The sequence below is a fragment of the Zavarzinia sp. genome, from assembly GCF_049306435.1.
Lineage (GTDB): Bacteria > Pseudomonadota > Alphaproteobacteria > Zavarziniales > Zavarziniaceae > Zavarzinia.
On the sequence record NZ_JBAQRT010000193.1, the window covers coordinates 1 to 47,765 of the forward strand.

The window sequence follows — 47,765 nt, forward strand, 5'->3', positions numbered from 1 at the left end:
CCGCCGCCCTGCGGCAGGAGGTCCACAGCCTCGCCCGCGAGGTCGCGGTCAGCAACACCCAGGTCACGCGCCTGGCCGCCCGGCGAGGTGCCGCATGAGCGCCACCCGCGTCGTCCTCGCCGAGGTAACCGCCACCGATGGCGTCACGATCCAGACCTTCCGCTGGACGGACACGCCGATCCGGCCTTTCGGGGCCGCCGATGCCGACCGGCCCAACGCGATCTGCGACGCCCGCATGATCGAGGGCGGCGATGTCAGCCTCGACCTTTATGCCGACCTCTCGCGCCTCGAAGGGGCGCTGGGGGCCGGGGACCTCGTGATTTCCAACGCAGACGGCGGGCTGTCCGGCTATCGCGCCTGGCGCTGGCAGGATATCGCCATCTACCTCGGCCGGGCCGCCCAGGACGGCACGCCCGACGCCTTCGCCGCCTGGACCTGCATCCTCAAGGGCCGGGTCGAGCGCCCGGTGTGGGAGGTCAACACGGATGGTCCCTCGCGCCTCCGCCTGTCGATCCACGACAAGCGCGCGGATCTCGAACAGGACGTGCAGGCGCGGCTTTATCTCGGCACCAATGTCGGCGCCACCGGCTACGAGGGCGAGGCCGATGATCTCAAGGGCAAGCCGGTGCCGCTCGCCCTGGGCGACCTGACCCGGGCCAATATCTCGCCGCCCTGGGTCAACGGCTCGACCCTGACCCTGCAGCTCAATGACGGCGGCGATTATGACACCGAGACTCTGCGCGATCGGGGCGCGGACGCCAACATGGTCCGCGCCGCCGACCTGACCGGCGCGGCCTTCGACGCGGCGGCGCCAGCCGTGACGCATTATGTCCGGGACCGGGCGCGCGGCCTCCTGAAGCTGGGCGGCACGCTGGGTGGCACCGTGACCGCCGGCCTGCGCGGCACGATCGGTGCGGGCGGCTATACCGCGGAGGCCCCCGCCCTGATCAAACGCCTGCTGGAGCGCCGGGGCTATGCCGGCGGCGAGATCGGCGCCAGCTTCGGCACGCTCGCCGCGCCCGCCGCCTGCGGCCTGTGGCTGGACAGCCCGGCGACCTATGCCGAGGCCATCGGCCAGCTCGCCCGGGGCTTCGCGGGTTACGTGCTGCCCGATCCCCTCGGTGTCTGGCAGGTCGGCCGCCTGGCGGCGCCGGCCGGGCCGGCGGCCCTCGCCATCGACCAATACAGCGTCCGCTCGATCGAGGTCGACGACAGCGAGGCCCTGGTGCCGGCGAAGAAAATCACCGTCCGATACGCCCGAAATTACACGGTGATGCGGGCGGCGGATCTCGCCGGCTCGATCATCGGCACGGCCCGCGCCCGGGAGCTGGCGGAAGAATGGCGCACGGCCGTCTGGACCTCGCCAGCCGTGGCCGCCGCCTGGCCGACCGCCCGCGAGCTGACGATCGATACGCCGCTGGTGGCCGAGGCCGATGCCCAGGCCCTGGCGGATAATCTGGGCATCCTGTTCGGGCAGATCCGGGAGAGCTGGCGCGTGGTGATCGAGCTCGATGCCGCCGCCCTTGCTCTTCGGCTGGGCGAGGACTGCGTCCAGCTCGATTACCCACCGCAGGGGATTTCCGGACTGTACCGCGTGATCGGTAAGCGCGTCATGGCACCCGCCCGTCACCTCGTCACGCTGAGACTGTGGGGCTGACATGGCGCGCGGCGCGATCCTTCATGATAACCTCGTTCTCGATGCCGGCACCGTCCTGTCCGGCGGCACCTGGGCGCTGCCGCTGGCCAACCTCCTCGATCCCCGCATGATCGCCCGGCCGGCCCGCTGCACGGTGATCGCCAACCCCGCCAATACGCGGATCGAGGTGGATTTCGGCGCCCTCAAGGCGATCAGGTGGATCGCCCTCTGCCATCACACCCTGTCGCTGCAGGCGACTGTGGCTTATCGCGCATCGACCACCTCGGGTCACACCGGCGACGTGCTGTCGGTCGCCTCCCAATTGGTCCTGGGCCGCATCGTCTCCAGCCTCTCTCTCCCGTGGGAGGAGCCCAACTTCTGGACGGGTCAGCCGCGTGTCAAGGACATTGCCGGTTACAGTCGTCATCTGGTCCTGCCGCTGACCGGCGGCACCGTCGCCCGCTACTGGCGGATAGACCTGAACGACACCGCCAACGCCGCCGGGCAGGTCGATATCGGTTACCTGATGATGGGTGACCCGATCGTCGCCGAGTATAATTTCGACCTCGGCCGCTCGCTCGGCCGGCGCTCCCGCTCGATCATCGACGAGACCCCCGGCGGCGGCATCATTGTCGATCGGCGGCGCATCGCCCGCAGCCAGGCCATGACCTGGTCGATGCTTTCGAAGGACGAGGCGATGCGGCTTTACGACATGGTGGTCAACCGCGACACGATCGACCCCGTGCTGTTCGTCCCCGATATCGAGGATACCGGGAACCTCTTCCGCGAAGCCTGGCCCGCCCGCATCACGGGCGGCGGTGAGCCGCGACGTCTCGACCGGCGTTTCTGGTCGATTTCACTCGAACTGCAAGAGGTGCTGGCATGAGCGGCTTGACCGCCCTCGAAGAGGCGGCGCGGCAGCGCCTCTCCGCCTATTACAACGGGGCGGCCTACGCCCCCTCGACCAACCCCGGCGGCCTGGCGGCCGGCGGCCACCAGACGAACTTCGAGCCGTCGCTGGAGGATATCGCCCTGGTCGGCCAGGGCCTGGCCCGCATCGCGCTCGAAGCCGGCGCGAGCGCCGCCCAGACCGCCGCCGATCTGACCTCCATCCTTGCCCTGGCGGGCCAGACCTTCGGCATCAACACCAGCCCGACCGGGGTGCCCCGCATCGCCCTGCTCGGCGCCTGTGCCTTCGTCGATCAGGCGCCAGTGCTGGTGGTGCCGATCGAGACGGCGGGTGCGCTGGTGCTGTCGCCCCACCAGACCGGCGCCATCGTCTTCAGCAACGCGGACGCGATCACGCTTCCGGCCTTTGCCGCCTGCCGGACGGGCTGGTGGTGCGAGGTCAAGAACATCCACGGGGTCACGTCCGCCAATGTCTCGGTTGTCGCGGGCGACACGATCGACGGCGGCGCCGGGCCTCTCGCCCTCGCGGCGGGGACCTCCAGGCGCATATTCCGCGCGGCGGCGGGCTGGCGGAGCATCTGATGCGGATCCCGGCGGGCCAGGTCATGCATTTCACGGAGGGGCGGCCGCCCGCCGCCGCCGATGATCAGAGCATTGGCGCCTGGCTCGGCTCGCTCTGGCTGGACACGTCGACAGGTCCCGCCACCCCGTGGATCTGCCTGTCGGCCGCGCCCGGCGCGGCGTCCTGGCTCGACCTGACGCGGGCTGCGGCCCTCGCCGGCAAGCAGCCCTTGAGCGCGGTCCTGACCGCCCTGGCGGGCTCCGCCACTGGTCTCGGCTGGGGCGCGCTGGATCTGGTCCGTCATCATCAGCTTGGCAGCGCGGCCTATCTGGCGGCCGAGACCCTGCGCCTCGGCCCGGTGATCGAGATCGCGACGAGCCTTGTGATGTCGCCCGCCGACTGCCTCAAGACCATCATCGTCACCGCCGGCAGCATCACCGTCACGCTGCCCCCCGCCGCCGCGCTGCGCGATCCCTGGCGGGTCACCGTCAAGCGGGCGGGGGCCACGGCCCTGACCATCGCGCGATCCGGCGGCGACACCATCAACCGGGTGGCCGCCGATTTGACCGTCGCGGCCGATACCGCCGTCACGCTGGTCTGTTCCAGCCCGACCAACTTCGAGGTGATCTGACCATGTCCATGCCTCCCGCCCTGCACCTTGAGTTCGTTCATTCGGCGCTGATCGACCCGCGCCTTAACTTCGCCCGGGCCTCCACCGGCACCTATATCGACCGGGATGGTGTCCTCAAGACCGCCCAGGTCAACGAGCCCCGCATCGGCTATAACCCGCTGACGCGCGAGCGCCGAGGCCTGCTGATCGAGGGTGCCCGCACCAACCTCGCCCTGCGATCCCAGGAGCTGGACAACGCCGCCTGGACCAAGTCGGCCTGCAGCATCACGGCCAATGCCGCGAGCGCCCCACAGGGCGTCGTGATCGCCGACAAGATCGTCGAGGCGGCGTCGAGCGTCAGGCACTATGTCGCCCAGTCCATCGCCTATACCGCCGGCCAAGACTATTGCTGGAGCTCGATGCTGAAACGCAGCGAGCGCAAGCGCGCGCGGGTGCGCCTGCCTTCCGGTCAGTTCAGCGCCAGCGCCTTCGTCGACGTGGACCTCTCCACTGGCGCGGTGATCGCCACCGGGGCCGGCGCCGTGCGCGGAGACTGCTGGCCGATGGGCAATGGCTGGTATCGGGCCTGGGTGGTCACCACGGCGACAGCGACGGCCTCGGGCAACGCCGAGGTGGAAATGCTCGATGACCTGTCGGCCTCGGCTTATGCCGGCGACGGCGCCTCCGGCCTCTATGCCGTCAACATGCAGTGCGAGATCGGCGCCTATCCCAGCTCATACATTCCGACTGTCCTCGGCACGGTTTCTCGGGCACCGGACATCGCGACATATCCCTTCGCCTCGCTGGCCTACAACGCCGATGCCTGCGGCCTCGTCGCGGAATGGGTCGCAGACCACGCCTACCCGTCACAGGCGGGTGTCACCCAGAGTTACTTCGTGGCGACCCTCTCGGACGGCAGCAGCAGCAATTACATCAGGTTGATGACCGATATCGGCGGACTTCCCCGGGTGGTGGTGCGCGCGGCCGCCGCGACCCAGGCGACCCTGACGGGGGCGGCGCTGGGCACCGGCACCTTGGGCAAGGCTTCGGCGGGCGTCCAAAAGGACAGCATCGTCGCTGCGTTCAGCGCCGCCGCCGTGCAGACGGATATGGCCGCCGACATGCCGGCGGGCGTCAACCAGATCACCCTGGGCGTCAGCGAGACCAGCGGCGCGCAGACCTATCTGGACGGCTATCTCCGGCGCCTGCTGTTTTTCAACAGCCGGCCGAGCGACGCCGAGATCCAGGCCATGGCAGCGTGAGGAGGCGATGATGAGGCATGTCGTGCTGACGTTCGTGGATGAGATCGAGATGGCACAGGCCCTTGAGGGCCGGGCGGAGATCGTGATGCCGGTGACCCGCTGGGCGCGGCGGCCAGACACGGCCGTCGAAGGTGATGCCGGCGAGATCGCCCCCGGCGTCACCGCGGCGATCCTCGTCGACCGGCTCCCCGCCGCGCTGGCGCCCCATGAGGTGACGGGCGCGGATGTCGAGCCGCTGCCGGCCGGCGGCCTGGTCGAGCCGCCCTCGATCGAGGGCCGCAGGCGCATCCTGCGGGCGCAGGTGGACGCCCTGCGGGCCGGGGCCGAGGCACAAGGGTGCCTGGTCGACCTGGGCGGCGGCACCGCATTTCTGGTCGACACCCGCAACGAGACCGATTTTCGCAACATTCTGGGCCTGACGAGTTTCGCCCAGATCGCGATCGCGGCCGAGGTCGGCGGCGTCCTGATCCCGTTCCGGGGCGCCGACGATATCACCCGGCCCCTGACCCCGGCACAGATGATCGCCCTCTCGCAAGCGGTCATCCTGCGCATCGCCGGCCTCTACGACGCCGCCTGGGCTCACAAGGCGGCGATCGAGGCGGCGGAGACGCATACTGCCCTGGACCTTCTCGACCTCACCACGGGCTGGCCGGCGTGATCGCCGGCACTTCCATCAGCACTCTTGCCGCTGGCCTCTGGCCGGCGGGGGACGGGGCGTTGGCGCGCCCCGAACCGCGGGCTAGTACCCCGCACGACTTCACCCGGCCAAGGCTTGGCCGTCCCGCCACCTGCTCGAACAGGCGGGGCCATAATGCGGTGATTCGCTCGTGCGCACCATTAGATGTTCCTGTAATGTTCTGTTGTTCCGGGCGGCGGCGACCGCCCGCCTGGACGGGATCGAGATCAAGTGCCGCCGCTGCGGCACGATCAATCGCTTCAGGGCCGAGAGCCCATCACCCGAGCGCCCGGGAGCGCCGGATCAAGACCATGGCTAAGCTCAGGGGCATCGTCCCCTATTTCGGCGGGAAGTCCGCGCTCGCCACCCGCCTGATCGACCGGATCGAGGCCGTCCCTCACGCCTGCTATGCGGAGCCGTTCGTGGGAGGGGGCGGTGTCATTCTTCGCCGCCAGCGGCCAGCGAAGATCGAAGCGGTAAATGATATCTCGGGTGATATCGTGACCACATTTCGTGTGGCCCAGCGCCACCCGGCCGCGCTCGTCGCGGAGCTGCGCTTTGGCATTGCCGCCCGCGCCGAATTCGAGAGGTTGCTTAAGGTCGACCCCAACACACTGACTGACATAGAGAGGGCAGCCCGTTTCATCAGCCTCCAAGGATATCGTTATGGGGCAAAGCCAACCTCCAATTCGTTCAGCCCGGGACCGCGTGCCGTTCGCGCGCGCTCGATCACGGAGATGAGGCGACACCTCATTACAGTGTCTCGCCGCCTTCAGCGTGTTGTTATCGAGAGGTTGGATTTCGAGGCGTTCATCGGCCGCTATGATACGGCCGAGACGCTTTTCTACCTCGATCCGCCCTATTGGGGCATCGAGAAGGCATACGGGCCGGGATTCGCTCGAGGCGATTTCGAGAGGCTCTCTAACTGCCTTCGCAATATCAGCGGCCGCTTCATCATGTCACTCAACGACAGGCCCGGGGTCAGAGATGTATTCCGCTGGGCCCAGATCGAGGAGATTGCGACCACGTATCATGTGGCTGGCGGCGGTTGCCAGCCCACGACGGAACTTCTGATCTCGACCCCGGCCTGACGGCCGGGGGTTCCTTGACATCGTGAATATTCGCCGTTGACAATACGCAAATTGCGTATATGATGGGGTCATCAAGCAAGGAGATCAGCAATGAGCCCCAACGACGAGGTCGAGTTCAATCAGCGATGCATTGCTTACGACCGCGAGAGGAAGATCGCGGCGATAGGGGCTACCCGCCTCACCCGGGGGCAGAGGGTGGACGGCCTCTATACGGCGCCGCGCGGTATCGAAATCCTTGCCGCCCGCTCGTGCACCGGCACGATCCCGGCGGGCATGAAATGGCGGGTCGCCGACTATAGCGGCTGGCAAACGTGGGCGCGGTCGTTCGCGGCGGCGCGAGAGGCCGTGATCGACCGCCTGCTTGATCGCTCGCGGCTGAAATGATCGGCGACAAAACCTTCGCCGAATCCCTCCGGATGTGGCGGAGCCAGATGGGCTGGAGCCAGAGTCGGGCGGCATCCGAGCTGGCCTGCTCTGTCCGCACGCTGCAGGGATGGGAGGCCGGGCGGCCTTGTGCTCACGAAGCGTCCATTCGGAAGCTGATGAGCCTGCTCTAGCTTGCCATTGAAAATGGTAGGCGGCATCGTGACGCTGCCGGAATAAATCTGCCGGCTGATCCGGCCCCGGCGCCTCGCGGGATCTCTGGGGCGGAGATGATCATGGTAAATCACCCCAACCGCTCGACCCTTAATGGCAAGCTCTGCGTCAAGAGGCAGGACGGGGCTTGGACGACCGTCGACAAAACCATCAGCAAGTATCTTGCCGACCTCGGCCTCCCCGAAGGGCGGGGCGACGGTCCCTTTGACACTGCTCGCGGTATCCTCGCCGCCGCCTATTACGGCTACGCTGTGCGGGGCGAAAATGGGAGGGCGAGGAGCCTTCTCGAGGTCAGCGGCGACGTCTATGACATGTGGATCAGCGGCGAGCCCATTCCGGAAGCCGTTGACGCCTCCGAGGGATCGACGGCGGTGCTTCGCGCCTTCGTCGATCCCCGCGACGGTAGCATTAACCACGCTGCCCTCCGGGAGGCCGCGCTGCTGTATCTTGAAAAACATCGCTGATCTTCACCGGGAGGCTGGCGGTCGCTGTTCGTACTGCGACCGCCTGACCTATCTTACGGCAGGCGAGGGCGGTCTTGACGCTCTGGCGGTGCGCGAACACCGTATTCCCAGGTCCCGAGGGGGCGGCAATCAGGCCTCCAATATCGCTTTATCGTGCTACCGCTGCGACCAGATTAAGGGGCGGTCGACCGATGACGAATTTCTCGACCGCTTGGCTCGCGACCGGCGGCGGGAAATGGACGCCATCTGGCGAACAAATCTCAAGCGGCAAGACGAAGGCGGCGCCGACTAAAGCCGGCAGTTCATGTGCTCAAAATGCTCGGCGCCTGTGCTCAAAATGCTCGGCGCGCTACACCCTCGCGACAATGACCCCTTGCGTGGGGTTGGCGGAGTCGGAGGGATTCGAACCCTCGATAGGGGTTTAAGCCCCTATAACGGTTTAGCAAACCGCCGCCTTCAGCCGCTCGGCCACGACTCCGCACTGGAGCGGCCTGTGTAGCCAAGCCGCCCGGGGAAGTCAAACGATAGACGCAAGGGGCGTGGCGAAGAATTGCGGGGGCCGGAATGGACCCGCGCGGTGTCCTGTCGCGCGCTTCCGGGGGCGATAGTCCGGCCTTGGCGGTACACTTCCTTGACAGGGGCCGCCAGCACGGGCAAACACCCGGCGCAGCGGGTCACTGGAAACAGGTTCAAACAATATGCATCGCGCCTTCACCTTTCCCGGCCAGGGATCGCAATCGGTCGGCATGGGACGGGAAATTCACGATGCCTTTCCGGTCGCCCGTGAGGTCTTCGAGGAAATCGACGACACCCTCGGCCAGAAGCTGTCGGCCCTGTGCTTTTCCGGCCCCGCCGAGGAGCTGAACCTGACCGAGAACACCCAGCCGGCGCTGATGGCTGTCAGCCTCGCGGTCTGGCGGGTGATCGAAGCGGAATCCGGCAAGACATTCTCCGATATCGTCGATTTCGCCTGCGGTCACAGCCTCGGCGAATATTCGGCGCTCTGCGCGGCGGGCGCCCTGTCGATCGCCGACACGGCGCGGGCGCTGCGCATCCGTGGCCGGGCCATGCAGGAAGCGGTGCCGGTCGGCGTCGGCGGCATGGCCGTGTTGCTGGGCATCGAGTTCGAGGCGGCCCAGGCCGTCGCCGCCGAAGTGTCGACCGCGCGGGAATTCGTCGCCGCCGCCAATGACAACGGCGGCGCGCAGGTGGTCATTTCCGGCCACAAGGCCGCGCTGGAGCGGGCCGGGGCCCTGGCCCTCACGCGCGGCGCCAAGCGGGTGATGCCGCTGTCGGTCAGCGCGCCCTTCCATTGCGACCTGATGCAGCCCGCCGCCGACGTGATGCGCGACGCCCTCGACCGGATCACGATCCTGCCGCCTTCGGTGCCGATCATCGCCAATGTGACGGCGGCCCCTGTCAGCGACCCGGAAGAGATCAAGGAATTGCTGATCCGCCAGGTCACGGGGGCGGTGCGCTGGCGCGAATCCGTCCTGCGCCTGAAGGCCGAAGGCGCGCAGACCCTTTACGAAGTGGGCGCCGGCAAGGTACTGACCGGTCTCGTCAAGCGCATCGACAAGGATCTGTCGGGCGCCACCGTCGGCACGCCGGCGGAAATCGAAGCCTTCCTCAAGACCCTTTGAAGGATCAAGTCATGTTCGATCTTTCCGGCAAGGCAGCCCTCGTCACCGGCGCCTCGGGCGGCATCGGCGCGGCCATCGCCCGCGCCCTCCATGGCGCGGGGGCCACGGTCGGCCTTTCGGGCCGCAAGGTCGAAGCCCTCGAATCGCTGGCGGCCGAACTCGGCGGCGAGCGGGTGCAGGTGCTGCCGGGCGAACTCGGCGACGCGGCCCAGATCGAGGCCCTGGCCGAAAAGGCCGAAAGCGCCCTCGGCCAGGTCGATATCCTGGTGAACAACGCGGGGTTGACCCGCGACATGCTGTTCATGCGCCTGTCGGACGAGATGTGGGACGAGGTGATCGCGGTCAATCTGACCGGCACCTTCCGCCTCACCCGCGCCATTTCCAAGGGGATGATGCGCCGCCGCTACGGCCGCATCATTTCCGTCACCTCGGTCGTCGGCGCCATGGGCAACGCCGGCCAGGCGAATTATGCTGCCTCCAAGGCGGGCCTCGTCGGGATGAGCAAGTCGCTGGCGCAGGAAATCGCGACGCGCAACGTCACGGTGAACTGCGTGGCGCCCGGTTTCATCGCCACGGCGATGACCGACGTGCTGAACGACAAGATCAAGGAAGCGACGCTGGCCAAGATTCCAGCCAATCGATTCGGCAAGCCCGAGGACGTGGCGGCGGCCGTCGCCTTCCTCGCTTCGGGCGAAGCCGGGTATATCACCGGTCAGACCATTCACGTGAATGGCGGCATGGCCATGATCTGACCCGAAAAGGCGCGGAATTCCGCCCGGTGGCGGCGCTGGCAAAGGTCGTGCGATTATGTTACGAAGCCAGCCGTCGGTTGCCGGAAGGATACGCGCCGGTCGCGGCCTGGTCGCCGGGACCGCCACGGTTTGGCGGCATCGGGAAGCCAGCTGCTTCGGGGCATCAACAGACTGGCGTCAAGGCGCCGTGTTTAGAGCAGGGGAAATGGAATGAGCGATATTGCCGAGCGCGTAAAGAAGATCGTTGTCGAACACCTCGGCGTCGACGAGGACAAGGTGGTCGAGACCGCCAGCTTCATCGACGATCTGGGCGCGGACTCGCTCGATCAGGTTGAACTGGTCATGGCGTTCGAAGAAGAATTCGGCGTCGAGATCCCGGATTCGGCCGCTGAGAAGATCCAGACGGTCAAGGACGCGATCTCCTTCATCCAGGAAAACGTCGCCTGATTCAGGCGACGTATCCCGCACAGTCGCGCGCAGACCTCCCATGAGGCGCGTCGTCGTCACCGGACTCGGCCTGGTTACCCCGCTGTCAAGCGGGGTCGAGGAGACGTGGACCCGTCTTCTCGCCGGCCAGTCGGGCATCCGGCCCATCACCACCTTCGATGTTTCCGACCTGTCGACCAAATACGCGGCCAATGTGCCGCGGGGCGACGGGACCGACGGCACCTTCAATCCCGACGAGTGGATGGAGCCGAAGGAACAGCGCAAGGTCGATGACTTCATCATTTACGCCGTCGCCGCGGCGACCCAGGCCGTGCGGGACGCCGGTTGGGAATCGCCCTCGGCGGAAGAGGCGCTGCGCACGGGCGTGCTCATCGGCTCCGGCATCGGCGGCCTGAACGGCATCGCCGAGGCGGCTCTCCTGCTGCAGGAGAAGGGGCCCCGGCGCATCAGCCCGTTCTTCATTCCGGGGCGGCTGATCAACCTGGCTTCCGGCCATGTCTCGATCAAATATGGCTTCAAGGGGCCGAACCATGCGGTCGTCACCGCCTGTTCGACCGGCGCGCACGCGATCGGCGATGCCGCCCGCCTGATCGCGCTCGAAGACGCGGATGTCATGATCGCGGGCGGGACCGAAGGGGCCCTCTGCCGTCTCGGCATCGCCGGCTTCGCCGCCGCGCGCGCCCTGTCCTCGGATTTCAACGACGATCCGGTCAAGGCTTCGCGGCCTTGGGATCGGGACCGTGACGGTTTCGTCATGGGCGAGGGCGCCGGCATCGTCGTCCTCGAGGAATACGAGCACGCCAAGGCCCGCGGCGCCAGGATCTATGGCGAAATCAAGGGCTATGGCCTGTCGGGCGACGCCTATCACATCACCGCGCCTTCCGAGGACGGCGATGGCGGCTTCCGGTCGATGCAGGCGGCTCTGAAGCGGGCGGGTCTCCAGCCCTCCGACATCGATTACGTCAACGCCCATGGCACGTCCACCATGGCCGACGTCATCGAGTTCGGCGCGGTCAAGCGTCTGTTCGGCAACGCCGCGGGCGCGGTCTCCATGTCGTCGACCAAGTCGTCGATCGGTCACCTGCTCGGCGCGGCCGGCTCGGTCGAGGCGATCTTCTGCCTGCTGGCCCTGCGCGACCAGATCGCGCCGGCGACCCTCAACCTGGATAATCCGGCCGACACGGTGGAGGGCATCGATCTGGTGCCGCATACGCCGAGGAAACGGGAAATCCGGGCCGCCCTGTCGAATTCCTTCGGCTTCGGCGGCACCAATGCGTCTCTGGTCCTGACCAGGGTCGACTGACCGGCGGGCGCGCACCTCCATGCTGCGCGCCCTCTTGTCGGGCCTCTTCGGGCTCGCCCTCCTCGCGGGGGCGGCCGTCCTCTACGTCTATTACGAGATGCAGCGCGCCGGCCCCTCGATGGAGCCGGTGACGGTGATCATCGAACGCGGCACCGGCGTCGAGGGGATCGGCGCGATCCTCGAGACGGCGGGTGTCCTGCGCTCGCGCTACTGGATGATGGCGGCCAGCGTCGCCCCCGGCGACGAGCGGCCGCTGCAGGCCGGCGAATATGAAATCCCGCCCGGCGCCAGCGCCCTCGCCATCGCCCGCCTGCTGCGCGACGGCAAGGTGGTCGTGCACCGCCTGACCGTGCCCGAGGGCATGGCGGTGGCCGAGATCATGACATTGGTCGGCGATACCGCCGCCCTGACCGGCAGTCTGCCGCCGGCCCCGCCCGAAGGCAGCCTGCTGCCCGAGACCTATAATTTCACCAGGGGCGAGAATCGCTCGGCCATGATCGACCGGATGCGCCAGGCGATGACCGAGGAACTGGCGGCCGCCTGGGCCGCGCGCGGCGACGATCTGCCCTTCTCGACCCCCGAACAGGCCCTGGTGCTGGCCTCGATCATCGAGAAGGAAACCGCCCTCGACCGCGAGCGGCGCCATATCGCCGGGGTTTTCGTCAACCGCCTGCGGCGGGGCATGAGGCTGCAGTCCGACCCCACGGTGATCTATGGCATCACCCGGGGCAGCGGCCGCCTCGGCCGGGAGCTGTCCCGCGGCGACCTGACGGCGCCGACCGAATACAACACCTACACGATCACCGGCCTGCCCCCCGGCCCGATATCCAGCCCGGGACGGGATTCCTTGCGCGCCGCGGTCAACCCGCAGAAGACCGACGATCTCTATTTCGTCGCCGACGGCACGGGCGGCCATGCCTTCGCTTCGACGCTCGATGACCACAATCGAAACGTGAAGCGCTGGCGGGACAGTCAGGCGCGGAAATAGCCCATCGGCACACTTCATGTGTGCGGAACCGCCGGTTCGTGATTGCGTGGGGTTGTGACGGCGGTCACCGTCGGGCGCCCCCGTTTCCCCTTAGCGTCCTCCCTCGTCAGGAATCGGGCCAGACCATCGATGCGTCGGCCCGACAGATAAGGGGCTAGAAACGATGGTTGCATATAGCGGCACCAACGGCATTGACAAGATCAACGTGACGACCGCCTACGATCAGTACAATGGTCTCGGCGGCGACGATGTCTTCACCGTCAAATCCTTCTCGGGCACCGTGAATATCAACGGCGGCAGCGGCGTCGATACCGTGAGATTCGCCACGGGCACGGCCTTCGCCAGCCTCAAGCTCGATGCCGCCGCCTCGGTCGAGGTGCTGGACTTCGATTATTACACGGTGCGCGGCACTTCGGCCGCCAATCTGTTCGATCTCTCCGGCATCACCGGCGTGCTGAACCAGCGTGCCTTCGATCTCGGCGCGGGGGACGACAGTTTCATCGGCAGCACGGTCGAGGACCTCGCCTATGGTGGCGCGGGCGCCGATAACCTGCAGGGCGGCGACGGTGACGATATCCTGAGCGGCGATGCCGGCGACGACGTGCTGAGCGGTGGCGCGGGCGACGATACGTTCGAAATCCTGGGCACCACGGGCAATGACACGTTCGATGGCGGCACCGGCACCGATCAGGTGAAGCTGACGAGCACCAGCTATGTGCAGAACCTGACGCTCGGCACCGGAAACTCGGTCGAGGTGCTGGATTTCGCCGGCTATTCGCTTTACGGCTCCAGCGGCGCCGATGCCTTCGACCTGCGTGGCATCCAGGCCTTCCTCAACCAGCGCCAGATCGATCTCGGCGCGGGCAACGACAGTTTCATCGGCTCGTCGGTGGCCGATCAGGTCACCGGCGGCGACGGCAACGACATCATCCGCGGCGGCGCGGGGGGCGACGTGCTGGCGGGTGGCAAGGGCGACGACCAGCTTCTGGGCGAAGCGGGCGACGATATCCTCGAGATCAGCGGCATTCCGGGGGCGGATGTTTTCGATGGCGGCGCCGGCCTCGACCGGGTGCGCTTGTCCGGCTCGGTGACCGCCAACAGCCTCACCATCGGCACGGCCGCCTCGGTCGAGATTCTCGATTTCAGCAGCTATTACCTGAGCGGCACCAGCGGCGCCGATGCCTTCGACATCCGGGGCATCCAGTCCTTCGTCAATCAGCGCACCATCGACCTTGGCGATGGCAACGACAGTTTCATCGGCTCGCAGACCGATGACGATGTCTTTGGCGGCACGGGCGTCGACACCCTGAAGGGCGGCGCGGGCGATGACGTGATCAATGGCGGCGAAGGCGACGACAAGCTCTATGGCGAAGCCGGCGACGACACCTTCCTGATCAGCGGCAGTCCCGGCAACGACAGCTTCAGCGGCGGCGCCGGGCTCGACCGGGTGAAGCTGGCGGCCTCGGCGACGGTGACGAAACTGACCATCGGCTCCACGGCCGGGGTCGAGATCCTCGACTTCAACAATTATTACCTCAGCGGCACCACGGGCGCCGATCGCATCGACATCAGCGGCATCTCGACCATCTACAACCAGCGCACGATCAACCTCGACAATGGCAATGACGTCTTCGTCGGCTCCCTCACGGCGGATGACGTGAATGGTGGCGACGGCACCGACACGCTCTATGGCGGCGCGGGCAACGACGTGCTGAACGGCGGTCTCGGCAACGACAAGCTCTACGGCGAGGATGGCGACGATATCCTGCTGATCAACGGCGTGCCGGGGGCGGATACGTTCAACGGCGGCGCGGGGTTCGACCGGGTGAAGCTGGCGGCTTCGGTGACGGCGAGCGATTTCACCGTCCTGGCCTCCCATTCGGTCGAGGTCTTCGACTTCAACGGCTACTACTTCAACGGCACCAGCCAGGCCGACACGATCAACCTCAGCGGCATTTCCTCCTATGCCGGGCGGCGCATGATCGATCTCGACAATGGCGACGACAGCTTCATTGGTGCCGCGGCGGCCGACGATGTGAACGGCGGCGCGGGCGCGGATACGATCCGTGGCGGTGCCGGCAACGACCTGCTGAACGGCGGCGCGGGCGACGACCAGCTCTTCGGCGAGGCGGGCGACGATATCCTGCTGATCAACGGGACGCCGGGCGCCGATGTCTTCAACGGCGGCGACGGCCTCGACCGGGTGAAGCTGGCAGGCAGCGTCAATGCCCAGTCCCTGACCATCGGCACCATGGCCTCGGTCGAGATTCTCGATATGGGCAACTATTACCTGAACGGTACCACGGGCGCCGACCGCATCGACATCAGCGGCGTCTCGACCATCTACAATCAGCGCACGATCAATCTCGACAATGGCGACGACATCTTCATCGGCTCCCTGGCCGACGACGACGTGAACGGCGGCGAAGGGGCGGATTCCTTGAGCGGTGGCGCGGGTGACGACGTGCTGAACGGCGGTATCGGCAATGATACGCTGACCGGCGGCGAGGGGAACGATACCTTCCTGATCTCGACCAATGCCGGGGCCGACATTTTCGACGGCGGCGCCGGGCTCGACCGGGTCCGTCTCGCCGCCTCGGTCGAATTGTCGAGCTTCACCATCGGCGCCGGGGCCTCGGTCGAAAGGCTCGATTTCTCGAGCTATTACCTCAGCGGCACCAGCGGCGCCGACCGCTTCGATATCCGGGGCGTGCAGTCCTTCGTCAACCAGCGCCAGATCGATCTGGGGGCCGGCGACGATGTCTTCATCGGCTCGGCCGCGGGCGACAATGTGTTGGGCGGTGCCGGCGCCGACACGCTGAAGGGCGGGCTCGGCAAGGACAAGCTCTATGGCGGTGCCGGGGCCGATACGCTGGAAGGCGGCGACGGACGGGACAGTTTCTACTTCAAGGCCGGGGAAGCCGCTGGCGACAAGATCCTCGACTTCGACGGTGCCGGCGCGAACACGGGCGACATGCTCTATTTCACCGGCTACGGCAGCGCCGCCGGCGGGGCGAAAGTGGCCCAGGTCGATGCTACCCATTGGCGCGTGACCTCGGCCGACGGCTCGGTCAACGAAGTGATCGAATTCGCCAACGGGGCCACGGTCCACGCCAGCGACTTCATCTTCATGTGAGGGCCATGGCGCGGCGGCGGCTCAACCCCGCCGCGCCATCAGCGCCGCCACCAGCCCCTGCGGCAGAAGATTGACCAGCTTCAGGCCGGCGACCAGCGGCCAGGGGAAGGCGATGCGGGCGGTATTCCGGGCAAGGCCGCGGGCGATATGCACCGCGGCCCTGTCCACACGCCACAGGAAGGGCATGGGGAAGTCGTTCTTGGCGGTCAGGTCGGTTTCGACGAAGCCGGGGCAGATCACATTGACCCGGATCCCCTCCCGCGCCGCTTCGGCCCGCAAGCCCTCGCCGAAGACCCGCAGGGCGGCCTTCGAGGCGCAATAGGGCGCGGCGCCCGGCCCGCCCTGGAAACCGGCCAGCGAGGCGACGAGGGCGATCTGCCCCGCCCGTCTGGGCAGCATGTGGTCGAGGGCGAGAAGGGCGGTCTCCACCGCCGCGTCGATGTTGATCGCGAATATCCGGCGCGCCGCCCGCCGCAGGTCGCCGAGGCCCTTGTTGGTATCGCCGATCCCGGCGTTGACGATCACGAGATCGAGCGGGGCCATCGCCTCCGCCCGCTCGAAGAAGGCGGCGAGGGCGCCGTCGTCGGTCACGTCGAAACTGCCGGTCACCACCCGGGCGCCCCGGGCCTCGACCTCGCCCGCGACATGCTCGAGCGCGGCGGCATCCCGCCCGCAGAGCGCGAGCACGACCCCTGGCCCCGCGTAAGCACGGGCGAGGGCGGCGCCGATGCCCCGGCTGGCGCCGGTGATGAGGATGGCGCGGGGCGTCGTCGTCGCAGATCGGGTCATGGTTCGCTTGTCCTTCCGTCGCCCGCAGTGTAAGAGCCCAGCACTTCAAGTCGAAGATCGAAGGAGTGACCCATGGGCCTGCAGAGCATGACCGGTTTCGCCCGCGTCAGCGGCCCCCTGGGAAGTGGCGAATGCATTTTCGAGGCGAAGTCGGTGAACGGCCGCGGGCTCGAGATCCGCATGCGCCTGCCGAACGGTTTCGAGCGGCTGGAGCGTCTGTTGCGCGATGTCGCGGCCAGGCGCCTGAAGCGCGGCAATCTGCAGATCCAGATGAATGTGCTGGGCGGCGAGACGGTGGCCCCGCCGCGCATCGACGGCGAAATCCTTCGCCAATATCTCGACATCGCTCGCGACCTCGCCGTCGCCAACGGCCTCGAGGCGCCCCGGATCGAGGCGCTGATGAGCCTGCCCGGCGTCATCGCCAGGGCCGAAAGCGCCCGCGACCCCGAGGAGGAAGAGGGGCAGGATGCCGCCTGCCTCGCCCTGTTCGAGCAGGCCGTGGAGGCGCTTCACGCCGCCCGCGCGGCCGAGGGGCGCCATCTGGAAGCGGCGCTGGCGGTCCATCTCGATGATATCGAGCGGCTGACCGCCGCGGCCGAGGCCCAGGCCGCGACCCAGCCCGCCGCCCTGCGCGACCGGCTTTCGGCCCAGCTGGCCGATGTCCTGAAGGACAAGGCCGGCCAGGTCTCGGCCGAGCGGCTGGCGCAGGAAGTCGCCATGCTGGCGGTGAAGGCCGATGTCCGCGAGGAAATCGATCGCCTGCGCGCCCATGTCTCGGAAGCGCGCAAGCTGCTGAAACAGGGCGACGGGGTGGGCCGCCGGCTCGACTTCCTCGCCCAGGAATTCAACCGCGAGGCCAATACGCTGTGCTCCAAATCGACCGACGTCGAGTTGACGCGCATCGGCCTCGACCTCAAGACCAGCGTCGACCGCCTGCGCGAGCAGGTGCAGAACGTCGAGTGATCAGGACATCATCATGGCTTCCCACGGGATCGATCGTCGCGGTCTGATGCTGGTGCTGTCGTCGCCTTCGGGCGCGGGCAAGACCACGATTTCGCGCCGCCTGCTCGAACGCGAGCCCCGCCTTGAAATGTCCGTCTCGGTAACGACAAGGCCGCGCCGCCCGGGCGAGGTCGAGGGCAAGGACTACTGGTTCATCAGCCCGGCCGAGTTCAATATCATGGCCGACGAGAAGAAATTGCTCGAATGGGCCAAGGTCTTCGGCAATCACTACGGCACGCCCAAGGGCCCGGTGAGTGACGCCCTGGCCGCCGGCCGCGACGTGCTGTTCGACATCGACTGGCAGGGCACCCAGCAGCTGGAGGAACATGCCAGGGACGATCTCGTCTCGATCTTCATCCTGCCGCCCTCGACCCGGGAGTTGGAGCGCCGCCTGCGCCAGCGCGCCCAGGACCCGGAAGATGTCGTCGCCGCCCGCATGGCCAAGGCGTCCGACGAGATCAGCCATTGGGCCGAATATGATTATGTCGTCCTCAACGAGAATGTGGATCACACGCTCGAACAGGTGCGGGCGATCCTCCATGCCGAGCGCCTGAGGCGCAGGCGCCAGACCGGCCTTGGCGATTTCGTCAAGCGCCTGCGCGACGGCGTGTAAGCCTGCCCACGTCTCGAAGATAGGCGACCGCGCGACCTGACGGGCGATGGCTTTTATTTGCGGATGATCTCCAGACGGCCCCCGGCGACCAGCGCCGCGACATCGACGAGAACCTGGGCGAGGGTCGAGGCGCCGCCCCGGCACACCAGATACTGCGGCTGCCAGACCGGCTGGAACTTCTCCTTGAAACCGCGCAATCCCTCGAAGGGATAGAATTTTTCGCCGTGGCGGAAGATGAGCGAGCCGACCCGGTTCCACAGCGGCGCCAGCGGCCGCGTGGCGAGGCCGGCCAGCGGCGCGGCCCCCAGGTTGAACCAGCGGTATCCTTTTGCCTTGCCATGCAGCATGACGCGGACGAACAGCGCATCCATCAGGATCTTCGAGACACCGGGTTCGTAACGCATCAGGTCGACGGCGATCTCCTCCTGCCCGCCCGATTGCCAGAGGTTGGCGAAGGCGACGACGCGGCCCTCCTTGCGGATCACGGCGACTTCGAATTCGGCGATGTAGTCGGGCTCGAAGGCGCCGAGGGAAAAGCTCTTTTCCCGGGCCTTGCGGCTGGACAGCCAGTTGTCCGAGACCCGCTTCAGTTCGTCCATCAGCGGACGCACCCGCTCGCGCGGCACGACCTCGAACTCGAGGCCTTCCTTGGTCGCCCGGCGATCGATATAGCGGAGTTCCTGGCGGGCCGGCCCCTCCAGCGTGAAATCGGCCAGCGGCACCCGCGCCACCTCGCCGATCTTGTGCAGCGACAGGCCCAGATCGATATAGAGCGGCAGATTGTCGGGGCTGACGGAATAGAACACGAGACGGCCGGCGTTGCGGTCCGCCAGCTCCCGGAAACGCCAGACCAGTTCGGCGGAATCCCGGGCGTCGCCCACCGGATCGCCGAGGGCGATCCAGCTCCGGCCCGAGATGCCATACATCAGGAAGGCCTTGCGCGCCTCGGTGAACAGGAAGCGCTTGTCGCCGAGGAGGGCGAGCGCCGCCGACGCATGGGGCGATGCCGCCACGAGGGCGCGGACTTCATCGGGAACCGGGCCGCCGGGGTCCGGCTGGTCGCGGCGCGGGCGATTGATGACGGCATCGAGCCCCAGCAGCAGCACGACCACGCTGACGAAGAACAGGCCGCGCAGGTAGCGCGAGGCATTGCCTTCCCAGGCGAAATCCCACCACAGATCGTTGCTGTATTCGACATGGCGGTAGAAGAAGAAGCCGAGCCAGACCGCGAGGGCGATGAAGGACGCCATCAGGCCCAGCCAGCGGAAGCCGGGGCGAAGGTCGGCCACCCGGCCCGCGCGATAGAAGGCGTCGTGAAACACCGCGAGCACGGCGGCGAAGACGAGGAGAATGGTCGCTTCCTCCCAGTCGAGGCCCTTGAACAGGGAAAACACGGCCCCGGCGATCATCAGCGCCATGGCGGCGTTCCAGGCCGGCGCCAGCCGCGCGACCAGGCCCCGCGCGATGACGAGGAGGAGAACGCCGACGACGCTGGCCGCCATGTGCGAGGCTTCGACGAAGGGTTGCGGCACGAAATCCGACAGGAACTCGAGCCGCGCGCCCTGGTGCGGCAGGGCGATCGAGATCAGGAGCACGATGCCGCCGAGGAAGGCGAGCCCCCCGGCGAGCGGTGGCACGAAACCCTGGACGACATCGCGCGCCGCCTTCAGGCGCCAGCGCCGCCGCGCGATCTCGGCCACGGCGAGGGCGATGGCGGCGATGATCAGCGGCAGGACGTAATAGATCACGCGGTAGAGGATGAGGGAGCCGATGACCTCCGGCGTGCCGGACAGGCCGAGGCCGGAAATCATCGTCGCCTCGAAGACGCCGATGCCGCCCGGGGTATGGGACAGGATGCCGAGGGTCAGTGCCGCGGTATAGACGACGGCGAATGTGCCCAACTCCGGCCGCACCGTGTCCGGCAGCAGGACATAGAGCGCCGCCCCCGCCGCCGCGAGATCGATGGCGCCGACGGCGAGCTGGGCCGTCACCGTGCGCCGGTCCGGCATCGACAGGTTCCAGCCGAACAGGTTCAGCGAACGCGCGCCGGTCGAGACCCAGACCACGAAGGCGGCGATGGCGGCGAGGGCGGCGATCCCGACCAGCCGGGCGAGCCCCGGCGCCAGCGACAGATTGGCGGCGATGGCGGCCGGGTCGATCGCCAGGAACAGGCCGATGACGACACCGGCCCCCAGCCAGAAGGTGGCCCAGGCGATGGTCACCACCCGGCTGATGTCGGCCATGTTGAGGCCCGAGGCGGCATAGAGCCGGTAGCGCACCGAGCCGCCGGTCATGATCGGAAAGCCGAGGGCATTGGAGACGGCATAACCGGCAGCCCCGGCGAAAGCGGCGGTGCGCAGCGATACCGGCTCGTCGATGGCGCTGCGCACGGCGAGGATGTCATAGGCGGCGAGCGCCATGAAGCTGACCACGGTCAGGCCGACCGACAGAAGGATGTCCCGTGTCGAGGTCGACTGAATGGCGGCGTGGATATCGCGAATGCTGATTTCCGCCGCCATGCTGTGCAGCACCCACAGGGCGAAGCCGAGCACGGCGACGGCGGCGACGGGGCCGATGAAGCGGGTCCAGCCGGTCCAGCGGCGGGGGGCGGCGGAAGAGGCCGGCCTATTGGCGCCGACGTTCATTGGCGATGTCTTCCATCAACTCGAGCTGGATCTGCTGGATCTCGGTCAGGCGTTCCCACTGGCGCATCAGCAGGTGGTCGATCTTCTCGTGCAAGTTACGAATTTCCAGCTCGGCCTTCAGGTTCACGCGGTAATCGTTTTCCGAGCGGGCGCGGTCCTTCTGCTCCTGTCGGCGCTGGCTCATCATGATGATCGGCGCCTGAAAGGCGGCGACCGACGAGAGCAGGAGATTGAGCAGGATGAAGGGATAGGGGTCGAACTGCCACACGGTGGCGGCCAGGATGTTGAACACCATCCAGGTCACCAGCACGGCCGAGAAACTGATGATGAAGGCCCAGCTGCCGCCGAATTCCGCCACCTTGTCGGCGATCCGATCGCCGAAACCGCGCGCCTCGCCGAGGCTTTCCTCGATGTTGCGGACCAGGGTTTCATTGCTGGTCATGCTGTCGAGCACGCTGCGGTCGAGGGTGGACAATTCGCCCCGTTCGCTGACCAGCAGGCTCTCGATGTGATGGCGCCGCGCGGTGGCCAGATCGTCGAGGCAGACCCAGCCGGTGCGCTGCCAGTCCGGGTGCTCCCTGTCGAGTTCCGCCGACAGTTGGGGGCGGATCATGGCGCAGCTGAGCATCCGGCGGCGCGGCAGGCTGCGGCCGCAGACGCCGCATTCGGTCAACGCATTCGGTGAGGACTTCATGACGGCTTGTTTACCTGATCGCGTCGGGGGCTGGCGAGTGTCGTTCTTGCCTGTGGATTATGTCCGATCGACGGCGGAGCGGAAATCTCAGGCCTGCGCCTCCGACGCCAGGAAGGCCTCGCCCCGCTGGCTCAGCCCGTAGCCCTTGCCCGAAATCTCGACGAGGCCCAGCTCGGCGAGGCGGGCGGTGTTTCGTCGAAAAGCGGGAAGCGGGGTGCCGTTTCCCGCCGCAAGCTCCGCCGCCGGGGTCCCGGGGGCGGCGGCGATCGCCCGCAGCAGCCCCCGCGTCCAGGGCGCGCCATCGGCCCGGTCGTGGCGGTCGAGCCGGCGGCGCAGGGCTTTCAACGCATGGGGGCCAAGGCCTTCGCCGTCCGTCTCGTCGGCGAGACGCAGCCGGATCCGGTAGATCGGCGCGTTCTCGGCGCCCAGCGAGGCGATGAGGGCGCCGACATCGGCGAAGCCGGCCTCCCGTGCATCATCCAGGGTCAGGCTGGCGGGGTCGGCGATTTCGGCGCTCTCCACCCGCAAGGGGCCGAGCGGCGACGGCATCAGGTCGCCCGCCGCCAGCACGGCCCGGGGCCAGCGCCGGAACACCAGGCTGACGCGGCCGCCCGCGATGGCGTCGAGAATCTTCTGTTTCAGCAGCATGGGCGTTCCTTAAGACTGTGGCCCGTGTCATAGCAGATCGCCGCGCCGGTTGAAGACGGCGCGCGCGAGGGCTAGTCTCCGCGCCAGTTTTCCCGCCTCCAGATCGAGGATTTTCGCTTGCGGTACATTTCAACGCGCGGTTCGGCCCCGGCGCTCGACTTCGAAGGCGTTCTGCTGGCGGGCCTCGCCCGCGACGGCGGCCTCTATGTGCCCGAGCGTTTTCCCGATATCGGCGGCCGTCTCGCCGGCTGGCGCGGCCTGTCCTATCAGGCGATCGCTTATGAGATGCTCCTGCCCTTCGTCGGCGACAGTCTGACGCCGGCCACCCTCGGCGATCTGATCGACGGCGCCTATGGCAGTTTCAACCATGCGGCGGTCTGCCCGCTGGTGCAGGTCGGCGCCAATGATTTCCTGCTCGAGCTGTTCCATGGCCCGACGCTGGCGTTCAAGGATGTCGCCATGCAGTTGCTGGGCCGGCTGTTCAACACGGTGCTGACGCGCCGGGGCGAACAGGTGACCGTGCTGGGCGCGACCTCGGGCGATACCGGCTCCGCCGCGATCGAGGCCCTGAGGGGACTGCCGTCGGTCAAGGTCGTGATGCTGCACCCGAAGGGCCGGGTCTCGGAGGTGCAGCGCCGCCAGATGACGACGGTGCTCGACGACAATATCCACAATGTCGCGATCGAAGGCACCTTCGACGATTGCCAGGCCCTGGTGAAGACGCTGTTCAACCGCCTGGAATTCCGCGACCGCGCCCGTTTGTCGGCGGTGAATTCGATCAACTGGGCGCGGATCGTCGCCCAGACGGTCTATTACGTCACCTCGGCCCTGTCCCTCGGCGCGCCCGACCGGGCGGTGTCCTTCAGCGTGCCGACCGGCAATTTCGGCGATATCTATGCGGGTTATGTCGCCAAGCGCATGGGCCTGCCGGTCGACCGGCTGGTGGTCGCGACCAACCGGAACGATATTCTCGCCCGGGCGCTGAACGCCGGTGACTATTCGACCGGCACGGTCCAGCCGACCATCAGCCCGTCGATGGACATCCAGGTGTCCAGCAATTTCGAGCGGCTGCTGTTCGATCTCTTCGGCCGCGACGGCGCGGTGACCGCCGCCGCCATGAACGGTTTCCAGCAATCGGGGCGCCTTTCGCTGGGCGGCAATATCCTCGACGAGGCGCGGCGGAGCTTCGATGCCGTCGCCGTCGACGAGGACATGACGCGCGAGACCATGGCGGTGACCCTGCGGCGCACCGGCCTTGTCGTCGATCCGCACAGCGCGGTCGGCCTTGCCGGCGCGACGCGCGCGCGGGGCGATGCCTCGGTGCCCATGATCACCCTGGCGACCGCCCATCCGGCCAAGTTCCCGGCGGCGGTCGAGGCGGCGACGGGGATTTCTCCCGCCCTGCCGGCCAGAATGGCCGATCTCTATACGCGGCAGGAGAGGTATGCTGTTCTGCCCCATGACGCCGATGCCCTCGAGGCCCATATCTCGGCGATCATCGCGTAACGTCAGGATCGTTCATGAAGGTTGAAACCAGCACACTCGACAACGGACTCGGCGTCCTTACCGTGCCGATGCCGGAACTCGGCTCCGCCGCGCTCGGCGTCTGGGTCGATGTCGGGGCGCGCCACGAAAGCGAGGCGCTGAACGGCGTCTCGCACATGCTCGAACACATGGCCTTCAAGGGGACGGAGCGCCGCAGCGCCCGCCGGATCGCCGAGGAGATCGAGGCGGTGGGCGGCATCCTCAATGCCTTCACCAGCCGCGAACAGACCGCCTATTACGCCCGCGTGTTGCGCGACGACGTCGAGCTGGGCGCCGACATCCTGTCGGACATCCTCACCCGCTCGACCTTCGCGCCCGATGAACTGGAGCGCGAGCGCCAGGTGATCATCCAGGAAATCGGCCAGGCCCAGGATACGCCCGACGACCTGATCTTCGACATGCTGCAGGAAGCGACCTATCCCGGTCAGGCCCTGGGGCGGCCCATCCTCGGCAGCGCCGAGAATGTCGCCCGGCTGACGAGGGACGAGATCGCCGGCTATATGGCCGATCACTACCGCGCGCCGGCCATGGCCGTGGTCGCGGCCGGTGCCGTCAGCCACGAGCAGATCCGCGCGCTGGCGGAAAAGCATTTCGCCGGTCTTGGTCCCCGGGGCAACGCCAAGGCCGATCCGGCGCGTTTCGTCGCCGGCGACTGGCGTGACGACCGCGACCTCGAGCAGGTCCATCTGGCCATGTCCTTCGCCGGTGTCTCTTACGACGACCCGGATTACTTCACGGCGCAGGTCTATGCGACGGTGCTGGGCGGCGGCATGTCGTCCCGCCTGTTCCAGGAAATCCGCGAAGTGCGGGGCCTGGCCTATTCGGTCTTCGCCTACGCCGGCTCGAACACCGACAGCGGCACCATCGGCATCTACGCCGGCACCAGCGAGGAAGACGCGGGCGACCTCGTGCCGGTGATCGCCGATGAAATGGCCAAGCTGGTGACCGATGCCGACGAGGTGGAGGTGGCCCGCGCCCGGGCGCAGCTGCGCGCCGGTTACCTGATGGGGCTGGAAAGCCCGTCGTCGGTGATCGAGACCATCGGCCGGCAATGGCTGAACCACGGCCACATCATGTCGACCGAGGAAGTGCTGGACAAGCTGGCGGTGGTCGACGCGGCGGCGGTGCGGCGCTTCGCCGAACGCACCATGCGGGGCAAGCCGGCGGTGGCCGCCCTTGGCCCCCACGGCGGCATCGAATCGGCCGCCAGCATCTCGGCCCGCTTCGGCTAGGCCCGGCCATGTCGCTGATCCGGTCGCTGCGCCTCGATCCCCTGCCGGTGGTGACCACCGCGCGGGTCGAGCTGCGGCCCCCGATCATGAGCGACTACGAGCAATGGATGAAGCTGCGCGGCGAAAGCCGCGACTTCCTGACGCCGTGGGAGCCGACCTGGCCGCCCGATGACCTGACCCGCAACGCCTTCCGGCAACGGCTGCGGCGCTATGCCCGTGAAGCCCACGACGATATCGGCTACACGCTGTTCCTGTTCGGCCGGGCCGATGGCGCCCTGCTGGGAGGGGTCACCCTGTCGGGGGTGCGGCGCGGCGTGACCCAGAGCTGCGCCCTCGGCTACTGGATGGGGCAGCGCCACGCCGGCCGTGGCCTGATGACCGAAGCCGTTCGCGGCATCGCCGTTCACGTCTTCGAAACCATGCGCCTGCATCGTATGGAAGCGGCCTGCCTGCCTTTCAACGAGGCATCGAAGGCCGTCCTGCGCAAGGCCGGCTTTTCCGAGGAAGGGCTGGCCCGGCAGTACCTCAGAATCAATGGGCAATGGCGCGACCACCTGCTGTTCGCCATGCTCGCCAGCGACCCGCGGCACAGGGCCTGAGGGCCGCCGCGACCAGATCGGAGACTGTCTTGAGCACTGATTTCGAGCCCTCGATGTTCCAGCGACAAGGCGGGGAGGGGCCCCATGTGCCGCGCTGGGTATTGCCGGCGAGCTATGCCGTGCTGGGGATCGTCGGGCTTGTGTCGGCCTACCAGATTCTCTCGGCGGTCTATGGCTTCAGCGGTGTCGGTTTCCTTGTCGTGCTGGGCGCCGGCCTCGTCGGTGGTCTGGTCGGCTTTGGCCTGACGTTCCTGCCGCTCGGCCCCTCGGGGTATCGCAAGACTTTCCGTTGGCTATCGGCCGGCCTTTGGGCGCTGATCGCCCTGTGGGCGCTCCATGCCGGCCCCTACGGCGAGGCCAGCGATCGCCGGGAGGCCAGCGCGGCGATCACCGGCGCGGCCTCCGTGGCCGATGCCCATGCCCGGCTGCAGGCGATTTCCGCCAGCAATCCCTACGCCGCCTATGCCCTTCACGAGATCAGGCGCCGGGCCGAGACGCGGGGCGCGATCAAGGCGATCTTCGATCAGGTGCAGAGCGACAAGGTGCCTTGGGGCCTCGATTTCGACCCTGCGGACAAGGCCGGCCTGCAGGCCCTGCGCAGCCGTCTGCTCGACATCGACGTGCTGCTCAGCGGCGTGCCCGATCAGGTCGTGGCGCAGTTGCAGAAGGAACGCGCCGACCTGAACGCCGCCGCTGAGAGACTGGAGCTGTCGGAACAGTTCCGCGCCGAGATGCAGCAGACGATGGCCCAGCGTCAGAAGGAACTCGGGACTTTCTACGTCGCCCTCGCCGTGACCACGCGAAAGGCCGCCGGAACCATCGCCGACATCACGGTCGCGTTGCTGGGCGGCAAGGCCACCAGGGGCACGGATGGCAAATTCGCCTATGGCGACGATGCGACCCGGGCCAAGGTCGAGCCGCTGATCGCGCAATTGGGCGAGGCTCGCGGCGTCATCGCCAAGCTGGCCGAGGCGGCGAAAGCCCTCGACCAGCGCTATGGCGACGGCAGCACGCGCTGAACGGGCCGGCCTGTCGCCCCTCGGGCGTCAGGCCCTTCCGGCGGTGCCGGAAAGATGGGCGACGTCGAAGCCCAGTTTGGCGATGGCCCTCGTCCATTTCCGGTCGAGATCGGCCGAGAACAGGATGTCCGGGTCGGCATCGACATGAAGCCAGCCATTGGCCTGGATTTCCGCGTCGAGCTGGCCCGGTCCCCAGCCGGCATAGCCAAGGGCGAACAGGCACTGGCGCGGGCCCTCGCCCGCGGCGATCGCCTTCAGGATGTCGACCGTCGCCGTCAGGGCGACATGATCGCCCACTTCCATGCTGCTCGGCTGGGTGTAGTCGTCGGTGTGAAGCACGAAGCCGCGCGCCGCCTCGACCGGCCCGCCCGAGAGCACGCGGATCGGCTCGACATCCGTTTCCGCCTCGATGCCGAGCTGGGTCAGCAGCTCGGGGAAGCTGATATGCCCGGCCGGCTTGTTGATGACGAGACCCATCGCCCCTTCCGGCGAATGGGCGCACATATAGATGACCGTCCGCTCGAAGCGCGGGTCGCCCATGCTCGGCATGGCCACCAGCAGCTTGCCTTCCAGGGTCTCGGTCGCGGGCTCTGACATCTGTTTCATGTGTCATAGAGTGATGCCGCCTCGCCCGGCCGGCAAGAGGGCAGGACCGCGACCTTCTGACAAAGGATGCCCCGCCCCCCGGGGCAGGGGGGCGGAGCGAGTTGGTGCAGGGTTGGCTGCCTCGGGTGCGAGGCAGGGGGATATTGACCCAGGGCGCCGGGGCGCGCTGTGTCGGGCGTCACAGGTTTTTCTTTCTCCGGCGTGCAGGCGATGATTGACCTCGCGCGGGTCTTGGCTACGCTGCGGGGCATGTCCACGGCAAGTATGCTTTCAAGGATCAATCTGTTGCAGGGTCTGTCCGAGACGGCCCTGAACGACCTTGCCCGCGCGGCGCGCTGGCACCGCTTCGACGAGGGCGAAGTGGTCTTCGACCGGCAGAGCGATTGCCGCGGCGTCTATCTCGTCATCGAGGGCGAGGTGGATGTGGTGAATTACTCCAGCCAGGGCCGCGAGATCGCCTATGCCCGGGTGAAGGCTGGCGATTTCTTCGGTGAATTGTCGGCGATCGATGGTTTGCCGCGCTCGGCCAATATCGTCGCCCAGACCGAATGCCGGATCGCCGAACTCTCGCGCGAGACATTCGCCGAGCTGCTGAAGGGCCAGCCGGAAATCGCCTTTCGCGTCCTGCAGAAAATGGTCCGCATCGTCCGCACGGCGGACGAGAGGATCATGGATCTCGCCACCCTCGGCGCGCATCAGCGGGTGTGCATCGAGTTGCTGCGCCTCGCCAAGCCGGACCCGGTGAAGGCCGATTCCTGGCTGGTCTATCCGATGCCGACCCAGGCCGAGATCGCCGCTCTCGCCTCCACGACCCGGGAGACGGTGGCAAGGGTGATGGGGCAACTGATCGAGGACGGCCTCATCCGCAAGGTGCACAAGACCGTCTACCTGAATTCGCGCGACAGCTTGGCCGAACTCGCCCAGCGCCTGAACCCGAAGCGCGAAGACGCGCCGGCCCGTTAAGGTCGCCGCTGCCATTTTTTTGTTTTCAGATATAATTGGCAGATACGCCCGGCGCCCGATGACCTGTTGTTAATCCTTTTACCCGTAAGTCAGGGGAGATCAGCAACACCGTAGGTTGGCGAACTCATGCCCCAAGTTCCTGCATTATTCTCTCTTTGCGGATTGGCGCTCGCGACCTGGATGCTGCAGGTGGTGCCCGCCGCGGCCGACCTGAGAATACGCTTCGCGCCGGAGAAGGATTACGGTCCCTTCGTCTATCGGGATGAGTCTGGACAGATTCTGGGGCTGTCCGTCGATATCCTGCGGGAGGTCGCGACGGCCGGCGACCTGAGCGTCGACATGCTTCCTGCGCGCAGCCTCGGCGATATTCTCGAGGCGGTCCGCGCCGGCGACGTCGACCTCGTATCGTCCCTGCGGCCCAACCCCGAGCGCGGCACCTTCCTCGACTTCAGTCAGGCCTATGTCGCCGTTCCGGCCATTCTGGTCGAGCGGGCAGTCGGCCCGCGTCACGTGCTGGACGAGATGGCCGGTCGGCGCGTCGCCGTCGGTAAGGGCTTCGCCGTCGAGGCTTTCGTCCGCAACAAATATCCCGCAGTGGAATGGGTCGCGCTGCCCGACGACAGCCAGTGCCTTCAGGCGCTGGCGGACGGGCAGGTGGACGCCGTTGTGGCCGATGCGGCCAGCGTCGCCTTCGTGCGTTCGCGCCAACAGCTGCCGGAGCTGACCACCGGCGCGCCGGTCGGCTTCGATTACGCCTTGAGCTTCGCCTATCCCAAAGGACGCGTGGACATCGGCGCCGCGCTCGAGAAGGGTCTGCGCGCCCTGACGTCCGATCAGCGGCGCGCCATTTTCGACCGCTGGATGCCGCCGACCGTGGAACACGCGACCGATTGGCGTAAGGTAGCGGTCGGATGGGGCGCCACGGGCTTTGCAGCACTGGCTGCGCTCGTCGCGGTGGTCGCGATGCTCCGGCGGGGGCGCCATGCCCGCCCGCGCTGATCCGCGCCTTCGCGCAGCCGTTTTCGCCGCCGGGCTCGGGGTCGCCTGTTTCGTGCTCGCGCTCGGCGCCATTCACCTTTCGCGGCAGCCGGGCAGCATCGCGACGCTTTGGTATGCCAACGCGCTGACGGTTTCCGCCATCGTCTTCCGGCCCAGCCGGCGTTGGCTCGCCCCTCTGATCGGCTTTTCCGGCGCCAATGTCGCGGCTAATCTCCTGTTCGGCGATCCTTGGTCGCTGAGCATCCTGTTCACCGCCGCCAACCTGGCCGAGATCGTGTTTTCCGGCTGGTCGCTGCAACGCTGGTGCAAGCCCGAGCAGGCGATCGAACACCCCGGCGCCCTGCTGAAAGTCCTGCTGCTGGGCAGCTCCCTGCCGGCGGCGGTCGGCGCGACCATCGGTTCCGGCATTCTCGCGGCTTATGGTCTGGCGCCCTACGGCACGGTCTGGTTCGCCTGGTTCGTCGGCAGCGCCATCGGCAGCGCAGCCATTCTGCCCATCGCCCTTGCGGTCGGTATCCGGGGCGCGCGGCATGTGCTCGCGGTCTTGGGCCGGCCGATGGTCCTCGTCAGCCTGCTAGGCCTGGTGGCGGTCGCTCTCTTCGTGCCGACGAATCTGCCCTACCCCTATGTCTATATGTCGGTGGCGCTGGTCGTCGTTGCCTACGTCGGTGGCTTCGAGGCGGCGGCGCTCGGCGGGCTGATCGTGTGCCTGACTGTCGGGGCCTTGATTTCGCTCGGCATTTTTACGCAGCCGCCGACGGTTTCCCGTTTCGGCGAGGTCATGTTCTATCTGCCGCTGGTGTTCACGCTCATTCCGCCGATGGCGCTGGCGTCCAGCCTCGAAATGATCCGCGACAGTCTGGCGCGATTGGCCGACAAGACCGAGCGTTTCCGGAGCTTGTACGAGCACACGCCGGCGATCATGCATTCGATTGATGCCGAAGGCTTCATCGTCAGCGTCAGCGCGGCCTGGCTGCGCCGTCTGGGCTACGAGAAGTCCGAAGTCATCGGGCGCCGTTCGACGGATTTCCTCACGCCGGAATCGCGGCGCTTCGCGTTCGAGGAGGTCATGCCCCGTTTCTGGCGCGACGGGCATGTCGAGGACGTGCCCTATCGGATGGTGGCCAAGGACGGGCGGTTGATCGACGTCCTGCTGTCCGCTGTGTGGGAGACCGATGCCCAGGGCAATCGCCTGCGCACGCTGGCGGTGATGGAGGATGTCACCGAGAAGCGGCTTCTCGCCGCCGAACTCGCCGCCGAGCAAGAGCTGATGGATGCCGCCATGCATTCGATCGGCGACGCGGTCCTGGTGGTCGACGAGCGGGGGATCGTAACTTACCTGAACCCCGCCGCCGAAAGGCTGCTGGAACAGGGGGGCGAGGGGGTGAGGGGACGGTTGCTCAACGAGGCGGTTCGTCTTTTCAGCGCCGACGACGGTCTCGCGGTCGATCCGCTCGAAGCAGGCAATATGCGTCCCGCCAAGGTCGCGCTGCTGAGCGCGGCGGGAAGGCCGGAACGGGCGGTGAGCCTGCAGGCATCGCCCATCCGCGCGCGCGACGGCGACCGTTTGGGATCCGTCCTCGTTCTGCACGATGTGACCGAAGCGCGGCGCATGGCCCAGCACATGGCCCAGCTGGCGCATTATGACAGCGTCACCGGCCTGCCCAATCGCATCCTGTTCCAGGACCGCATCCTGCAGGCCTGCCGGTCGGCCCGGCAGCACGGTTCGTCTTTCGCCGTGATCTTCCTCGATGTCGATCGCTTCAAGTCGATCAACGACACCCAGGGCCACGATGTCGGCGATTTGGTGCTGAACCAGGTGGCGCGGCGCCTGAGCGACGGGCTGCGCGACAGCGATACGGTATGCCGGCTGGGCGGTGACGAATTCGTCATGCTCGCGGCCCTCGACGGCGGTGGCAACGGCGGGGCGGAACTCATCGCCCGGCGCATCGTCGAGAGTTTCGCCACGCCGATCGAGGTCGGGGACAAGTCGCTCGACGTCACGGTCAGCATCGGCATGGCGATCTATCCCCGCGACGGGACGGACCCGGACAGCTTGCTGAAATCCGCCGACACGGCCATGTATATGGTCAAGCGCGCCGGCCGCAACGGCTATCGCCGGGCCTCCGACGACGGGCGGCCGCGACTCCCCCCCGACTGAGGCGGATGCGGCGTCAGCCGAGATATCGGCCTTCCAGATGCTTGCGGAAGGCGGCGGTGCCCAGCGGCAGGCCCGTGGCCTCGATCAGGATTTCGTCGGTCGTCCGGCTCGAGCCCTTTTCATGGACATTGGGGCGCAGCCAGCCGAGCAAGGGCTTGAAATCGCCTTCGGCGATGCCGGGCAGGATGGCGTCGTCCGCCGAGGTCGCGGCCGCGAACAGCTGCGCCGCCGCCATGGCGCCCAGGGTATAGGTCGGGAAATAGCCGAAGCTGCCGCCCGGCCAATGGATATCCTGCAGACAGCCATCGGCATCATCGGGCGGGGTGATGCCCAGCAGGGATTTCATGCCCTCGGACCAGGCGCCCGGCAGATCGGCGACCCTGAGGTCGTCGGCGATCATCGCCCGCTCCAGCCGGTAGCGCAGGATGACGTGGGACGGATAGCAGACTTCGTCGGCGTCGACCCGGATCAGGCCGGGGCTGACCTTGTGGTAGATGTGGCGGAGGTTGGCTTCGCCGAAGGCATCCCCGGCGCGGCCGAAGGTCTCGCGGATCAGGGGCGCGATGAAGGTGATGAATTCCGGCGTGCGGCAGGCCTGCATCTCGAACAAAAGCGACTGGCTCTCGTGCAGGGTCATGCCCCGGGCATTGCCCACCGGCTGACCGCGCCAGGCCAGCGGCAGGCCGCGCTCGTATTGCGCATGGCCCGTCTCGTGGATGACCCCCATCAGCGAGCGGGTGAAATCCGAAGTCGCGTAGCGCGTGGTGATGCGCACATCGTCGGGCACGCCGCCGGTGAAGGGGTGATGGCTGACGTCCAGCCGGCCATGGGCGCGGTCGAACCGCAGCACGTCGAGAATGCGCTCGGCCAACCGGCGCTGGGCCTCGACCGGAAAGGGACCTTCCAGGGGCAGGGCAGGGGGCAGGGCGGCCTGACGCTCGATCACGCGGCCGCGCAAATCGGGCAGGAAATCCCCCAGTTCGGCGAAGAGCGCATCGATGCGGGCCGAGCGGCCGCCGGGCTCATATTCGTCGAGCAGGGCGTCATAGGGCGACAGGCCGAAGGCCTCGGCCTTGGTGGCGGCGACCTGGCGCACGAGATCCAGCAGGGCTTGAAGCCGGGGCGCGAGGCTGGCGAAATCATTGGCCGCCCTTGCGGTACGCCAGGCCAGTTCGGTTTCATGGGACTGGCGGGCGATGGCTTCGACCAGGTCGGGGGCGACGGCGGTCGCGTGGCGCCACTGGCGATGCGCCTCGGCCAGATTGGCCGCCTGCCAGGGCTCCAGCTCGTCGGCCGCGGCCATGTCCATCAGGTCGGCCAGTTCGGGCGCGGTCAGCAGGTCATGAGCGATGACCGACAGGGTGGCGATCTGTTCGCCCCGCGCTTCCGCGCCGCCCGGCGGCATGACGGCCGCGCTGTCCCAGTGAAGCACGGCGAGCGCCCCCTGCACGGCGGAAAGACGGCGGAAACGGTCTTCCAGGCGGGCGTAGGCGCTCGTCGACATGGGATCAGGCCTTCTCCGGCGTCACCGGCTTGAAGTGATAGAAGAAATAGACCGCGAAAATACCGATCGCGAGGGCGAACCAGGTGATCGCATATTGCAGATGGTCATTGCGCAGGTTGATCACGCTCTGGCCGCCGATGGGCAGGCCGCCCGGATTGGGTGTCGCATCCGCCTCGACGATCAGGGGCAGGGCATCCGGGGCATGGGCCGCCTTGGCCATGGCCGGCAGATCGCCCCAGAACCAGACGTTCTTCGCCGGGTCATTGTCGGGCACGAACCAGCCCTGGGGCCAGCCCGGGCGCGCCATGCCGGTCACCGTCACCTCGCCAGCGACGAGACTGTCGGGACGGCTGCCCTGGTCGCGGAAATCGGTCGGTAGCCAGCCCCGGTTCACCATCACCGTCGTGCCATCCGCCCGGACCAGCGGGGTGACGATCTGGTAGCCCTGCCTGGCGTCCTCGGAATAGGCGACGATGTGGATCTCGTCCGCGTGGCGGAAGGTGCCGGTGACGCTGACCGTGCGGTAGCGCCAGGCCTCGGGATCGTCGATCTTGGTCGGCAGCACTGCCGGCGGCAGCAGGCGATGAGCCTCGAGCGCGTCGATCAGCCCCTGTTTCCAGGTCATGCGCTGCAGCTGCCACGCCCCGAGGGCGAGCAGCAGGGCGACGGTGATCGCGGTGACGATGGACGGCCCGAAGGTGGGACGGAAACGGCGCGACCCCGTGGGGGTCGCAGTCTGGGTGGCCATGATGGGCCCCTTCTTACCAGCCGAGCTTGCGATATTGCTGGTGTATGAGCGCGGTCTTGATCCGGCGCAACATGTAGATGGACGCGACGAGGATCAGGGGCAGCCAGATGATCAGGTGCAACCAGATCGGCGGCTCGTAGTTGACTTCGAGCCAGAGGGCGCCGCCGGTGACGAGGGCGCCCAGGATCAGCACGACGAAGACGGCGGGGCCGTCTCCGGTATCGATGGCGGTATAATCCAGTCCGCAGGAGGAGCATTTCTCACGCAGGTTGAGGAGGCCCGTGAACAACGGGCCCTGTCCACAACGCGGGCAACGGGCCTTGGCCAAATGAATGCTCCTCCCCGAAGGTTCAGCCGTGCGCGGCGACGGTGCCGGCGCCCCAGACGTAGATGCTGGCGAACAGGAAGATCCACACCACGTCGACGAAATGCCAGTACCAGGCCGCCGCCTCGAAGCCGAAATGGCTGGTCGGGGTGAAATGGCCGCGATAGGCGCGCACCAGGCAGATCAGCAGGAAGATCGTGCCGATGATGACGTGGAAGCCGTGGAAGCCGGTCGCCATGAAGAAACTGCCGGCATAGAAATTCGCGCCCGCCTCGTTGCCGCCGAAGGTAAAGGCGGCATGGGCATATTCATAGGCCTGCACGCAGGAGAAGAAGAAGCCGAGGATCACGGTCAGGATCAGGCCCTGAATGAGGCCCTTGCGGTTGCCTTCCAGCAGCGCGTGGTGCGCCCAGGTCACGGTGGTGCCCGACAAAAGCAGGATCACGGTGTTCATGAAGGGCAGGTGCCAGGGATCGAAGCTCTCGATGCCCTTGGGCGGCCAGACATGGCCCATGGCCTCGGTCGGGTACAGGGCGCCGTAGAAATAGGCCCAGAACCAGGCGACGAAGAACATCACTTCCGAAGCGATGAAGAGGACCATGCCGTAGCGCAGGCCCAGCTTGATCACCGGGGTATGTTCCTTCTTGTGGACCGACTCGTCGACCACGTCCCGCCACCAGGCCAGCATGGTGTAGAGCACGCCCGCGAGGCCGACCAGGAACAGGGTCGACTTGGTCGGCATGAAGGACAGGAACGTCTCGGGGTGCATCCAGTGCACGGCGCCAAGCGCCATGACCAGCGCCGAGAACGAGCCAAGGAAGGGCCACGGGCTCGGATTGAGCAGGTGGTAGTCGTGTTGGGGAGTATCTGCGTGCGCCATGGCTGTCGGTCCCTCGAACGGATCCTTGGTCAATTGATGGGTGCTGCCGGGGTCGGAGCGGCGGCGGCCTGGGCCTCGTCGTTCTGATCCCGGAAGAACGTGTAGGAAAGCGTGATGGTCTTCACTTCGTCGACGTTGCGGTCATCGGCGACCGCGGGGTCGATATAGAAAAGCACCGGCATGTCGATCTCCTGCCCGGGCTGGAGCGTCTGCTCCTCGAAGCAGAAGCAGGCGATCTTCACGAAGTAGGGGCCGGTCTTGTCGGGCGTCACGTTGAACAGCGCGCGGCCGGTCACCGGACGATCGGCATGGTTGATCGCCTTGTAATAGATGACTTTCTGCTCGCCGGCCTTGACCGTGACGGAGGCCTGCTCGGGCTTGAAGGTCCAGGGCAATTCGCCCGACGTATTGGCGTCGAACTGGACGGTGAACAGCCGGTCGGACGTGACGGCGGGCGCCGCGGCGCCATCCTCGGCGCGCTGCGTGGTGCCGCCATAGCCGGTCGCGGCGCAGAACAGCTTGTAGAGCGGCACCGAGGCATAGGTCAGCCCGAGCATTCCGGCGACGGTGGCGGCAAGGACGATCGCCGTCCTGCCGTGGCGGGGCGGGCGATGATCGGGATGGGGGGTCTCTCTCATCCGCCGGACACCTTCACCAGGGAGACCAGGAAAATGATCACGACCCAGGCCACCAGCGCGAGGCCGAGGGCGATATTGCGGCTACGCCGCCGGCGATGCATTTCGGATATCGGCATGACGCTCATTCCACGCTCAGGGCAAGCCCGCCAGACGCCCGACCAGCAGCAGGGCGAAGAGCAGGAACAGATAGAGGATGGAATAGCCGAACAACTGCATCGCCGAGCGGTTGTCGCGCTTCACATAGAGGCGAGCCGACAGGGCGACGAAGACGAGGCCGAGGATGCCGGCGGCGACGCCATAGACGAGACCGGCGAAGCCGAGCAGCGTCGGCGCGAGGCCGAGCGGCGCCAGCAGGACGGCATAGGCGAGGATCTGGCGGCGGGTCGATTCGGGGCCGGCGACGTTCGGCATCATGGGCACGCCGACGGCGCCGTAGTCGGCGGCCTTGACCAGCGAGAGAGCCCAGAAATGAGGCGGCGTCCAGACGAAGATCAGGGCGCAGAGTGAAAGCGATTCGATCGAGACCGTACCGGTGACCGCGGCCCAGCCGATGACCGGGGGCAGCGCGCCCGACAGGCCGCCGATGACGATGTTCTGGGGCGTGCGCCGCTTCAGATACATCGTGTAGACAACGACATAGAAGAAGATCGTGAAGGCGAGCAGGGCCGCCGACAGGACATTGACCAGCAGCCCCATGGTCAGCACCGAAGCGACCGATAGGACGATGCCGAACGCCTTGGCATCCCCGGCGCTGACGCGGCCCGAGGGGATGGGGCGGGACTGGGTACGCGACATGCGGGCATCGATATCCGCGTCGTACCACATGTTCAGGGCGCCCGAGGCACCCGCGCCCACCGCGATGCAGAGGAGGGCGGTGAATCCGATGATCGGGTTGAGGTCGCCCGGCGCGAGCACGAGACCGACCAGCCCGGTGAAGACCACGAGCGACATGACCCGCGGCTTGAGCAGCGCGAAGAAATCCGACGCGCGGCCGTCGAGGTCCGCCTCCAGGGAGGCGGACCCCGCGCCTTGCGCGGTCGAGAGACGATGATCGGTGACGATGGTCACGTGAAGTTTCTCCGACCGCTTGCTGTCAGTGGTGACCGCTGGCCTTGATGACCGGCAGTTCGTTGAACTGGTGGAACGGCGGCGGCGAGGACAGGGTCCACTCCAGCGTCTCGGCGCCTTCGCCCCACGGGTTGGCGGCGGCGCGCTTGCCCGACAGGAAGGCGTGCAGCACGACGAAGAGGAAGAAGATCACGCTCAAGCCCGAGAGATAGGCACCGTAGGAGGCGATCCGGTTCCAGTCCGCGAAAGCGTCCGGATAGTCGGGAATGCGGCGCGGCATCCCGGCGAGGCCGAGGAAGTGCATCGGGAAGAACAGAAGGTTCACGCCGATGAACATCATCCAGAAGTGAATCTTGCCCAGCGTCTCGGAGTACATGTAGCCGGACATCTTCGGGAACCAGTAGTAGAAGCCCGCGAAGATCGAGAACACGGCGCCCAGCGACAGCACGTAGTGGAAATGCGCCACGACGTAATAGGTGTTGTGAAGCGCGGTATCGATGCCGGCGTTGGCCAGCACGACGCCGGTCACGCCGCCGACGGTGAACAGGAAGATGAAGCCGATCGCCCAGATCATCGGCGTCGTGAAGCGGATCGAGCCGCCCCACATGGTCGCGATCCAGGAGAAGATCTTGATGCCGGTCGGCACCGCGATGACCATGGTCGCAGCGGTGAAATAGGCGCGGGTGTCGACCGACAGGCCGGTCGTGTACATGTGGTGCGCCCACACGATGAAGCCGACGACGCCGATCGCGACCATGGCGTAGGCCATGCCGAGATAGCCGAACACGGGCTTGCGGCTGAAGGTCGAGATGATGTGGCTGATGATGCCGAAGCCCGGCAGGATCATGATGTAGACTTCGGGGTGACCGAAGAACCAGAACAGATGCTGGAACAGGATCGGATCACCGCCACCGGCCGGATTGAAGAAGGCCGTGCCGAAGTTGCGGTCCGTCAGCAGCATGGTGATGGCGCCGGCCAGGACGGGCAGCGACAGCAGCAGCAGGAAGGCGGTCACGAGCACCGACCAGGCGAACAGCGGCATGCGGTGCAGGGTCATGCCCGGCGCGCGCATGTTGAAGATCGTGGTGATGAAGTTGATCGCGCCGAGGATCGACGACGCACCCGAGAGGTGCAGCGACAGGATCGCGAGATCGACCGCGGGGCCGTCATGGGTGACGACGCCGGGGACGTTCGACGACAGTGGCGTGTAGATCGTCCAGCCCGTGCCGACGCCCGCGTCGGAGCCGATGCCCGGCACGAAGACCGAGATCAGCAGCAGGATGAAGGACGGGACCAGCAGCCAGAACGAGATATTGTTCATGCGCGGGAAGGCCATGTCCGGCGCGCCGATCATCAGCGGCACGAACCAGTTGCCGAAGCCGCCGATCATCGCCGGCATGATCACGAAGAACACCATGATCAGGCCATGGCCCGTCACCAGCACGTTGAAGAGGTGATGGTTCTGGATCCACTGGGTGCCCGGCTCCTGCAGCTCGAGGCGCATCAGCATCGACATGGCGCCGCCGATCAGACCCGCGATCACCGCGAAGATCAGATAGAGGGAGCCGATGTCCTTGTGGTTGGTCGAAAACAGCCAGCGACGAAGCCCGGTCGGGTGACCGTGATCGTCGTGGCCATGGGCCTCGTGGCCGTGAGCGGCAGCATTGCTCGCCATCTGTTGCGTCCCTTTCGAGCGATCAGTTCGCGGTGGCCGCGGCCGAGGCCGAGGCGACATTGGTGGTGGTCGACGGAATGCCGGCCTGGGCCTTCTGCTGGGCGATCCAGGCGGCGTATTCCTCCTTGGAGACGACCTTCACCTCGACCGGCATGAAGCCGTGGTCCGAGCCGCAGATCTGCTGGCACATGCCGTAGTAGGTGCCGGTCTTCTCGGCCTTGAACCAGCTTTCGTTGGCGTGGCCGGGGTTGGCGTATTTCTGCACGCCGAAGGCCGGAACGGCCCAGGAGTGGATCACGTTGTCCGAGGTGACGATGACGCGGACCACGGTATCGACCGGCACGACCATCGGGTTGTCGGTCGAGAGCAGGCGGATCTTGCCATCGGTCGCTTCCGCCGCGGTGCGGGCGGCGATGCGGGACTCGATCGTCACGTCGCCGGCGTCCGGGTAGGAATAGGCCCAGTACCACTGATAGCCCTGAACCTTCACGGTCATTTCCGCGTCGGCGGCCTTGTCCGAGAAATAGAGCAGGCGGAACGACGGGATGGCGATCACGACCAGGATCATGATCGGCGCGACGGTCCACAACACCTCGATCAGCGTGTTGTGCGAAGTCCGCGACGGGTTCGGGTTCGCCGAAGCCCGGAAACGGTACATCACGTAAACCAGCAGCCCCGCGACGAACACCGTGATGGTGATGATGATCACCAGCAGCAGGTCATGGAAGCTGTTGATTTTCTCGGCGACCGGCGTCACCGCCGGTTGCAGGTTGAGTTCCCAGCGTTCGGGCTGGGCCGCGAGAGCGAGGCCCGGCAGGGCCGCCCCGGTGATCAGGGAAATCAGGCCAGTGGTGGCCCTGTCGAGCTTGTGACCCATGGGTCGATCCAACTCCCGCTTTGCTGTCCGGTCCGGGCGCGACATTTCGCCCGGCCCACCCCTCGTGAAATTCCGTGCCGTCCGGCGAAGCCCCGGCCAGACCGAATGGGTACATTCGATCGTGTCGGTCCGCCAGCCTCAAGTGCATGGCAAACCTATCACCGGCGTGGGGCCCGCGAACAGATGTTGCGTCTGGCGCATTATACTGTCCGGGGCGGCAGCACCATTCGCCGCCCCGGTCTTGCGACGTTATGACGCAAAACACAATTGATCAGCGTCATTTTTTGATGCCTTGCCGAAATCTGCCCCGGGCGGGTGACGAAAGCGGCCGGATCCCCCATATTAGAGGCCTTGCCAAGGAGCCTTTGCGATGTCCGAGTCCGACCGTCTGGTGCCCGATGCCCTGTTTTTCGAGCGCGCGGGCCTCGACCCCGCCCGTGTCGATCGCCTGGTCGACGGGGCGCTCGAAGGGGCCGACGACGGCGAATTGTTCCTCGAATATTCGCAGTCCGAATCATATGCCTTCGACGACGGGCGTCTGAAGGCGGCGAGTTTCGACAGCTCGCAGGGTTTTGGCCTCCGTGCCGTCGCTGGCGAGGCGACCGGATTCGCCCATGCCGCCGAACTCTCGGAAGACGCCATCGCCCGTGCCGCGCGCACCGTGCAGGCGGTCGCCCGGGGCAATGGCGGCGTGATGGCGCCGCCGCCGCCCGGCACCAATGCCCGGCTTTATGTCGAGGATAATCCGCTGTCCGACGTGCCCTTCGAGGCGAAGACCAATCTCCTCGCCGAGATCGACGCCTATGCGCGGGCGAAGGACCCGCGGGTGCGCCAGGTTTCCGCCTCGCTCTCGGGCTCGTGGCAGGTGGTCGAGATCGTGCGGGCCTCGGGCCTTCGGGTGCGCGATGTCCGGCCGCTGGTCCGCCTGAACGTCTCGGTCGTCGTCGAGGCCAATGGCAAGCAGGAATCCGGCAGTTACGGCGCCGGGGAGCGCGGCTTCTACACGAAATACATGGATCCCGCCCATTGGCGGGGCGCGGTCGACGAGGCGCTGCGCCAGGCCCTCGTCAATGTCGACGCGGTGGCGGCGCCGGCGGGCGAAATGCCCGTGGTGCTGGGCTCCGGCTGGCCGGGCATCCTCCTGCACGAGGCGATCGGCCACGGGCTGGAAGGCGATTTCAACCGCAAGAAGACGTCGGCCTTCTCGGGCCTCATGGGCAAGCAGGTCGCGGCCAGGGGCGTCACCGTCGTCGACGACGGCACCTTGCCCGGCCGGCGCGGCTCGCTGACCGTCGACGATGAAGGCACGCCGACCAGCCGCACCACGCTGATCGAGGACGGCATTCTCGTCGGCTATCTGCAGGACCGGCTGAACGCCCGGCTGATGGGCATGAAGCCGACCGGCAACGGCCGTCGCCAGTCCTACGCCCATGCCCCGATGCCGCGCATGACCAACACGATCATGCTGGGCGGCGATGCCACGAAAGACGACATCATCGCCTCGGTGAAGGACGGGCTCTATGCCGTCAATTTCGGCGGCGGCCAGGTCGACATCACCTCGGGCAAATTCGTCTTCACCTGCACCGAGGCCTATCTGATTCAGAACGGCAAGGTCGGCCCGGCGGTCAAGGGCGCGACCCTGATCGGCAATGGCCCGGACTGCCTGACCCAGGTGCGCGCCGTCGCCAACGACCTGGCGCTCGATCCCGGCATCGGCACCTGCGGCAAGTCGGGCCAGGGCGTGCCGGTCGGCGTCGGCCAGCCCACCCTGCTGATCGACGGCCTCACCATCGGCGGCACCGGCGCCTAATTGGCGGTGATCGCCCGGCGGATCGGGGCGAGGGGGGCGCTGTCGTCGAACAGGATCGCCCCGCCTTCCGCGCGGACGCCGAGGGCGGCGAACAGCGCGGGCAGGTCGGCGGGCGACGGAACGGCGGACATTTTCGCATAGAGCTCGGCGAGGGCGTCCGTCCCGGTGGCGCGGTCACCGGTGGCGATGATCTCCTCCATCGACCAATAGGCGGTATTGCCGCCGCTGGCCCGGTTGATCGCCGTGAAGGCATCGCGCAAGGAATGGCGACCCTCGCTTTGCTGGCGGATGGCGATATCGGCCAGCAGGCAGAAGATCGCCCCGCCCCAATAGGTGCGGCCCCAGGTCGGCGTGAAATCGAGGCCCCGATCGCCCGCCTCGGGCTCGCCCTTGGGCATGCCGGACAGGGCGTCGCGCCAGACGGCTTCCGCCGGAATCTGGCCGGCCATGGCCCGCGCCACCGGCTCGACATAGACCGCGCTGCCTTCCAGCAACCACAGAAAGCGCTCGTCCATCTGGGGCAGGGCCAGATGGACCATCTCGTGGGTCAGCACCCAATCCCGGGCGAAGGCGTCGTCGCCCGCGTCGCGGCCGACGATGACCCGGATGGCCGAGCCGTGAAAGCCGAAGGTCGTGCCGGTCTTCACCCGGTCGCCGCCATCGGCGATGACCAGCAGGCCGACATCGTCGACGGGAAAGCGCCCGAAGTAGGTGGTGACGGCGGTCGCCGCCCGCCGCACCCAGGCCAGCACCCTGTCGCGGTCGAGGCCCCGGGCGCCATCGGCGAAGACGACGCGGATGCGACCGCCTCCGCATTCGACAACGGCATCGGCCGCCTCGTCGAGCGCGAGATAGACGCGGCGAGGGTCGTCGAAATCCGCCGCCGCGGCGGGTAGACCGGACATGAACAACCCGAGGATGGCGCCGGCAAGACGCAAGAGCATGGCGCGAACCCCACTTTCGATCGGCTGGGCAAATCATACCCCTGCTGTAAGTTCGTCCGGGAATCGGACGAAGTTCCGCAAGCGGAGGAAAAAATGAACGGCCTGTCTCCCGAAGCCCGGCGTCTTGCCGGAAACGGCGCGCTTGTCATCGCCGCCGGCCTGATCGCTGGCTTCTGTCTCGGATTCGTCGCCATCGGCGGCTTCATCCTCGATCCGCTGCCCAGCGCGCGCTTCGATTTTCCGGGTAGCGAGAAGGGCTGGCGGGCCATGCATGTCGGCAGCCTGCTGAACGGCGTGATGGCGCTGGCCGTGGCCGGCATCATCGATCGGGCCATCGCCTCGGCAAAAGCCAGGGCCTGGATCGCCAATGGCCTCGTCTTCGCCGTCTGGGCGAACACGGTCTTCTATCTCTTCGCCAATTTCGCCGCCAACCGGGGTCTGTCGCCCTGGGACAATGCGGCGGGGCCGGGCAATCTGGCCGGGTTGATCGCCTTCACCCCGGCGGCCCTCGGGGCTTTCCTGACCCTTATCCTGATGCTGATGTTCGCGAAAAACGCCTTCAGCGGGCGCTGAAGGCGCTCCTCGGCGCGGCGCGGCGCTCAGTAGGCGTATTCGGCGAACAACTGCCGGATATCGCCGTGCCAGCGCCCGTTATAGGCCTCGAGCAGGTCGTCGGCCGGGCTCTTGCCGGTCTCGACCGTCTTTTTCAGAACCTCGATGAACATGGTCTCGTCGCTGCCCATGCCATTGTCCTCGGCGCGCTTGGCGAGGCCACGCTCGGCGATGGCGACGACCTTGCGGGCGATGTCGAGCACGGTGCCGCCCCGGAAGGGCGCCCGCAGGCCGAGGCGCGGCACGGCGGCGCGTAACGCCTCGCGCTCCTCCGCCGTCCAGTCCTTCACGAGGTCGAGACAGGCGGCCAGCGCGTCGTCGCAATAGATCAGCCCGACCCAGAGCGCGGGAAGGGCGCAGAGCCGCTTCCACGGGCCGCCATCGGCGCCCCGCATCTCGATGTAGCGCTTCACCCTTGCTTCCGGGAACAGGGTGGTGAGATGGGCCGACCAGTCGCCGAGATGGGGTTTTTCGCCGGGCAGGGCGGGCAGCCTGCCGTCGAGGAAGTCGCGGAACGACTGGCCCGAGGCATCGATGTATTTCCCGTCGCGATAGACGAAATACATCGGCACATCGAGCGCCCAGTCGACGTATTGCTCGAAACCGAAACCCGGCTCGAAGGCGAAGGGCAGCAGGCCGGTGCGGTCCGGATCGGTATCGGACCAGATATGGCCGCGATAGGACTGGAAGCCGTTCGGCTTGCCCTCGGTGAAGGGCGAATTGGCGAAAAGCGCGGTCGCGATCGGCTGCAGGGCGAGGGCGACGCGCAGCTTCGCCACCATGTCGGCTTCCGAGCCGAAATCGAGATTCACCTGCACCGTCGAGGTGCGCAGCATCATGTCGAGGCCGAGATTGCCCTTCTTCGGCATGTAGGACCGCATGATGTCATAGCGGCCCTTGGGCATCACCGGGATCTCGTCCCGCTTCCAGGTCGGCGCGAAGCCGAGGCCGATGAAGCCGAGGCCCAATTCCCGCGCGACTTCCTGGACCTGCTCGAGATGGGTGCCGACCTCGCCGCAGGTCTGGTGGATGGTCTGGAGCGGGGCGCCCGACAACTCGAACTGGCCGCCGGGCTCGAGGCTGATCGAGGCGCCGTTCATCTCGAGGGCGATGATATTCTCGCCCTCGAGGACGGGGGTCCAGCCGAAGCGGCGCAGGCCTTCCAGCATGGCGCGGATGCCATGGTCGCCGCCATAGGGGACGGGGCCGAGGTCGTTCAGGCGAAAGCCGAATTTCTCGTGCTCGGTACCGATCAGCCATTCGGCCTTGGGCCTGGCGCCGCCGGCCATCCATTCCACAAGCTGGCGACGGCTTTCGATCGGCTCTCCGGCCGTCTGTACACCCGACATGCGCTATCTCCCGCCCAAGCTGGTCTGGTTGACTAGCCGAAAGCCGATCACCCTGTCCAGCATCGCGGGACGCAGGCCCGACATGCGTTTCCGGGCGTAACTTTCCGGCGCGGAGGGCTCAGGCCTGCCGGGCCGCTTCGATCAGGGCCAGGGCGGCGATGGCGGCGGTTTCGGCGCGCAGGATGCGGCGGCCGAGGCCGACCGGGCGCACGAAGGCAAGGCGGCGGAGGAGCACGCGCTCCACGGGATCGAAGCCGCCTTCGGGGCCGATCAGCACGCCGGCCGGCGATTCGCCGAGGCCTTTGGCGGCGTCGAGCAGGGGCGGCACGTCGCCCCCCTCGTCGCAGAAGAACAGGGGAATCGCCGGGTCCCAGTCGCCCAGCACCTGGTCGAGCTTGCGGATTTCGGCGATTTCGGGGATGGCGAGGCGACCGCATTGTTCCGCCGCCTCGATCGCATTGGCGCGCATCCGCTGGCTGTTGGCGCGGTCGATCACGGTGCGCCGGGTGATCGCCGGGACAAGGCGGGTGGCGCCCAGCTCCGTCGCCTTCTCGGCGACGAATTCGACCTTGGCGCCTCTGATGGGCGCGAAGACGAGGATGGTTTCCGCCTCGGCCGGTTGCGGCGCCAGCGGCTCGAGCGGGGTGAGGGCGCCGCCCTTCTTGCCGATCCGGCCGAAGGCGGCGCGCCATTCGCCGTCGCGGCCGTTGAAGACGCAGGCCTGATCGCCGTCACCAAGACGCAGCACATGACCGAGATAATGCACCTGCCCCTCGTCCAGCGCGACCGGCGTGCCCGCCGCCAGCGGGGCATCGACGAACAGGCGGTAGCGGGGGCGTTCACTCATCAGGCGTCACTCGTTTCTTGAGGCGTGGCGGCATTGGGGGTAGCACAGCAGGATGAACATGCCCACCGCCCCGATCACGACCCCCGAACTGAAACCGGCCGATGCCGCGCCGAATTCCTGGGTCGACCGCAGCCCGCCGGCACTTCGCCCTTACCTGCGCCTCGCCCGGGTGGACCGGCCGATCGGCATCTGGCTCCTGATGCTGCCGTGCTGGTGGTCGGCGGCGCTGGCGGCGCCGGCTGGCCATCTGCCCGACCTCGGGCTGCTGGTGCTGTTCTTCATCGGGGCGACGGTGATGCGGGGCGCGGGCTGCACCCTCAACGATATCGCCGACCGGGATATCGACGCCCAGGTCGCCCGCACGCGGGGGCGGCCGCTGCCGTCCGGCGCCCTCGGGGTGAAGGCGGGTTTCGCCTTCCTCGGGCTGCAGGCGCTGGTCGGCCTCGGGGTTCTTCTGTCGATGAACAGCTTCACCGTCTGGCTCGGCGTCGCCTCGCTGCTGCCGGTCGCGGTCTATCCCTTCATGAAGCGGATCACCTATTGGCCGCAGGCCGTGCTCGGCATCGCCTTCAATTGGGGCGCGCTGGTCGGCTGGTCGGCGGTGCGTGGCGATCTGGGCTGGCCCGCCATTCTCCTTTATCTCGCCGGGATCCTGTGGACCCTCGGCTATGACACGATCTATGCCCATCAGGACAAGGAAGACGACGCCATCGTCGGCGTGAAGTCGACGGCGCTGCGCCTCGGGGCCAGGACGCGGCCCTTCATATGGGCGGTTTATGGCGGCACGGTGGGTCTGATCGCCGGGGCGGGCGCGCTGGTTGGCCTCGGCTGGCCCTTCTGGCTCGGCCTCGGGGCTTGCGCCGGTCATCTGGCCTGGCAGGCGGCGGTGACCGATTTCGACGACGGCGCCGAATGCCTCGCCAAATTCAAGTCGAACGCGCGCATGGGCTTCGTCCTCTTCCTCGCGATCGCGGCCGGGCAATTTACGGCCTGAGGCCGGCGGCCCTTGAATCCACGGCGATGACCCCGATCTAGCCAGCGGGACCCTTGCCGTGGAGTGAATGCATGTTCGACGCCAAATCGCTGCTTGACCGGGTTCTCGGCTCCGACATCGGCCGCAACGCGAAGGGCCGGCTGGACCGCATGGAGGGCAGCACCGGCTTTGCCTCCGGCGCCGCCGCTGGCGGCTTGCTCGGCCTGCTGCTCGGCTCCCGATCCGGGCGTCATCTGGTCGGTGATGTCGCCAAGGTGGGCGGGGCCGCCGCCCTTGGCTATTTCGCCTGGAAAGCCTATCGCAACTGGCAGGACGGCAAGGCGCCGGGGCCGGTCGCCGCCGATCCCGCCGGCCTGCCGCCGCCGGAATTCCACGCAGGCACGGCCGGGGCCGATGGCAAGCCCTTCGCCCTCGCGCTGCTGACCGCCATGGTCGGGGCCGCCAAGGCGGATGGCCATGTCGATCCGCAGGAACAGAACCGGCTGTTTTCCGAGGTCGAGCGCCTCGGCCTCGGTGCGGAGGAAAAGGCGGCGGTGTTCGATCTCCTGGCCCGGCCCATCGCCATCGACGAGATCGCGCGGGAGGCGGCGACGCCCGAACAGGCGGCGGAGCTTTACCTCGCCGCCCGTCTCGCCATCGATCCGGACCAGGCGGCGGAACGCGCCTTTCTCGACGGGCTGGCGGCCCGGCTGCGGCTGGAGCCGGGCCTTGCCGCCCATCTCGACGCCCAGGTGACCGCCAGCGCCTGAGCCGCGTCGTCAGCCGAAGAGATCGAAGGCGAGCCGGCCGGACTGGCGCCAGCCTTCGATCTCGACCCGGGCCGCCTCGCGGTCCCGCCCGCCGAAATCGATCAAGATATCGACCAGCGCCGCTTCCACCCCAAACCCGAGATCACTGCGGCCGCAGACCCGGACGAAGGCGCCGTCCTCCAGCAGCCAGCGGCACAATTCCCGCCCTTCCGCGCGCATTCGGTCCTGAACGTGCAGCCGCTCCCCCTCGCGGGAGAAGGCGGTGGACAGGTGGCTGAGCGTGCCGGCCGCGAGGTCGGCCTCCAGACGGGCGCGGTGCAGGAAATCGCCCGTCTGCTTGCGGCAACCGAAGATCAGCCAGACGGGACCCGCTTCCGCCTTGCCGCGCCGCTCGTCGAGGAAACCCATGAAGGGCGCGATGCCGCAGCCGCCCGCGATCATGACGAGGGGGCGGGTGAGGTCGGCGGGCGCGCGGAAGGCTTCATGCCGGTGCAGCACCGCCTCGATCCGGCTGCCGGGCGCCAGATCCCGGCACAGCAGGCCGGAGGCGAGGCCGAAATGCTCCCGCCCCTCCGCGTCGAGGTAGCGGGCCAGGCCAACGGTCAGCTCGATCCGCCGGAGATCGGCGCTGCCGATCGAATAGCTGCGCGGCGCGGCGCCGTCCGGCGTGATCATCAGCAGGTCGCCCGGGCGATAATCCAGATCGGCGTCGGCGGTCAGGATGATGTGCCAGCTCTCGGCGACATCCGGATCGTTTTCGGCGGTCAGCAGAGCGCGGCCTTCCATAATCAGGGAGACCGGGCGGTCCGCCGACTGGACATCCCGCAGCTCGATTCCGGGGAACAGGCGGGTCAGCCAGTCGCGCCAGGGTGCGGCCGGATCGCCATCGGCGCAGGTCATGGGCGCGGCGGCGCGGGCACCGGCGGCGGTCAGGGCGTCGTCCAGCAGGTGGGCGCCGCCGCAGAACTTGGTATAGCGACGGTCGCCCAGGGCCAGAAGGTGATAGCGGACGCCGTCCAGCCGCTGGCTTCCCAGCGCGGTCAGAAAGCGTTTACCGCTGTCGGGCAATTCGCCTTCGCCTGTCGTCGAGGCGATGAGGAGGATGGTCTCGAAACCCGCCAGTTCGGCGGGGCTCACGGTGCCGAGGGCGGCGC

48 protein-coding genes and 1 tRNA gene are annotated in these 47,765 nt (G+C 67.3%); 31 read left to right on the forward strand and 18 right to left on the reverse strand.

The window, feature by feature from the left end; all coding sequences use genetic code 11:
* Window positions 1–94 precede the first annotated feature (94 nt).
* The 12 genes from WAZ62_RS10620 (at window position 95) to WAZ62_RS10675 (ending at window position 8,099) form a co-directional block, all read left to right on the forward strand.
* A complete protein-coding gene (locus tag WAZ62_RS10620) occupies window positions 95–1,657 on the forward strand; it encodes a hypothetical protein (protein WP_422643499.1) in 1,563 nt (520 codons plus the stop codon).
* 1 nt (window position 1,658) lies between these two features.
* Window positions 1,659–2,522 carry a hypothetical protein gene (locus tag WAZ62_RS10625; protein WP_422643500.1) on the forward strand — a complete coding sequence of 288 codons (864 nt, stop codon included), beginning with the start codon at window positions 1,659–1,661 and terminating at the stop codon, window positions 2,520–2,522.
* Entirely contained in the window at window positions 2,519–3,127 is a 609-nt protein-coding gene (locus tag WAZ62_RS10630; protein WP_422643501.1) for a hypothetical protein, read from the forward strand. Before WAZ62_RS10625 ends, WAZ62_RS10630 begins: the two co-directional genes overlap by 4 nt.
* Window positions 3,127–3,738 (forward strand): hypothetical protein, encoded by a 612-nt coding sequence (locus WAZ62_RS10635; RefSeq protein WP_422643502.1) that lies wholly within the window; start codon window positions 3,127–3,129, stop codon window positions 3,736–3,738. The genes WAZ62_RS10630 and WAZ62_RS10635 overlap by 1 nt, the downstream gene beginning before the upstream one ends.
* Window positions 3,739–3,740: 2 nt before the next feature.
* The gene (locus WAZ62_RS10640) at window positions 3,741–4,979 is read left to right on the forward strand and encodes a phage head spike fiber domain-containing protein (protein WP_422643503.1); all 1,239 of its coding nucleotides are present in this window, start codon (window positions 3,741–3,743) and stop codon (window positions 4,977–4,979) included.
* Between the two features lie 49 nt (window positions 4,980–5,028).
* Window positions 5,029–5,637: a hypothetical protein gene (locus WAZ62_RS10645; RefSeq protein ID WP_422643504.1), complete on the forward strand. Its 609-nt coding sequence runs from the start codon at window positions 5,029–5,031 to the stop codon at window positions 5,635–5,637.
* Window positions 5,638–5,806: 169 nt separating this feature from the next.
* Window positions 5,807–5,974 (forward strand): Com family DNA-binding transcriptional regulator, encoded by a 168-nt coding sequence (locus tag WAZ62_RS10650; RefSeq protein ID WP_422643505.1) that lies wholly within the window; start codon window positions 5,807–5,809, stop codon window positions 5,972–5,974.
* Complete coding sequence (locus WAZ62_RS10655) at window positions 5,967–6,746, forward strand: DNA adenine methylase (protein ID WP_422643506.1); 780 nt, start codon at window positions 5,967–5,969, stop codon at window positions 6,744–6,746. The genes WAZ62_RS10650 and WAZ62_RS10655 overlap by 8 nt, the downstream gene beginning before the upstream one ends.
* Window positions 6,747–6,836: 90 nt before the next feature.
* Complete coding sequence (locus WAZ62_RS10660) at window positions 6,837–7,130, forward strand: hypothetical protein (RefSeq protein ID WP_422643507.1); 294 nt, start codon at window positions 6,837–6,839, stop codon at window positions 7,128–7,130.
* Entirely contained in the window at window positions 7,127–7,303 is a 177-nt protein-coding gene (locus tag WAZ62_RS10665; protein WP_422643508.1) for a helix-turn-helix domain-containing protein, read from the forward strand. Before WAZ62_RS10660 ends, WAZ62_RS10665 begins: the two co-directional genes overlap by 4 nt.
* A gap of 102 nt (window positions 7,304–7,405) precedes the next feature.
* Window positions 7,406–7,807 (forward strand): hypothetical protein, encoded by a 402-nt coding sequence (locus WAZ62_RS10670; RefSeq protein WP_422643509.1) that lies wholly within the window; start codon window positions 7,406–7,408, stop codon window positions 7,805–7,807.
* Window positions 7,791–8,099, forward strand: coding sequence for an HNH endonuclease (locus tag WAZ62_RS10675; protein ID WP_422643510.1), 309 nt, complete (start codon window positions 7,791–7,793; stop codon window positions 8,097–8,099). The genes WAZ62_RS10670 and WAZ62_RS10675 overlap by 17 nt, the downstream gene beginning before the upstream one ends.
* Window positions 8,100–8,191: 92 nt before the next feature.
* Here the strand turns inward: WAZ62_RS10675 and WAZ62_RS10680 are convergent.
* A tRNA-Ser gene (locus WAZ62_RS10680) sits at window positions 8,192–8,285 on the reverse strand.
* 220 nt (window positions 8,286–8,505) lie between these two features.
* On the opposite strand from WAZ62_RS10680, the gene fabD reads away from it, so the two are divergent.
* From fabD to WAZ62_RS10710, 6 genes are all read left to right on the forward strand, one after another.
* Window positions 8,506–9,450, forward strand: coding sequence for an ACP S-malonyltransferase (gene fabD, locus WAZ62_RS10685; protein ID WP_422643511.1), 945 nt, complete (start codon window positions 8,506–8,508; stop codon window positions 9,448–9,450).
* An 11-nt stretch (window positions 9,451–9,461) separates the two neighbouring features.
* On the forward strand, window positions 9,462–10,202 hold the full coding sequence (gene fabG, locus WAZ62_RS10690) for a 3-oxoacyl-[acyl-carrier-protein] reductase (RefSeq protein WP_422643512.1): 741 nt from the start codon (window positions 9,462–9,464) through the stop codon (window positions 10,200–10,202).
* Window positions 10,203–10,412: 210 nt separating this feature from the next.
* Window positions 10,413–10,649 carry an acyl carrier protein gene (locus WAZ62_RS10695; RefSeq protein WP_109905704.1) on the forward strand — a complete coding sequence of 79 codons (237 nt, stop codon included), beginning with the start codon at window positions 10,413–10,415 and terminating at the stop codon, window positions 10,647–10,649.
* 40 nt (window positions 10,650–10,689) lie between these two features.
* Window positions 10,690–11,952: a beta-ketoacyl-ACP synthase II gene (gene fabF / locus WAZ62_RS10700; RefSeq protein ID WP_422643513.1), complete on the forward strand. Its 1,263-nt coding sequence runs from the start codon at window positions 10,690–10,692 to the stop codon at window positions 11,950–11,952.
* A 19-nt stretch (window positions 11,953–11,971) separates the two neighbouring features.
* Window positions 11,972–12,940, forward strand: a complete 969-nt coding sequence (gene mltG / locus WAZ62_RS10705) for an endolytic transglycosylase MltG (RefSeq protein WP_422643514.1) — start codon at window positions 11,972–11,974, stop codon at window positions 12,938–12,940.
* A 163-nt stretch (window positions 12,941–13,103) separates the two neighbouring features.
* Window positions 13,104–16,076, forward strand: a complete 2,973-nt coding sequence (locus WAZ62_RS10710; RefSeq protein ID WP_422643515.1) for a hypothetical protein — start codon at window positions 13,104–13,106, stop codon at window positions 16,074–16,076.
* Window positions 16,077–16,097: 21 nt separating this feature from the next.
* Here WAZ62_RS10710 and WAZ62_RS10715 read toward each other — a convergent pair whose 3' ends face one another.
* A complete protein-coding gene (locus tag WAZ62_RS10715; protein ID WP_422643516.1) occupies window positions 16,098–16,865 on the reverse strand; it encodes an SDR family NAD(P)-dependent oxidoreductase in 768 nt (255 codons plus the stop codon).
* Between the two features lie 72 nt (window positions 16,866–16,937).
* Between WAZ62_RS10715 and WAZ62_RS10720 the strand changes: the two genes are divergently transcribed.
* Together WAZ62_RS10720 and gmk are read left to right on the forward strand one after the other, a co-directional pair.
* Window positions 16,938–17,828 carry a YicC/YloC family endoribonuclease gene (locus tag WAZ62_RS10720; RefSeq protein WP_422643517.1) on the forward strand — a complete coding sequence of 297 codons (891 nt, stop codon included), beginning with the start codon at window positions 16,938–16,940 and terminating at the stop codon, window positions 17,826–17,828.
* A gap of 13 nt (window positions 17,829–17,841) precedes the next feature.
* Window positions 17,842–18,480 (forward strand): guanylate kinase, encoded by a 639-nt coding sequence (gene gmk / locus WAZ62_RS10725; RefSeq protein ID WP_422643518.1) that lies wholly within the window; start codon window positions 17,842–17,844, stop codon window positions 18,478–18,480.
* A 53-nt stretch (window positions 18,481–18,533) separates the two neighbouring features.
* On the opposite strand, the gene mprF is transcribed toward gmk, so the two are convergent.
* From mprF to WAZ62_RS10740, 3 genes are all read right to left on the reverse strand, one after another.
* Complete coding sequence (mprF, locus tag WAZ62_RS10730; RefSeq protein WP_422643519.1) at window positions 18,534–21,125, reverse strand: bifunctional lysylphosphatidylglycerol flippase/synthetase MprF; 2,592 nt, start codon at window positions 21,123–21,125, stop codon at window positions 18,534–18,536.
* Entirely contained in the window at window positions 21,106–21,819 is a 714-nt protein-coding gene (locus WAZ62_RS10735) for a DUF1003 domain-containing protein (protein WP_422643520.1), read from the reverse strand. Before WAZ62_RS10735 ends, mprF begins: the two co-directional genes overlap by 20 nt.
* An 87-nt stretch (window positions 21,820–21,906) precedes the next feature.
* A complete protein-coding gene (locus WAZ62_RS10740; RefSeq protein ID WP_422643521.1) occupies window positions 21,907–22,467 on the reverse strand; it encodes a hypothetical protein in 561 nt (186 codons plus the stop codon).
* Window positions 22,468–22,584: 117 nt separating this feature from the next.
* Between WAZ62_RS10740 and thrC the strand changes: the two genes are divergently transcribed.
* From thrC to WAZ62_RS10760, 4 genes are read left to right on the forward strand one after another with little or no spacing between them, the layout of a single operon-like run.
* On the forward strand, window positions 22,585–23,973 hold the full coding sequence (gene thrC, locus WAZ62_RS10745) for a threonine synthase (RefSeq protein ID WP_422643522.1): 1,389 nt from the start codon (window positions 22,585–22,587) through the stop codon (window positions 23,971–23,973).
* 14 nt (window positions 23,974–23,987) lie between these two features.
* Window positions 23,988–25,244: a M16 family metallopeptidase gene (locus WAZ62_RS10750; protein ID WP_422643523.1), complete on the forward strand. Its 1,257-nt coding sequence runs from the start codon at window positions 23,988–23,990 to the stop codon at window positions 25,242–25,244.
* Between the two features lie 8 nt (window positions 25,245–25,252).
* A complete protein-coding gene (locus WAZ62_RS10755) occupies window positions 25,253–25,843 on the forward strand; it encodes a GNAT family N-acetyltransferase (protein ID WP_422643524.1) in 591 nt (196 codons plus the stop codon).
* A 29-nt stretch (window positions 25,844–25,872) separates the two neighbouring features.
* A complete protein-coding gene (locus WAZ62_RS10760; protein WP_422643525.1) occupies window positions 25,873–26,862 on the forward strand; it encodes a hypothetical protein in 990 nt (329 codons plus the stop codon).
* Between the two features lie 27 nt (window positions 26,863–26,889).
* Here the strand turns inward: WAZ62_RS10760 and WAZ62_RS10765 are convergent, their stop codons facing one another.
* Window positions 26,890–27,468 (reverse strand): YqgE/AlgH family protein, encoded by a 579-nt coding sequence (locus WAZ62_RS10765; protein WP_422643526.1) that lies wholly within the window; start codon window positions 27,466–27,468, stop codon window positions 26,890–26,892.
* A gap of 285 nt (window positions 27,469–27,753) precedes the next feature.
* Between WAZ62_RS10765 and WAZ62_RS10770 the strand changes: the two genes are divergently transcribed.
* From WAZ62_RS10770 to WAZ62_RS10780, 3 genes are all read left to right on the forward strand, one after another.
* On the forward strand, window positions 27,754–28,431 hold the full coding sequence (locus WAZ62_RS10770; RefSeq protein ID WP_422643527.1) for a Crp/Fnr family transcriptional regulator: 678 nt from the start codon (window positions 27,754–27,756) through the stop codon (window positions 28,429–28,431).
* A gap of 180 nt (window positions 28,432–28,611) precedes the next feature.
* Window positions 28,612–29,430 carry a transporter substrate-binding domain-containing protein gene (locus WAZ62_RS10775; RefSeq protein WP_422643528.1) on the forward strand — a complete coding sequence of 273 codons (819 nt, stop codon included), beginning with the start codon at window positions 28,612–28,614 and terminating at the stop codon, window positions 29,428–29,430.
* A complete protein-coding gene (locus tag WAZ62_RS10780) occupies window positions 29,414–31,591 on the forward strand; it encodes a diguanylate cyclase domain-containing protein (RefSeq protein ID WP_422643529.1) in 2,178 nt (725 codons plus the stop codon). Before WAZ62_RS10775 ends, WAZ62_RS10780 begins: the two co-directional genes overlap by 17 nt.
* Window positions 31,592–31,604: 13 nt before the next feature.
* On the opposite strand, the gene WAZ62_RS10785 is transcribed toward WAZ62_RS10780, so the two are convergent.
* The 8 genes from WAZ62_RS10785 to coxB all read right to left on the reverse strand — a co-directional run bounded on the left by WAZ62_RS10785 (window position 31,605) and on the right by coxB (window position 39,306).
* On the reverse strand, window positions 31,605–33,095 hold the full coding sequence (locus WAZ62_RS10785; protein WP_422643530.1) for a carboxypeptidase M32: 1,491 nt from the start codon (window positions 33,093–33,095) through the stop codon (window positions 31,605–31,607).
* A gap of 4 nt (window positions 33,096–33,099) precedes the next feature.
* A complete protein-coding gene (locus tag WAZ62_RS10790) occupies window positions 33,100–33,843 on the reverse strand; it encodes an SURF1 family protein (protein WP_422643531.1) in 744 nt (247 codons plus the stop codon).
* Between the two features lie 13 nt (window positions 33,844–33,856).
* On the reverse strand, window positions 33,857–34,132 hold the full coding sequence (locus WAZ62_RS10795; RefSeq protein ID WP_422643532.1) for a DUF983 domain-containing protein: 276 nt from the start codon (window positions 34,130–34,132) through the stop codon (window positions 33,857–33,859).
* Between the two features lie 61 nt (window positions 34,133–34,193).
* The gene (locus tag WAZ62_RS10800; protein ID WP_422643533.1) at window positions 34,194–35,048 is read right to left on the reverse strand and encodes a cytochrome c oxidase subunit 3; all 855 of its coding nucleotides are present in this window, start codon (window positions 35,046–35,048) and stop codon (window positions 34,194–34,196) included.
* A gap of 29 nt (window positions 35,049–35,077) precedes the next feature.
* The gene (locus WAZ62_RS10805; protein ID WP_422643534.1) at window positions 35,078–35,686 is read right to left on the reverse strand and encodes a cytochrome c oxidase assembly protein; all 609 of its coding nucleotides are present in this window, start codon (window positions 35,684–35,686) and stop codon (window positions 35,078–35,080) included.
* Between the two features lie 132 nt (window positions 35,687–35,818).
* On the reverse strand, window positions 35,819–36,754 hold the full coding sequence (locus WAZ62_RS10810) for a heme o synthase (RefSeq protein ID WP_422643535.1): 936 nt from the start codon (window positions 36,752–36,754) through the stop codon (window positions 35,819–35,821).
* Between the two features lie 25 nt (window positions 36,755–36,779).
* Entirely contained in the window at window positions 36,780–38,429 is a 1,650-nt protein-coding gene (ctaD, locus tag WAZ62_RS10815) for a cytochrome c oxidase subunit I (protein ID WP_422643536.1), read from the reverse strand.
* A 22-nt stretch (window positions 38,430–38,451) separates the two neighbouring features.
* Window positions 38,452–39,306 carry a cytochrome c oxidase subunit II gene (gene coxB, locus WAZ62_RS10820; protein WP_422643537.1) on the reverse strand — a complete coding sequence of 285 codons (855 nt, stop codon included), beginning with the start codon at window positions 39,304–39,306 and terminating at the stop codon, window positions 38,452–38,454.
* Between the two features lie 370 nt (window positions 39,307–39,676).
* On the opposite strand from coxB, the gene tldD reads away from it, so the two are divergent.
* Complete coding sequence (gene tldD / locus WAZ62_RS10825; protein ID WP_422643538.1) at window positions 39,677–41,116, forward strand: metalloprotease TldD; 1,440 nt, start codon at window positions 39,677–39,679, stop codon at window positions 41,114–41,116.
* Here tldD and WAZ62_RS10830 read toward each other — a convergent pair.
* On the reverse strand, window positions 41,113–42,021 hold the full coding sequence (locus tag WAZ62_RS10830; RefSeq protein WP_422643539.1) for a hypothetical protein: 909 nt from the start codon (window positions 42,019–42,021) through the stop codon (window positions 41,113–41,115). The two genes, tldD and WAZ62_RS10830, sit on opposite strands and share 4 nt — an antisense overlap.
* Before the next feature lie 132 nt (window positions 42,022–42,153).
* Here WAZ62_RS10830 and WAZ62_RS10835 point away from each other — a divergent pair, with 132 nt between their 5' ends.
* On the forward strand, window positions 42,154–42,633 hold the full coding sequence (locus tag WAZ62_RS10835) for a hypothetical protein (protein ID WP_422643540.1): 480 nt from the start codon (window positions 42,154–42,156) through the stop codon (window positions 42,631–42,633).
* A 26-nt stretch (window positions 42,634–42,659) separates the two neighbouring features.
* Here the strand turns inward: WAZ62_RS10835 and WAZ62_RS10840 are convergent, their stop codons facing one another.
* On the reverse strand, window positions 42,660–44,021 hold the full coding sequence (locus WAZ62_RS10840; RefSeq protein WP_422643541.1) for a glutamate--cysteine ligase: 1,362 nt from the start codon (window positions 44,019–44,021) through the stop codon (window positions 42,660–42,662).
* Between the two features lie 118 nt (window positions 44,022–44,139).
* The gene (locus tag WAZ62_RS10845) at window positions 44,140–44,868 is read right to left on the reverse strand and encodes a 16S rRNA (uracil(1498)-N(3))-methyltransferase (RefSeq protein ID WP_422643542.1); all 729 of its coding nucleotides are present in this window, start codon (window positions 44,866–44,868) and stop codon (window positions 44,140–44,142) included.
* A gap of 58 nt (window positions 44,869–44,926) precedes the next feature.
* Between WAZ62_RS10845 and ubiA the strand changes: the two genes are divergently transcribed.
* Both ubiA and WAZ62_RS10855 read left to right on the forward strand, forming a co-directional pair.
* Entirely contained in the window at window positions 44,927–45,862 is a 936-nt protein-coding gene (gene ubiA / locus WAZ62_RS10850; protein WP_422643543.1) for a 4-hydroxybenzoate octaprenyltransferase, read from the forward strand.
* Between the two features lie 71 nt (window positions 45,863–45,933).
* Window positions 45,934–46,611, forward strand: coding sequence for a tellurite resistance TerB family protein (locus WAZ62_RS10855; protein ID WP_422643544.1), 678 nt, complete (start codon window positions 45,934–45,936; stop codon window positions 46,609–46,611).
* Window positions 46,612–46,620: 9 nt separating this feature from the next.
* On the opposite strand, the gene WAZ62_RS10860 is transcribed toward WAZ62_RS10855, so the two are convergent.
* Window positions 46,621–47,765, reverse strand: a 1,145-nt coding sequence (locus WAZ62_RS10860; protein WP_422643545.1) for a flavodoxin domain-containing protein, incomplete at its 5' end; no start/stop codon positions are given.

Coding starts and splice junctions, on each gene's coding strand:
- WAZ62_RS10855 (WP_422643544.1), top strand. CDS start 45,934: ATGTTCGACGCCAAATCGCTGCTTGACCGGGTTCTCGGCTCCGACATC.
- mprF (WP_422643519.1), bottom strand. CDS start 21,125: ATGAACGTCGGCGCCAATAGGCCGGCCTCTTCCGCCGCCCCCCGCCGC.
- WAZ62_RS10655 (WP_422643506.1), top strand. CDS start 5,967: ATGGCTAAGCTCAGGGGCATCGTCCCCTATTTCGGCGGGAAGTCCGCG.
- fabG (WP_422643512.1), top strand. CDS start 9,462: ATGTTCGATCTTTCCGGCAAGGCAGCCCTCGTCACCGGCGCCTCGGGC.
- WAZ62_RS10765 (WP_422643526.1), bottom strand. CDS start 27,468: ATGAAACAGATGTCAGAGCCCGCGACCGAGACCCTGGAAGGCAAGCTG.
- WAZ62_RS10740 (WP_422643521.1), bottom strand. CDS start 22,467: ATGCTGCTGAAACAGAAGATTCTCGACGCCATCGCGGGCGGCCGCGTC.
- WAZ62_RS10620 (WP_422643499.1), top strand. CDS start 95: ATGAGCGCCACCCGCGTCGTCCTCGCCGAGGTAACCGCCACCGATGGC.
- WAZ62_RS10830 (WP_422643539.1), bottom strand. CDS start 42,021: ATGTCCGGTCTACCCGCCGCGGCGGCGGATTTCGACGACCCTCGCCGC.
- WAZ62_RS10710 (WP_422643515.1), top strand. CDS start 13,104: ATGGTTGCATATAGCGGCACCAACGGCATTGACAAGATCAACGTGACG.
- WAZ62_RS10735 (WP_422643520.1), bottom strand. CDS start 21,819: ATGAAGTCCTCACCGAATGCGTTGACCGAATGCGGCGTCTGCGGCCGC.
- WAZ62_RS10805 (WP_422643534.1), bottom strand. CDS start 35,686: ATGAGAGAGACCCCCCATCCCGATCATCGCCCGCCCCGCCACGGCAGG.
- WAZ62_RS10755 (WP_422643524.1), top strand. CDS start 25,253: ATGTCGCTGATCCGGTCGCTGCGCCTCGATCCCCTGCCGGTGGTGACC.
- gmk (WP_422643518.1), top strand. CDS start 17,842: ATGGCTTCCCACGGGATCGATCGTCGCGGTCTGATGCTGGTGCTGTCG.
- coxB (WP_422643537.1), bottom strand. CDS start 39,306: ATGGGTCACAAGCTCGACAGGGCCACCACTGGCCTGATTTCCCTGATC.
- WAZ62_RS10665 (WP_422643508.1), top strand. CDS start 7,127: ATGATCGGCGACAAAACCTTCGCCGAATCCCTCCGGATGTGGCGGAGC.
- WAZ62_RS10670 (WP_422643509.1), top strand. CDS start 7,406: ATGGTAAATCACCCCAACCGCTCGACCCTTAATGGCAAGCTCTGCGTC.
- WAZ62_RS10785 (WP_422643530.1), bottom strand. CDS start 33,095: ATGTCGACGAGCGCCTACGCCCGCCTGGAAGACCGTTTCCGCCGTCTT.
- WAZ62_RS10625 (WP_422643500.1), top strand. CDS start 1,659: ATGGCGCGCGGCGCGATCCTTCATGATAACCTCGTTCTCGATGCCGGC.
- WAZ62_RS10640 (WP_422643503.1), top strand. CDS start 3,741: ATGTCCATGCCTCCCGCCCTGCACCTTGAGTTCGTTCATTCGGCGCTG.
- fabF (WP_422643513.1), top strand. CDS start 10,690: ATGAGGCGCGTCGTCGTCACCGGACTCGGCCTGGTTACCCCGCTGTCA.
- WAZ62_RS10660 (WP_422643507.1), top strand. CDS start 6,837: ATGAGCCCCAACGACGAGGTCGAGTTCAATCAGCGATGCATTGCTTAC.
- WAZ62_RS10695 (WP_109905704.1), top strand. CDS start 10,413: ATGAGCGATATTGCCGAGCGCGTAAAGAAGATCGTTGTCGAACACCTC.
- WAZ62_RS10630 (WP_422643501.1), top strand. CDS start 2,519: ATGAGCGGCTTGACCGCCCTCGAAGAGGCGGCGCGGCAGCGCCTCTCC.
- WAZ62_RS10775 (WP_422643528.1), top strand. CDS start 28,612: ATGCTGCAGGTGGTGCCCGCCGCGGCCGACCTGAGAATACGCTTCGCG.
- WAZ62_RS10790 (WP_422643531.1), bottom strand. CDS start 33,843: ATGGCCACCCAGACTGCGACCCCCACGGGGTCGCGCCGTTTCCGTCCC.
- WAZ62_RS10750 (WP_422643523.1), top strand. CDS start 23,988: ATGAAGGTTGAAACCAGCACACTCGACAACGGACTCGGCGTCCTTACC.
- WAZ62_RS10840 (WP_422643541.1), bottom strand. CDS start 44,021: ATGTCGGGTGTACAGACGGCCGGAGAGCCGATCGAAAGCCGTCGCCAG.
- WAZ62_RS10720 (WP_422643517.1), top strand. CDS start 16,938: ATGGGCCTGCAGAGCATGACCGGTTTCGCCCGCGTCAGCGGCCCCCTG.
- WAZ62_RS10645 (WP_422643504.1), top strand. CDS start 5,029: ATGGCACAGGCCCTTGAGGGCCGGGCGGAGATCGTGATGCCGGTGACC.
- WAZ62_RS10845 (WP_422643542.1), bottom strand. CDS start 44,868: ATGAGTGAACGCCCCCGCTACCGCCTGTTCGTCGATGCCCCGCTGGCG.
- WAZ62_RS10715 (WP_422643516.1), bottom strand. CDS start 16,865: ATGACCCGATCTGCGACGACGACGCCCCGCGCCATCCTCATCACCGGC.
- WAZ62_RS10800 (WP_422643533.1), bottom strand. CDS start 35,048: ATGGCGCACGCAGATACTCCCCAACACGACTACCACCTGCTCAATCCG.
- mltG (WP_422643514.1), top strand. CDS start 11,972: ATGCTGCGCGCCCTCTTGTCGGGCCTCTTCGGGCTCGCCCTCCTCGCG.
- ctaD (WP_422643536.1), bottom strand. CDS start 38,429: ATGGCGAGCAATGCTGCCGCTCACGGCCACGAGGCCCATGGCCACGAC.
- WAZ62_RS10635 (WP_422643502.1), top strand. CDS start 3,127: ATGCGGATCCCGGCGGGCCAGGTCATGCATTTCACGGAGGGGCGGCCG.
- tldD (WP_422643538.1), top strand. CDS start 39,677: ATGTCCGAGTCCGACCGTCTGGTGCCCGATGCCCTGTTTTTCGAGCGC.
- ubiA (WP_422643543.1), top strand. CDS start 44,927: ATGCCCACCGCCCCGATCACGACCCCCGAACTGAAACCGGCCGATGCC.
- fabD (WP_422643511.1), top strand. CDS start 8,506: ATGCATCGCGCCTTCACCTTTCCCGGCCAGGGATCGCAATCGGTCGGC.
- WAZ62_RS10835 (WP_422643540.1), top strand. CDS start 42,154: ATGAACGGCCTGTCTCCCGAAGCCCGGCGTCTTGCCGGAAACGGCGCG.
- WAZ62_RS10780 (WP_422643529.1), top strand. CDS start 29,414: ATGCCCGCCCGCGCTGATCCGCGCCTTCGCGCAGCCGTTTTCGCCGCC.